The sequence below is a fragment of the Paenibacillus sp. 01L418 genome (assembly GCF_056400045.1).
This window is the reverse complement of record NZ_JBFTSN010000011.1, coordinates 1-53454: the sequence shown is the minus strand read 5'-3', so window position 1 is coordinate 53454 and position 53454 is coordinate 1. Positions and strand designations below refer to the sequence as shown.

Below are 53454 nucleotides of genomic sequence, written 5' to 3'. Positions count from 1 at the left end.
GAATAACAGAGCGTGCAATATTATCTACCAGTACATAAAATTGCCCCACTGTTGGAACGCTTTGTGGATTTAAACTTTTATTATAGTTGAGTGTAACGATATTACTGCTCACGCTAATGGACTGAAGATTAGGTGTACCTGTGTCTGGCGTACTATAGAGGCTGTAGTTATTAAATGCTGCCAAATAGTTGCCTGCCGTATCACGAATGGGATACGTGCCCGGAGCATAGGTCACATAGACGTTCTGGTAATTTTGTATCGAGCCATTAATCGTTAACAAAATATTGCCGCCTGTGCTTGAAATCGAAGTTGTACTGTAATTCACTCCGCCCGCATTAACCGTAAATTGCAAATAGGCGTAGCTGTTCACAGTCGCTAGATCCTTGTTAAAAGATAAAGTAATCGCTGTACCCGAAGCATTCCCGCTTACAATGGTTGGGGCAGAGACATCCTTAGCACCTGATACGTCCTGATTTGCAATACTAATCGCTTCATTTCCTGAAGTATCTTGAATTGGGCTAACTGCTGCTTTGGAATAAGAGAGCTTCACCACTTGTCCGGCCACAATAGGGCTCGATAACGTTATAATGACTGTTTCTCCGCGAACTTGAACACCGACAACAGAACGAGGCGCCCCGTTAACTGTCGCATAAAAACTTCCTGTCGAAGGTACCGCGTGCACATTCAGATCTTCATTATAGGTCATCGTAATCGTTGATCCGCTCCACTCGAGCTTGCTTAATGTAGGAGCTGTCGTATCAGAACCAAATGATTGAAAAGTCCATTGATATTCATTTAGTATTCCAGCAAAACTATTGCCGGCCAAATCGGTTACTGCACTCGCATCAATCGTTACATAATATGAAGTTTTTGCAGTAAATGGCTGTGTTGGCGCTATGACTAACACATTATTATTGTTGCCATCAACATAATAGTTTGCCGGGATCGGCTGCAGTGATTTGTCTCCAATAGGGTTAAATAGGATTGAACCCGTTGCACCCTTTTTTATCGGTTCGCTAAACGTTGCTGTAAAAGCTTGATTTAGCCCTACTGAAACCGCATTGTTAAGCGGGTTCAATAAAGAAAGCGTTGGTCTTACCGTATCTTGAGAAACCGTAAAAGACCAATACGTCGATGAGGATATTCCGGCAAAATGATTTCCTGCTGCATCACGAATAGCGCGATTGCCGATCATTACATAGTATTTCGTATTGTTTACGAAAGCTTTCTCAGACTCTCCGTTTATCGCTTTATTGGGGTCTATCGTTATCTGATAGGTACCGCCGCCAGTCACGCGTTCCGAAGTAATTGGAATAGTACGGAACAAAGATCCTGTTGCAGTTTCTCTTATTTCAATGACTCCGCTGCTTGGGAAGACCGGTTCATTAAAATTAATTTTGAGTAAAGAATTTAAGCTGGTGATAGATCCATTCGCTACCGGCAATAATTCTGTTGCAAGAGGCGGAGTGGTTTCATAGCCCGGGTCTGTACTAAAATTCCAAACGGATGCTCCAGCAATACCGTGATACCATTGAGATCCATTCGGATCTGTCTGGGTGAAGGCTCCAGCATCAATTAATACATAATAAGCTGTATTCGGTTCAAAGTTAGAGCTTGGAGTTATTTTCACTTGATTTTTGGTTACTGTAATTCTCGAAGAAAGGGCACTAAAACGCTCAAAAGTAGTATTATTGCTAATTCTGCGTATTTCAATATATTTGTCCGCACGTGCTTGTATAGCTTTATCAAAAGTGATGAACAGCTCTGAGTTGACCGGAACAGAGGTAGCATTATCTGCCGGAACAAATGGTGCAGCTACGTTAACCGGTGCTGCGTCCGTTGTAAAAACCCATGATGTGCCGTAATAAAGGTTCCCCGCCGCATCTTGAAATGCAGTATCTGGAATTGTAACGGTGTATGCTGTATTAGGCTGCAGCGCAGCAGGAGGTTGAATAACGATTAGGTTCGTTCCGCTTCCTCTTACCGCGTTAGATGTAACAGCAATGGTACGGCTGTCCTCGACCGAGCTAATTTGTATGTTGCCACTTGCAACATAAACAGGCTCATTAAATGAAATGGTAATCGGTGTAGTCACCGCAATTGGAGCGACCGATGGCGACAAGCCTGTATGAGAAGGCCTGGTTACATCTACTTCAGCAACGGTTCGGAAATTCCAGCTGCTTGCACTTTTTATACCGGTATAACCAACACCATTGGATTGGTTAACAAAAGCACCGGCATCTACCAATATGTAATAATTCGTGTTTAAAGCAAAATTATTAGACGGATCTATTGTCACGACACGCTGCGATGAATCAATAGTAATTCGATTAGACGATAGAGGTATACTCTCTACCAAATTGCTTGTTGCATAGTCATAAATATTAATAGACGTTGAACTAGAGCCTTTGCTTACATTTTCATCAAAGGTCATCTTTAAATCAGCGGAGATCGATACGTTAATTAGATCGTCGGCTGGGCTTAAACTAAGTACGACGGGACCAGAAGCCGCCGCTGCCGCTTGCTGCGGGGCCGATGACCAGCCTGCTAAGCTTAATTGGAGCAACAGCATAACAGCGATAAACGAAGATAGCTTGCTCGTTCGATTCATTTCAATTCACTCCTCAAAAAATTACACTCGTACCTTATTTGTCGGTTTCTAAGCATGAAAAATTTAGGTTAAACTACTTTTTTGTACCGAATGTATAACAAAAAAGCCGTCCATGAAGTAGTCATACTACTTTGTGGACAGCTTTTTTAGCCTATAAAGGCTTTTATATTGTATATCGAATCTTAAACTCCGCTTTGAACGCCAGCGTCTGCTTTAAGCTTCTCCGCTTTATCAACGCGTTCCCAAGGAAGATCAACATCTGTACGGCCGAAGTGACCATAAGCAGCTGTTTGTCTGTAAATTGGGCGACGTAGATCAAGCATTTTGATAATGCCTGCAGGACGAAGGTCAAAGTTGCTAGTGATGATATCAACAAGTTTATCTTCACCAATTTTGCCTGTTCCATACGTATCTACGTTAATTGATACCGGTTGAGCAACACCAATTGCGTAAGCCAGTTGGATTTCGCATTTGTCTGCAAGTCCTGCAGCCACGATGTTCTTAGCTACATAACGGGCAGCATAAGCTGCTGAACGGTCAACTTTTGTAGGATCCTTGCCGGAGAATGCGCCGCCGCCATGACGAGCGTAGCCGCCATACGTGTCAACGATAATTTTACGACCAGTTAGACCAGCATCACCTTGAGGTCCGCCAATTACGAAGCGGCCAGTTGGGTTAATGAAGTATTTTGTATCAGCATCAAGCCATTCCACTGGAACCACCGGCTTAATAACATGCTCAAGAATATCTTTTTGGATTTGCTCAAGCGTGATTTCTTCCGCATGTTGTGTAGAAACGACAATGGTATCTACGCGAACAGGTTTACCGTCTGCGTATTCAATTGTAACTTGCGTTTTACCGTCTGGACGAAGGTAAGCAAGCGTCTCGTTTTTACGTACTTCAGACAAGCGGCGAGCGATACGGTGAGATAGCGCAATGGGAAGCGGCATAAGCTCAGGTGTTTCGTTTGTAGCAAAACCAAACATTAGACCTTGATCGCCTGCACCGATATCTTCGTTTTCTTGCTTCATATCTTTGCCATCACGAGTTTCAAGCGCAGCGTTAACGCCTTGCGCAATGTCAGCGGACTGCTCATTGAGCGAAGTCAATACTGCGCATGTACTGGAGTCAAAGCCGTATTTAGCACGTGTATAACCGATTTCTTTAATCGTACGGCGCGCAATTGAAGAAATATCAATAAAATCAGCACGGCTGCTAATTTCACCAATAACAAGTACAAGACCTGTTGCTACAGAAACCTCACAAGCTACACGCGCGTATGGATCTGCTTCTAGAAATGCATCTAAGACAGCATCGGATATTTGATCACAAATCTTATCCGGATGGCCTTCAGTAACTGATTCTGATGTAAACAAATGGCGTCCTTTAACCGACATCCGTATCAACCTCCTACAACCTTAATATTAATAAGTGCGGACATTCTACACAAAAAATGAACCTTTTCCCGTAGGAAAAGGTTGTTTTACAACTCTTCTAAAACAGTATGATACCGAAAATGTCGCTTTGTGTCAATGGACGCCGGAATTTCCAATAATTATTGATAACCGCCAAGCACTGATTCTGCTTGAGCTATCAGCCTTTTGGTGATCTCTCCGCCCACTGAACCAGCTTGCCTCGTCGATAATGCTGACCAGTGTACGCTGTGGCCTCCGGCTCCAGAGGATGCCCCTAGTTCGCCAGCAAACTCAGTGTCCGCTCCTTCGCTTGTATAGCCGCCTGAGGTTAAACCAAATTCTGCAGCAATTTCATATTTCAGTTGATTTAATGCTGCTTTACTTGTTGGTACTACTACTTTATTCGAACGACTCATAAATGACACCTCCAAAGAATGTAGGAACACAATTGTATTGTGCATCCTTTCATCTTCTTTAAAGCGTATAATCTATTGTCATTTCGGGTAAAATGTTGAACATCCATCCATATTATTGCAAGCTGTATTTCCCTTTAACCAATACCGTCAAGCCATTCTTTTGATTAGGATCTGGCAATATGCCGCGGCCCTCACGTGGGAAAAGCAATAAATGGTTGGTTGGAACAGCTTTCCCTTTAGTTAAATCCGTGCCGCCAGTTAGATCAGCTATACCGCTTGCGTCAGAGCTATAGGCAATTGCCTTGCCTACACGTACAATGACCTCTGTGCCTTGGCCAGCCATTAGCGTCTTGCCAGCTGGCACTGTGACAACTTCTAGCGCGGTGTCCGCGACAGGCGTCGTCGTACCGCCTCCAGGAGTGCCACCGCCTAACTTGGCGAGTTGTTCATCCACATAGCTTTTGGTGACAACAGGATCTTCTACAGAGCCCGGAGTCAGCGCATTTGATTCCGCTTCAAGCGGTGATGCAAAGTTTACGCCGACCCACACGCCTGCTCCTACTAAAACAACTGCAACTAAACCGCGTATTACCTTTTTCTTCACTTTTGGAAGTCTCCTCTCTATCTCTCATCTCCTATAAAGATACTAGATTTAAGTAGGAGAAACCAGTTTTTATTTGTTAGTGGTTGCCGTCTAGCCAGTTAGTTGTAGTTGAAAAAGTAATCGGCAAAGTTGCTAATTTCTTCCTGTTATCATTAATTGTCTCATAAACATTTAATTGATATTCATTCCAGAAAAGAGTGTCACCCATTTCTTTGTTAATAGCATTGTAATTGGAACCTAATTTCCATCTCAAACTATTTTCCGCTTTACCTTCTAAATCAATTAATTGTGAAAAAAGAATTTGTTTGGTTGCTTCATGTACAATTTCGAAAGTGAATTTTGATTGCGTATATCCATCATAACTCAAATCCTTTGTTACATTAGCACCAACTTTAATATCCATTCGAGAACCATTTAACCATACATTAAAATAGTTCATGTCAATTGTATATGGTCCTACTTTTATATCTTTGAAGTTATTGCTAGCAACCTTCTCTTCAGGCAAAGCAAACTGTGCAGCTCGTAAATATCCAATTGCTGTACCTGTTCCTTGAAGTAATCCTTTTTCATCAAATGCTTCACCCATAATTAGCTGCATTCCTACACGATCAACATTATCCGGTAATTCAGTCCAAACTATTAATTGGTCTTTCTTTTCCGATTTTATACTATTTGTTGATTTTATGATTTTTGCTTCATATAAATTCCCATCAGTTGTTTTGAAGTAACCAGCTAATGTTGGTAATGAACCATTACGCATTTGCTTATTTGTCAAATCCATATATACAGTATAAACATCTGTTTTTTCCCCAGTATAAGTTTTTACTTCTTTTATAAGAGCACTAAAAGGTGCACCGTTATCCTGTTGTGTAAATATAGAATCAACATCAACTTGCTTAATTGGAACTAAAGTTGATTTTGTTAATTCCCCAATTTCTGAAACAACTTCTCCAGTCTTTTGAGATAGCTTTATTTTAAACTTGCTCCAATTGTAATTATAAGGAATAGTCCCAACATAACTGATAGTAGTAGAAGCACCTGGTGCTAAACCTATATCACCGATTTTTTTAAGTCCTTTTCCTTCAATTTTTATATTATCATCAACAATGAGCATCCCACTCAAATCTGGTAATGGCAGATAAACTGAACCATTATTTTTCACAACCAAATTAGCAATAATATTATCATTATTGTTCCAAGGGAATCGCTGAACTGAATTCAATTCTACTTCATAAGTTCCATCGTTGTTTGTGAATGTTGTTTTAGTTGAAGTCGAAGTAGTAGTAGTTATTTTGAATGGTGTATCAAAAATCAGAACTGGTAACTCAATTTTATTTGTTTCTACTCCAACATTATTTGTAATAATTAATTTCCAGCCATTTGTTGCTACTGATAGGGGAATAGTACCTGTTAATTGAACGGCATTGAGAACACTCGGTTCCAAAACCAAAGTCTCATCTGTTTTATTTCTTAATGACAACTTATACAAACCCTTTGCAGTTTGAGCATAATAATTGTATTGCGGTAAAGCTACGCCATACTTCCCTGTATTACGTGCAACATATGTAAGATTAAAGTTATAATTCTTAGCGGATTTTGTTACATTAATTTGATCAATTCGAAAATTCACTAATGTATTATTTACTAAAGCTCCCTTGTAACCGCCCGCTTTCACATAATTATTAAAACCTTTAGGAAAGGTATACTGTGCAATTGTTCTCTCATATCCAGCAACACTAAAATCAAATTTCGTTACATTGACTACTAGTTGATCAAGTGTAATTTTAGCTCCAACCTCACTATAATATGTCAATGTCGTAGTCGACTTAGGGAGTGCTCTTTTTTTCTTATCGGATTCAAGCAAAGAAAGCGTATATTTCGTCCCACCTGTTGTTTTCAACCTTGCCCAATAGTCAACTAAGTTAATTGCAGCACTATCTCCGTTATAAATAGTAAATGTAAAGCTAGCTGTCGCACCATTAGAACTTGGAATTAAATTTGCATCCGTTAATTGAATATATGATGCTTTACTTATACTTACTTTCTTAAATACATTGGGTGCTGCAGGTGCTGCGTTAACTGAAGGTACCGTATTGGCCAATAAAACGATTGCGAGAAAAAGAGATATGAATGTGGTTATTCTTCTCAAGCGCATTTGCATTTTCATTTCACTCCGTATCTTATGGTATGTATATCTAGACGCAAACAACTTCCAATAAGTTTCGTTTTTATTATAATTTACTTTTATGAACTCTAAATGAACAAAAAAAAGGTTGAGAGTTTGACTCTCAACCTTTTTACTAAAGCTTGCTACTTAAATTACTTAAGTTTTACGATAACTACAGCAGCTTCTTTGAAACCGTTGAATGAAGTACCGGATTCAAGTACTGTGATGCTCGCTACTTTAGTATTTGGAACACTACCTTTTTGCTCGGAAACATCAGTGAATCCACCAACATTTACGCTTTTGTTATCAGCAGAGATAACATATACTGTAGTGTTTCCAGTGACAATAAAGCTACCGTTGTTGCTAGCGAAAGTATTAGCTGCTTGGTTATCAGCAATTGTAATTGTTGAAAGATCAACAGTTACTGAAGTAGCAACGTCGTACTCAACGCTAGTGTCAGCAGTATCTTCCAATTTAATTGCACTGTTAACAGCTTTGCCTTTAATTAAATTGTATACATCGCCTGTAATTTTAACATCTTTATCAACGCCAGCTACTTTAACAACAGCTGAGTAAGTTGAAGAAGTAGTAGTAGATTGGTTGATCGATGCACTTACGAACAAACCGTTCAAAGTAGGTTGAACTGTTGCAGATGCATCAGTATCCTTTTTGATTACGATGTATGATGCAGTAGCACCTTTTGCATGAACATAAACCAAATCACCTTTAGTTACTTGTGCAAGTGTACCTACAGCAAGTTTACGATCATCAAGGTTAGTAGCACCCAATTTAGTTGCATCAACAACTACAGTGTTAGCATCGATTACGAAAGATACATTGCCATCAAGGTTTACTTGAGCTGCAGTAACACTCGCAACTTTAATTCCTGCGCCTTTAACGTCAGTTTTAACTTCGTCTTTTGCAAGACCAATCAATTTCGCACCGTCGAATGCAAGCACAGATACTTGTTCTTTCACAGCTGTGAAAGTTGCAAGTGGCGCTGTAGTGTATTTAATTTCGTTTTTGTTAGCTTTGATATCGAAGTAAGTTACTTTTACTCTGTCAACGATTTGCTCGTTTTCAAGAATTTTTGCATCAATTGCATCAAGAACGATTACTGCTGGCGTGTTAACTGCAGCTTCTGGAGCAGAAGCTTTAACAATTTTACCTTCAGCGTTCAAGATAAGCGTGAAATCTTTACCGATGTTTGCAGCGATCAAAGTGTTGATGTTAGCTAATACAACGTTTGAAGTAGCTTCATACACTTTACCTGCGATTGTGAATTTGCTAACGCCGTTAGTTGCACCAACGTTTTCCAATTTACCAGTTGTAGTGCTACGTACAGCAACTACTTTAGTAGCTTGATCGTTAGTTTTTTCAACTACGCTGATTACATCGTCTTTCTTAAGATCCGTTACTTTTGCGACTTTACCATCAAGTGTTACAGAAGCATTTGCAGAAACAAGTGACGTACCGTTGCTGTAAGTTACTTTTGCATCGCGGTAGCTGTTTTTCTCTTCAACTAGTGTTACAAGAGAATCTTTAGCAGCCCATTTCTCAGATGTTGYAACGCGAACGTCGTTACCATCCAAGAATAGAGTAACATCATCGCCTACGCTTGCAGAGAAAGCAGTTTTAACTTCGCCATTCACAAAGTAAACGCTTTTGCCAACAGTAGATTTAGTTTCTTCTTTAGATCCAACTTTAATTGTAATTTTGCCAGCATCTTCTTTAACGAATGTACCTTTCAGTACAGTATCAGAAGATTGAGCATCAGTAATTGCAAGTACTTTACCGTCTTTGCCTTTAACAACTGTTACGTTGTTACCAAGCAAATCAACCAAAGATTTGTTACCCGTTACGATAAAGTTCGATGCTACTGCAACGCCTTCATATTTAACGATGTCTTTATCATCTTTGTCTTTACCAGTAACCCAACGAAGTGTTACTTTACCGTCAACAACTGCATCACTAAGCAATTCAGCGGATGAAGTGTTGCCCAATTTTGAAATCAATGTGTTCGAAGAAAGAACTTCGTTACCATCAACATTGTATGATACCAATTTTGCATTAAGTGTGTTAGAAGTCAATTGAGCTACAACACCACGAAGTGCTTTTGCACCAACGTTAAGATCAACGTTGTTGAACAAGCCAAGGTCTTGTGCTTTCAATAGGTAGTTATAAGGCCATACGCCTGACAACTTCTTCTCTTGGTAACCAAGGGAACGAACCAATACCGCAACAACTTCTTCAAACTTAACTGCATCACTTGGACGGAAGTTTTTAGTACCTGCGTCACCCAAGATGAAACCTTTAGTTGCAGCTGCGTTGATGTAGCCTGTGTACCAAACGTTTGCTTTAACATCTTTGAACGTTGGTTTAACATTTTGCATCAATTTAGCTGCGCCTTCGTTACCAGAACCGATAACGATTACTTTTGCCAATTCAGCGCGAGTAATTGTGTTGTCTGGTTTAAATGTACCATCTTCATAACCTGCAATGATTCCTAGTGCAGTTAGTTCTTCAACTGCTGATTGTACCGGTTTGCCAACAACATCAGATGGTGTTGCTGCAAAAGCTGGAACTGATAATGGTAGTACTAGCGCAGTAGCTAGCACAAATGCTGCTATTTTTTTCTTCATAACCTTTATTTCTCCTCCTCTAAATACGTGCGGTTGTTGAGAGTTTTGTTTAAATAGTGAATTGCTCTTTTCCCTCATAGCCGATTCACCCCCTTTCCAGAGTTGAGCACAGATTTGATATAAATGATGTCTACAATCATGATAAACCCATTTGTAAAATCATGTCGTAGAAACTTGTAAAAAATGCGAGAACATTGCTAGAGTCACGGCACCACTTTAACATTATACAATGGGCAGGTCGTACCGTAAAGAGGAAGTTGAGAATTCATTCCAATTTGTTTCCAGCATGAGTAGGTCTCGCGCATCAAATCATGTGTTTGTTACAACGTCATGTATTTAAACGCACGTGACAATGAAAAGTTGCGATGTTCTTAAAAAAACTTTAAAAGTTTTTTCTTTTTCCGTTTTTTCTTAATTATGTACATCTAACTGTAATCTACTCCCTGCTTTGTTAGTATAGCTTGTTTTCATAGAGCTCGTCGATGCTAAACATTTTCCATGGATAAAGTTTCTCATGGGATGCAAATGCTTTGATGCCGTAAAAAAAATGGCCGCAGAAAAAATCCTGCGACCAGATTTTTCTAACTTTTATTTTTAACCGATTTTAGGAAGCTTACCTAAATCCGCCAAAATTCGAGCTACGATAATCGCAGCATCAGAGCGCAACAAATTCGAACGCGGTTCAAACACTGAACCACCTTTTGGATTGCTTGGATCTACAGGAGATCCGAGAATATATTTTTTCTTTGCAATAGCAAGTACAGAACTTTTCGCATAGAAATTGACGTTGCCAGCATCTTTAAATGTTTTCTCAAGATCTTTATCGATCTTCGAGGAATCAGTAGCTAGTTTCATGTCCAGTGCTCTTGCAATAATAACAGATGCCTCTTCCCTAGTCAGAGCAGCGCTTGGCTGGAACGTACGTGGACCCGTGCCTCGTATGATACCTTCCCTCGCTGCTGTCTCTACATATCTATAATCCCATAATGCATCTGGATTAACGATGGCTGGTACATCATCAAAATGCGGCTTGCTAAGCTCATAGTTTAGCGGAATATCGAGTGCCTTAACCATCATTCTTGCAAATTCACCGCGAGAAATATAAATGTTGGAGCCAAAATCATCAAAACCTGCTGCATTCATAATTCCTTTGGCATAAATCGCTTCAAGGAAGTTTCTAGCATACGGATGTGACGTCATATCGGTATAGGAATAAACCATTTTACCAACTACATAATAACCAAATTTATTGAACGGAACCGTAATTGTGTTTTTCTTCACATCTACTTTACCGCCAATATTTTCCCAATACTTTGCTTTAACATCGTAACGATAAACGGTGATAATCGTTCCAATGCTGTCCTTCATGTTCGGATCAAATCCAAGCGTCAAGGTTCCCGTCTTAGAAGTTACCAACTCGCGATTGTCAGGGCGATCATCATAAGTAGGAATCTTTGTTCCGCCCGTGCCCTTAGCATTCGGGAATTGATAAGGGTCTACACCCATTTTCAAAGGATCGTATGCACCCGTAGCAGGATCATCTGCCAAACCTGCATCAATCCAGTAAACTGGGCTTGCCTTTGTAAACCTTGTCGGGTAAGACAATCTGAATCTTGTCCCGAAGCTTTCCATAATAATATTAAAATTCGGCGGCCACGCTTCTAATTCACGGCGATCAACAACCCCATCCTCTGGATTGGCAATTGCAAACAATAAATTATGACCACTAAATACTTGGTTCTTTAGATTTGCAGGCACGTTAAAATCTGTACGGATCAACGTTGTACCCTTTTCGAATTTTAACGAAAGCGCTCCGTCAAAAATTTTGTGACTGCTATCCATTGGCTCCATGAATTGAGCGCCCGGAATATTCGTTGGAGCATACGTTATCTCAATGCTGCTTTGCACCTTATCATTTGCACTTGAAATAATAAAGTCAATTTTGTTTTTACCGACTTTTAGCTTATTTACATAAACACGATAGGTGTTTTTATAAAGCTCTTCAATAGTTGCTGGATTATTATCCGAATCATAATCAATTTTCTCAGCAATTTGCTTGTTGATGGTAACCGAGCTTGCACCTGGAGCATCAATAATAACCTCAATGAAATTTTGGTTTACGATCGCTTTATTTGGCAAAATCGGACGCAAAATCGTATATGGAAGCGAGGTTGGATCCACTTCAAGACGATAAGAAGCTTTAGGACCAGTCTCTCCATTGTTGTATGCTGTGAAAGTATACACACTCGAACTGCCGTCAGGATTTAGAGCTTGTGAATTTAATACAAAAGAGAACGTCTTGGTGTCTATATCATAACGTACAGCTAGGTTAGCAATATTGTTGGTCGTACTTTCATTAACTTTACCTAGAACTGTTGCGCCCTTCATAATGACTAACTCATTGCTCAAATTCCAGCGAATTGGCGTTTTAAGTGAGCTGCTCTCAATCTTCAAAATGTATTTATCTGGATCTGTAAGTTCTGTACTATCTTTCATCAATTTAATATTAGCTTGAATATTAGCCAAAATATCCGTGTTCGTGCTGCCAGTGGCTATCAGATCGATAAAATCGAATGTACCAAAAATATTCATGTTCGCTTCGTTAGTCGTGAAAATTGCGCCGCGCTTCACGAAGTTTGGATCATTCGGAACTGGTTCCGTATATTTGCTGCTGTAAGGATAAATACTTGTTCCTTCTACTGGTATAACCGGTAGGTTTGTTGGAATCAAATACAATTTGATCTTTTTCTCATAAGAGTTCTTACTTCCTTGGAAAACGAATTTGATCTCATTCTCGCCGCTAAACAACGCATTGAATGCATTTGTCCTTTGGCCTGGAACAATTTCAAAATTAGTTACAGGTTTGCCCGCTTGCTGCTGTAGCTGAATCGGCGTGTTATTCACATAGAAAAATACTGTTTGAGCTTCATTTGATTGAAAAGTGTAACGAACCTCAGAAGTATTATTAATATTGTTCATAATACCTTTAAAGTCACTCAAAGCGCCTGAAATAGCCGCTGTGATCCGTTCAGATTGCAGCTTGTTCGTGTCATCATATACTGTCATATTATCAAATACACTTGTATAGCTTACATAAGGTCCGAAGAGCATTGTAAACTTAACATCTTTCGTCACACCACCAACACCGTTAACGCCGCCAACATTAAGCGTTACCGTTTGAGTACCTTCAAATGGGAGTTTGTGAAACACAAGAATTTCACGCTTATATACTTTTCCATTAATATTTACAAATTTATTGATCAAATCACTCGATACATTTTTGATATTGCTTACATCATCGAATTTATAGCTACTTGGTGCAGCCGCATTGGAAACATTTTTGATTCCTGTAACTGAAACTAGATCAGCAGTCTTCGTTACGTCTGCATTACCAACCAACACTTCCATCGCTAAAGGGACACTATAAATATTGGCTCCTTCAAGCGGAGTACCTGTGAGTGATTCACCTGAGCCTGTTTTGTAACCATTTAAATAATTAATATTGTCGATGAACTGAGCCGCTCCGTTACGAAGCGAGAAACTCATTAGCCCCGTACCTTCACTGCCATTTTGGCCGAGCGACTCTGTTTTTGCATTTTTTGCCGTTAATTGAATGTTATAGACCTTATTATAATCCAGCTTTCCTGTATGATCCGTTCCAATTGGACGAGTAAATTGATAAATAAAGAATGCTTCCTGTCCCGAATAGGTTCCTACTGGACTAGCAGTAGCAGTTGCTGGTTGAATTAACTTAAAGGTGCTGTCTCCATTTTGCGTAATCGTATATTCAATAGGTATGTCATTGCTTGGATTAGGATGTGGATCAAGCTTGCCGTTGCCGTCATCATCCTTTAAGAAGTTAGGCACGATAATTCTTCCTGTGACACTTGCTGAATTCAAATCCGTAACTAGTAGGTTTGGATTGTACTCTAAAGGCTCCGCCGTATCAACCGCACCATTTTTACCATTAAGATTCACATCTAAAAAGGTCACTTGTCCGTTATAAAAAGCGATCTCGCGTGTTGTCTCAACTGTCTGATTCGCGTTTTTCACTTTAATAGTAACCAAGTTTTTTCCTTTGTTCACCGTAATCGGAGAAGCGGCAAACTGATAATTGTTGGAGCTGTTAACCGAATAGGTTTTGCTGCTCCCGTTCACATCCACCGTTACCTGCTGCGCATTTGGAGCGAAACCAGTAATACTGATATCAGCGGATTGTCTGCCAGCGGAAGTCGTTGAATGCACAACCGTTGTTCCAACTTCTTCAATTGCAAATTTGTTACCGTCTAATTGGGCAACTAAATCGTAAAATACAGGCCCGTTGTGATACTCAATATAGATCGAGCTTGTTACTTCGCCGCCGCCTTGAATACCTCTGAACGTAATGCGGTTCAAGCCAGGAAATAATTCTACGTTATATACCTGAATATTAAATCCGCTAATATAAATATTGCTCGTTATGTTCTCACGTTTGGAGCCAAGATCGTCATCTGTAGGGTCAGCAGTGCCTTTGTTATTAATAACTTGAACAATACTGTAAGAAACCGAAGTAGGATCTACACCAGTGATTGATCCATTCAATGTAAAACGCGGATCGGTTGTGACTCTTGCTTCCGTAGATAGTTCCTTTTCCGTCGGAAAGCTGAAGCTTCCTGTTGCAGCTGTTACCGTTTGTGAAGCTCCGAACGGCGGCAACAATGTAATCAACAGTGCCAGCGTTAGCGCTAATGATAGTAATCTTTTCAAAACAATGTTCCTCCTTTATGTATATGACGAGCATGGGTATTTGAATGATAAATGGCCTGACGACTATGCGGCTTACCTTTGAATAAATCTTCCTCCCTTTTCCTCTTTAGTCAGCTTTGAAGCAATTGCAGTTAGGCGCTCTGACCGCAGAAAAGTTCTGTACAGTTGTTATCGGCTTTTGGCTCCCAATTTTTTAGCTATTTGGTCGATTTTCAACAAAAAAAGAGCCCTGATTCCGTTAAAGGATTCAGAGCTCTTATTTATTTGGAACGGGATTCAGCATCCAGCTTGAGTCGAAGTCTCATTCGAGCTAGGAAATTAATAAGCGGCCTGCGTGTTTTGTCCACGATACCGGTTACTTCTGCCCCGATCTGCAAGAAAAACATTAGCATACATATGACGGCAAAAGTGATCCAATTCGCCGCGCTCGACTGTACGACAGCCGATTGCACGATTGCGAGTCCGCCGAATATAGCAGCTACTCCCCAAATGATAAGTACGGTACGACGGTGGCTGAAGCCAAGGTCGCGCAGACGATGGTGCAAATGCCCTTTGTCTGGAGCAAATATCGGTTTCTTGTTTACCCAGCGGCGAACGATTGCAAAGAAGGTATCCGAAAGCGGAACGCCGATAATGAGCAGCGGTGTTACAAACGATACCATCGTTACCTGCTTGAAGCCAAGCATCGAAAGCGTTGCTAGACTGAAGCCGAGAAACAGCGAGCCCGAGTCGCCCATAAATATTTTTGCGGGATGAAAGTTGAAAACGAGAAAGCCGACAATTCCGCCCAGCAGCAATGTGCTCAACAGGATAACTGGTTGGAAGCCCATCAGCGATGCCATCACAACAATCGTTGCAATCGCGATGCCTGACACGCCGGCAGCAAGCCCGTCCAAGCCGTCGATCAGATTAATTGCATTCGTTACACCGACGATCCAGAGAATCGTAAGTGGAATGCTGATCCATCCGGCAATTGGCTGCATCGTTTCACCGAACGGAATGTTCAGCAAGTCGATCTTTACGTCGAAGACGAATACGACTACGCATGCCGCCGCGATTTGACCGAGCAGCTTCACTTTAGCTGAAAGCTCGAAGCGGTCATCGAAAGCACCTAAAATAATAATCATTGTACCGCCGACTAGCAGCGCGTTGATCATATTGGAATCTTGCGGACGGAGCAAGCCGTCTGGTATAAATGGCGATAAAATAAAGAATGCGCCAACGAATGCAATATAAATAGCTAGACCGCCAAGACGCGGCATAATGCGCGTGTGTACCTTGCGGTGATTTGGTTTGTCTATTGCGCCTACTTTGAAAGCAAATTTCTTAACAAGCGGCGTCATCGCAATGGCTAGAACAAGAGCGATTATGAACCCAATTGAATACAGCAAGCCTACCGGCATGTGTGCAACTCCCCTTTTCTTTCTACCGAAGTGAATTATACTCCGATTGGAAAGGAAACTCCAACCCCGTTTTCATCCAATTTTGATGGTTTTAACGAGAATTTCACGGTGTAGGTCGAGGTTTTGTAACGTTTTCTTTGTCGCGAACCACTTTCACTACGAATTTCGGCAAAACAAGCATTCTTTTGTAGCGTTTAGGCTCTTGCAGCAAGCGATAAAACCATTCAAGCCGAAGTTTTTGGAAAATATTCGGAGCTCGCTTTAGTTTACCCGAAACAACGTCGAAGCTTCCGCCAACGCCCATAATCAATGGTACGCCCAGCTTTTGCTTGTATTTCACAATCCACGGCTCCTGCGTATCCGCACCTCGTGCCACAAACAATAAATCAGGACCAGCCGCACGGATTTCTTCGATGACTTCCTCATCCTGATCAGGGCCAAAAAAACCATTCCGATAGCCTACAATTTTCACTTGAGGATATTGCAGCTGCAGCTTCTCCGCCGCCGCTTCAATAATCTCCTGTGAGGTGCCAAGCAGGTAAGCCTTCCATCTACGCTTTTCACCCTCATGCAGCAAGCGGTGAAGGAGATCAAACCCCGTCACTCGTTCTGCAACAGGCTGTCCTACGTATTTGGCCGCCCATACAACTCCTGCACCATCAGGCACAATAAGATCTGCGCGCCGCATCATCGCACTATACTTGGGGTCCTCGACGGCAGACATAATCATGATCGGATTAGCGGTAATCACATGGGTTACGCGTCTTTCTTCGATCGCTTCTATTAAGTAATTGACTGTGTCATCCATGCCCACTTTGGAGAATGGTATGCCGTATAACGGCACAGTTGGTAGTTGTTTCGACAAGAGGAACTCACCTCGATAATGTATGACGCAGCAAATGTACAATTTGTTGCGCCGGTCTTTGCGATTGTTGTTTTAAAAGATCGATTGTTGACTTGTGCTTTGCCTGCCAGCCCTCTTTGTCAGACAGCAGCAAACCCGCTGCATCTGCGAATTTTTCGGCATCGAGCTGCTCCGTCGTGCCGATGGCTTTGATGCCAAGTCGACCCAGAAATTGGTCGATCTTCGGGTCGTATGAGAGGCCAAGCATAGGAACCCTTTGGCCGGCGGCATAAATAAGCGCATGGAGGCGCATGCCGAACAAAGCGTCGCACCGGCTGACCTCAAGCAGCATTTGCTGGGGGTCGTCGCTGGGCGCGGCCAGCTCGGCGGTGGAACCGTCGCCGAGCCTGCCGCGAAGCCGTTCCAGCACCTGCTCCGACGCTACAGTGTCGGAGGGTGTGTGGAACGGCAGGAAGCGCAGCCGGACAGGCATGCGCTTCGACAGCGCGACTAGCGCCTCGGCGGCGCGTTCGAGATCGGCGCCGTCACTGCGCCAAGGGCGCAGCGATACACCGACCAGCGGCGCAGCAGCAGGGTCGGAAGCTTGTCCAGCCGCTGATGAACCCGCAGGGAGCGGCAAGCCCATGACCGGATCAGGAACAACATCGATCCGATCACTAGGCACGCCGATTCGTCCAAGCAAAGCAGCGGATTCCTCATCCCTAACGGATACATAAGCGCTTTGCTTCATCACTCCGCGTATCATAGGGTCCATCCAGCGCCGAATCACAGGGCCAATCCCTTGCGAATAAGCGAATGTTGGCTTACCCAGCAATTGGGCCAGCTTCATGACGCCAGTATAATAAGGAATCGTTTTGGCGCCTGTAACGTCCTGCAGGAGGCTTCCGCCTCCGCTTATTAGACCGTCGCTGCCTTTCAATGCTTTCCATAGATCTCCTGGATGCATGCGGCGGACAGCTTCAACCCCGTACATACGGCTTGTCCAATCTGGATCACCTGATAAAACGATCGGCTGAATTTGTACGCCCTGCGCTTTGCCTTCTTCTTCTAGTGCTAGCAATATCGATTTGAGTACCGCTTCATCACCGCTGTTGTAGAAGCCATAATAGCCTGAAATTACTATTCGACGAACTTGCGGATGATGGCTGGTGCCCATTTACGAATTGCTCCTTCCACGATCTGCCATGCCAAAATCAAGATACATCCGATTATGATACCTGTACCCAAGCCGAGCGCTACACGAATCATCGAAATGTGAAGTGGTGTATGAAGATGTGCAAACGTATCAACCATCGTCAATTGACCAATCGAACCAATGATAACAAGCAGCCATGCCGCACGATAACGAAGTGCAAGGAACAAGCCAAGCAGCAGCGGCGGATGACCAAGCATGAACTCTTTAAAACGCGGTCGTACGCCGAATGTATTTTCCAGCCAGCCGCGAATAAGCAGCTCAATAGCAGGTGCTTGTCCACCATTCCCTGTACGAGACAAGTAATAGAAGCCGATAACGCCAATAACTCCAGCTACTATAATCCATGTTAATGTAATAGGTTGAGAAAGCAGCTTGCGCAGCTTTCCGATTGATGTTTGACCGTTATAGAAAAACACATAAATGGCCACAAGGATAATCGGAGCCAAATGCAGCACACTTACGCCGCGGAATTGTTCCAATACAAGATTGTACGTAATATTGTTCAACAATCCGAATATCATCGGCGCTCCCATAAGAGAAATGAGCGTCGCCACAATAAACCAATTCAGAGCAAGGCCAAAACGTCTTCCCGTAGATATGGCAGGGAATATCCATTTCATACGATTGCCGTTCTCATATACAGCACCTGGCTGCTGAGGAGTCTGCCCTTGCTGGCTTCTTCCTACTGACCATTTCGTTCCGCCAATAACACGACGCTCGCCAACGGTACGGGAATAAATCCGATTCATTACCCATATAAGAGCCAGCGTAGGAGCTGCAATTGAAGCACCTAATGCAAGTCCTTGCTCCATAAGCGAGCTGTTTAGCTTGTACAAGCCTGCGCTTCCAACTAAGCCAATCGCATAAACTGGAATATAGACGCCTGGAATAAATGCGCCGATTAACAAAGTAATCAGTGCTACTGCAGCAGCAGCAACGATTGCACGCAGTGGTTTATTCCATGAAGGCTGTTCATGATCAAACGGTTTTGGCTTGCCTGGCGTAAAGCCCGCGTCTGAGAGCTTGTCTACGATTCCGCCCTCGTCACTCATTGCTTCAGCAATACGGTCCAAGGAGTGAACCACCTTTGCTTTATCCGTATTGGACTGAGCTGTCCCGTTCAAGAAAAACATCCGGATATTACGATCCTTCGCCGCTAAAAGAAAACGATCAGCAATAGCTTCCGGCGTCATCGTCATACCGTCGTTCTCCGACAATGAATATAATCTGACTACATTATAATTTGTAATATAAGCTAATTTATTTATGCCTTGTTGCGGTTTTTTCAAATTTTCTATGGTCGCTACGCCCATATCGTATTTTTTGAGCAGTTCTCCGAACTGATAAAGGCTGTTATCCATCGCTTGATCGGATGCACCCTTTACTTTGTCACCGTCGAACAATACGCGGTCTACATCGTATTCCTTCAATTTYGCAAGCATAACATCTGTTGCCTGCTGATCATAAGGCTTAATACGGTCAGATAAGCGAGGCAATATTTGAAGTCCGGCATTATGAATCGTTTCAAGTGAAATCGGATCAAAATCCATCGTCTTCATAACAGCCTCTGCAATTGGCATCTCAACGACTAAGCCATTTCGGCCACCGTACGACCAATTGCTATACACAGCCTCGGAGCGATCAAGCGCTTCGCGAACAATCGGTCCAATCATTTCTTCTTCTTTGGGCCCATTGAACAAAATATAAGTAAAGTTTTGGCCTACCGGCTCAAATTTACTTTGAAGCAATGCAGCATCTCTGGAGCTGTAAAAAGTAAGTCTGCCGGAAATTTGCAGATCCTTCAGAGAGCTCTCATAAACAGCCATTGTTGTGACGCCAGCTTCCTTGAGCATCTCCAGCTTTTCCGTTAAAAATTGCTGCGGACGAGCCTGACGCTCCGCCACCTCAATAATATCCCGATAATCAAATACATACTCTACTTGCTTCGACGATTTTTCCATTTCCATCCGAACGGCACCGAGCGGCAATGCTGCCGCCACCCCGATAATTGCAATGATCCATAATGCGAATCTTGCGCGCCGATTCCATTGCTGCCAACGTAAAAACACACAATTCCTCCGTTCTAAACAGGTTAATTATTGTACTATTCGGTAGAGTCTACCCGTTCCATAACGGAGGCTTGCAATGTTTGCAGTGCCTCAACAGCAGCATCCTTCGACTCACTTTTAACCGCAAAATAAACTTTGATTTTTGGCTCCGTGCCAGATGGACGAAGGCAGAACCATGAGCCATCTGCGCGTAAATATTTCAATACATTTTCCGGACGCAAGCCATCTTGGCCTTTGCCGTAATCAAGCACACGCTCCACTTTGACGCCGCCGATTTCTGCAGGCGGGTTTTGACGCCAGTCATCCATAATAGCGCCYATTTTTTGCACGCCATCAAGTCCCTTAAGTGTACGCGACTCCAAGCCTTCCAAATAGAAGCCATGCTCAGCGTATAACTCTAAAAGAACATCATATAGCGTTTTTCCTTGACTGCTATAATAAGCTGCAGCTTCAGCAATTAATAGCGCAGCAACGATCGCGTCTTTATCACGCGCATAAGTTCCTGTTAAATAACCGTAGCTTTCCTCGTAGCCAAATAGGAAGGTATGCTCTCCTGTTTGCTCATAACGAGTCATTTTTTCACCAATATATTTGAAGCCGGTCAACGTGTTCTCAACCGCTACACCATAGGAACGGGCAATATCTGCGCCTAGTTCACTTGTTACGATCGTTTTGATCACTACGCCATTGTCTGGCAGCTGTCCACGTTCCTTCAACTGGCTTAGCACATAATGAACCATTAGCGCACCCGATTGGTTGCCAGTGAGTACCACGTACTCGCCCTCATTGTTTTTCACAACCGCACCCATACGGTCTGCGTCAGGATCAGTACCGATAATGATATCAGCATTCACCTGCTGCGCCAGCTTAATCGCAAGAGTGAACGCTTCGCGCTCTTCCGGGTTAGGAGACTTTACCGTGCTAAAATATCCATCCGGCTGCTCTTGCTCCGGTACGATGTGCACATTTTTAAAACCAACCTTTTTCAACACTTCGCGAACAGGCATGTTGCCAGTGCCATGTAGAGGTGTGAAGACAACACTAATTTTTTCTCCAACTTCACCTTTAATAAGGTCAGCATTCAAGCTCTGAGCAACAACCGTATCAATAAATTGTTGATCGGCGTCATCTCCAAGCCAGCGCAGCAATCCTTTTCCTTCCGCTTCTTCGCGGCAAACCCGTTTCACTTCATCGAAACCCGCGATTTGACTGATAGCAGAAATAACTTGTTCAGCTTCCTCAGGAATAAGCTGGCAGCCGTCAGCGCCATATGCTTTGTAACCATTATATTCAGGTGGATTATGGCTTGCCGTAATGACAATTCCACTTGCTGCATTTAGCGCACGTACCGCAAAAGAAAGCTGTGGTGTTGGACGAAGCGCTGTGAACAAATAAGTAGTGATTCCGTTGCCCGCAAGCACAAGCGCTGCATCTAGTGCAAACTCAGGTGAGTTATTGCGGGAATCGTGAGCGATAACAACAGAAGGAGCCGCTCCATCCGCCGACTTGCCAGCAAGCAGCCAATTTGCGAGTCCCTGTGTTGCTTTACCAACCGTATAAGTATTCAAACGATTCGTTCCTGCACCCATTACGCCGCGCAAGCCGCCCGTACCAAATTCAAGGTCGCGATAAAAGCGATCCGTAATTTCTTTTTCTTGTCCTTCAATACTGCGAAGCTCGTCCTTTGTTCCTGAATCAATCAACGGATCATTAAGCCACGCCTCATATTTAGCAATAACTTTAGCATTCGTTTCGTTCGTCATATTTAGCAGCCTCTTTCATTCATGAATTTTAATTTATGAAGGATTAGATAAAGCAAACATAAGCTCGCCTTCGGCAACGATTTGATCGCCAACCCGTGCTGTTCCTTGTCCTTTTCCAATAGAGCCCTTCAGCCTTGTAATTTGGACCTCAAGCGTCAACGTATCGCCAGGCTTAACTTGACCGCGAAAACGGAAGCCGTCGATGCCTGCAAAAAAACCAAGCTTTCCACGATTGGCTTCAATCATCAGCATCGCTACAGTACCTACTTGCGCAAGCGCTTCTACTATAAGTACGCCTGGCATAACCGGATAACCCGGAAAATGACCTACAAAGTAAGGTTCATTCATCGTAACATTTTTAAGACCGACTGCGCGTACGCCTGGCTCAACCTCCAAAATACGGTCGATTAGCAGAAACGGCGGGCGGTGCGGAATGATTTCTTGAATTTGGTTAATATCCAACATGAAAAAAAGCCCCTCTCAATTGTTAAGTTAGGTAGTATAAAAAGTGTCATTCTGTACGACACTATACATATCCCTCATAAACTGCAGTTTATGAAGGTTAAGATAAGAGGCTTGGCTGCTTGGACCCGAAGTGTCCTCCGCCAAGCCTCTTTGTTCATATGTAGTGACTTGATGATCACGAATGTCCAGTAGGTGTTTCTGTTATGTGTTTATTCAGCGCTTTAAACATGACGATATACATCATTGAAGTAATGAATGAAAAGCCAATAACGCCCCACAAATAAACATGAGCATTCGGCACTTCAAAGAAAATGAGCATTATCGCTGCATAAAAGAGCACAGTTGTCAGCTTTCCCATCCAGTTGGCAGGCACCGTCTTTTTCCCTCGGAAGTGAAAATAGAATCCCCCCGCTATCATGCCCAAATCGCGCAAAAACATCGCTGCAGCCGCAGCCCAGGAAATATGGCCGGATACGAGCAGCGATACAATAACAGTGATCAGCATCATCTTGTCCGCAAGCGGATCAAGCATCATTCCAGCCGTTGTAATCTGACCAGTTCTGCGCGCGATATAACCATCAAGAACATCGGTAATACCGGCAGCAACCATAATCAAAAAGGCAGGAATCATATGTCCTTCCGCAAAAATCACGATGTAGACAGGGATTAATAAAAAACGCAATGATGTTAATAGATTCGGCAGATTCAACTATTCACGCTCCTCTACCTATAACTGACGGTCCACCATGGTTCCCAACTATTATACAACTACCTCCCGTAAAAATAAAACTATCCGCTGTTCCTAATAAGCGGAACAAATTGCAGAAGTTAGTTCTAACTGACTATTTGCAATTTTTTTATGTATACATTTTGTGATCGTTATTCATTTTCACCATCTTCTTACCGTTATAAATAGAATACCAATTACTTTAAACAAGAAAGGACAGGGATGTAGTGAATTTTAGTTTACGCTTGAATAAGTCGTTGAAAGTAACTCGCAGGTGGCTCGCAGCTACGCTTGCAATCGTAATGGTTATGACTTCCATGACCGGCATTGTCAACGCCGCGGAAGATACGATCACCGGCATTGATTTCACCTATGACCCATCGGATTACAACAGCAGCACATCATCACTGGAAACATTTGTTGAAGATGATAAGGTTAATCTAGCCGTTTATGCAACAGGTACAGGCATTAGAAAAGAAGTTACTGCCGATGCGACATGGAAATCATCGAATACCGCTCTTGTCAAAGTGGAAAAAGGCGTCTTAACGGGTGTAGGCAAGGGAACCGCAACGATAAGCGCTACTTATAAAGGCTTCACCATTTCTATTAAGGCCTCATCAGACTATATCTATGATTCCGTAAGCCTCATGCAGAACGGAGTAACCGCTCCAACAACGCTGGATATCGAGATTGGTCAAAATCTGGCCTTCACGCTTAACGGCTTGAAAGGAAACAAAGATCCGCTACCTGTGACAGGTGAAGCTGTTTGGACAACATCGAATGCTGCGATAGCAACCGTAGATGAAGGTGTTATTAAGCTGCTAGGTGTTGGAGCCGTTACAATTACGGCAAAGTATAAGGGCAAATCCGATGCGATTACATTAAATGTAACCTCACCTTACAAGTCGATTACGATCGATTCAGGTACTTCTGGCAAGCTTATCGAAATCGATATCGGCGATGAAGACAAAGTATTAACGGCATCCGTCGATCTGAAGACAGGTGGAACACTTCCCGTAACAGACGATGCTAAGTGGGTAAGTTCTAATGAAAAAGTAGCAACGGTTAAAAAAGGCGTTGTCGCAGCGGTAAGTGCTGGAAAAACGACGATTACGGTATCCCACAAAGGGGTTAGTACAACGATCGATGTGGTCATACGTACACCTTACCAGTCGATCAAGCTCTCACCAGAGAAGGAATACCATCTGCAGCTTCAGGACAAACCACTACAGGTACGAGCAGATGTTTTAGATAATTTTAATAGTGATCCTGAAAATGTGACTGATAAAGCCGACTGGACGTCTTCGAACGTCGTGGTCGCTACTGTATCAAACGGATTAGTAAGCCCTAAATCCGTTGGTACTGCTAAAATTACAGCCAGCTACAAAGGTATAAGCCGCAGCATCGAGATTACAGTGTATCCGAGCATAACTGAACTTAGTATTGAAACGGAAACTATCGATGGTTATACCGATATTAGCGAGGATCTTCCTAGAGTCATGGCAACAACATTTGATGGCTCGAAGGTAGATGTATCCAAAATCGTAAAATGGTCATCCGCAGATGAGAAGATTGCAACGATTAAAGATGGTCAATGGACAGCCAAAGCTCTTGGAGAGTCCGTTCTTACTGCATCCCTTCAAAACTATAAAGCGGATGTAAAATTAGTCGTTCACATGAAGCCGTTAAAGCTGATTGCCGACGTTAAGGATCTTAGCATTATTTTAGKAAAAGAAACGCCTCTCCCTTCCGTAACCGTTATTAATGAAGATGGAGAAGAAGAGAATATTTCGAGCAGAGTGAAATGGAAGGCTTCATCAGATGATATCGTATTGAAGGAAACGACGATGAAGGGCTTAGATGTGACAAGCATCACGCTCACTGCTACTTACCTGACTAAAAGTGTAACGGTACGTGTAAGAATAGAGGAAGAAATCGTCAAGCTTGTTGTTGATCCTATCTCTCTAGATCTTTACCCTGGAAAATCCAAATCCGTTAAGGTTACAGGTTACTACAAGAGCGGCAAGCAGGTTTCACTAGGTTCAAAAATGAACTGGGAGTCTGGCAATCCTAATATCGCAACCGTTAGCAGTACCACTGTTAAAGGAATTGCCGTAGGAACAACTAAGATTACTGGTTCATACCAAGGCAAAACGGTCATCGTTCCTATCGTGGTTTCACCTAAACTGAAATCACTTGTTTTATCCAGCAAATCGGTTCAGCTCAGTCCGGGAGGAAGCTATTCGGCTAAGCTGCAAGCTAACTTTACGACTGGAAACCCGGCTGACGTTACCGACAATGCGGTTTGGACATCCTCCAAAGCGAGTGTTGCAACCGTGGTTAATGGAAAGATCATTGCTGTTAGCAAAGGATCTGCATCCATTAAAGCGACCTATGCAGGAAAAAGCGTGACGATTAGAGTAAGTGTAAAATAGTTCAAAAAACAGCAAGTGAGAAGCTCGTCACCTCGTTACACGACGAGTTTCTTACTTGCACAAATAATGTAGGCTATCAAAAAAAGGGATGCCCGCTACGCAGCATACACTGCAAAGCGGGCATCCCTTCTTCTATTTAATTGATTACGATTCAGCAAACACTAAGTCATAGAGATGCTGCCATGTTGCCCAGCTAAAAACCTCATCCTCAGGCTGCTTGCCTATTACAGCGTAACCAATGTACAAGCCTGCCACAAGCATAATGATCATTATGAGCGGTACGATGCTTTTGCGCAAAAGCCACAGCAGCATGCTTACCCCTTTGGGYCGTTGCTTCTTATTGGAGCTCTTCTCTTCAGCCTTCACGCGACCGGCGCGCTTCTGCCTCCCTGAGCTTTTCTCTTCCGCTTTACTCCCGGATCCGCTTGCTTCGTGGTCCATTCGCTCATCGGCCATACTCATTCACATCATCCTATCCTTATGCGCGCAGCCCGTTGGTAAGACTCATCATCGTATCACTTGACGATAACGCTCTAGCTGCCAATTGATAAGCGCGCTGCACATTAATAAGCTCGGTGATCTCGTCCGTCAGCTCGACATTTGACTGCTCCAAGTACCCTTGACGCAGCACAATGTTATTTTCCGAGTTCGGCACGGTCTGCTGCACGACATCACCAGCATTAATTCCGTTTGCAACGACAAACAGGTTATCAGAAACAGCAGTTAGTGCCGCAGGACGCGAAGCTTGGAGCAGCTTAATGCTGCCAAGCGGAATCGTGCGCTCGGAAGATACTCCTAGCACCGTTCCATCTGGATTAACCCGCAAACTGTACCCTTGTGGTACTACGATATTGCCCTCAACCACGTTTCCTGTCACAGCATTTCTTACATTTGCTACGACTGGATATCCGTCTTCCGTTGCCAAAATCGTATCACCGTTTGCGCCGACCGTCAACTGAAACGCTCCATTGCGTGTATAAGCACGGTTGCCAGCGTTGTCCACTTCCACCTCGAACAATGCATTTCCCTCGATCGCAATATCCGTGTCCTTATCGGTTCCCTGCATTGGACCTTGGGACAAATTAGGCTGAACCATTGTCATTCTTGAGCCCCAGCCTTGTGTGAAATCCATCGGCGTTTTACGGCCAGGCTGATTGAAAGCTTCCGGCTGAGTTCTTAAGTTCGTTAGAAGATCCTCAAAGGTAGCTTCCTTCTTTTTGTAACCAACCGTATTCACATTAGCTATGTTATCCGCTAGAAGATCCAGCTTTTGTTGAAGACCATTCATCGATACCATAGCGTTAATCATTGAACTGTTCATGTTTCGTGCACCTCCGCTACTTCAACCTGTTGTTACACGCGACCGACTTCGTTGACGGCTTTGCTTAAGCTTTGATCATAAAATTGGATAACCTTCTGGTTAGCTTCATAAGCACGCAGCGCCGACATAAGGTCAATAGCTGCTTGCGCGGTATCAACATTAGAACGTTCTATGTAGCCTTGTCTCACTTCCACGCGTTCATTCGGAGCGATAGCGACAGCTTCGCCGCCCTCTCCCGAGAATCGGAAGCTTCCGTTTCCTTCGCGCACAAGCATATTCGGATTATCAACACGGCTAATTAGCAATTGAACGCCGATATCTTGCCCATTGGCATCAACGAAGCGCTGATTATCAGTCAGTACAAGTCTGTCTAGACCTACACCGGCAGGCATCCGAATCGGCTGACCATTCGTTCCAAGCACGCTCGAGCCGTCACTTCCCATAAGAAAGCCATCCTCGGTCAGCGTAAACTTCCCGCCCCGCGTATACCGAACCTCGCCATTTTGATCCTGTAGTGTAAAAAAGGCTTGAGGCTGAAAAGTAATCTCTCCGTCCGGGCTTATATTTTTACCGGAAGCGTCAAAGGACAACCCGTCTACTTCAATGTTGGAGATCAAAGCAAAGTCAGACGAGTTATTCGTCTGTGTCAGATCGCCCTGCAAATGAATAGACAAGCTTTCTTCCGCAAATACACCGTTAGTCAGTTTACCGATCTTGGTGAAATTCTCCGGACCAGCGCCTGTCAATGACAGCATCATCTCCGGAAACGAACGAGTTACAGCGTTTGTCTGCTTATAACCAGGCGTATTAATATTCGAAATATTGTTCGTCACCGTATCATGTCTGCGCTGCTGAGAAATCATGCCTGACGCCGCGGTGTACAATCCTCTTAACATCCGTTGTTACCCCCTTAGTGCTTCCAATCGATCCTAGCTATATATGTTATCGGTTGAAAGCAAGGCTGCCTGAATAGCTTGTCCATGCGACCTATGACTCATTTACGCCTCGGCTACGCCCCCCTAAGGCTCCCTACCCGCGCAAATCATCTATTATATAAGCCGCATACGGTCTTTACTTCTTCCCGAGCTTGTCCAAGTTATCTAGAAGGATTCCGGTTCCCTTAACGACGCAGTGCATCGGATCTTCCGCAATAAGCACAGGCACTTTAAGCTCTTCTGCTAGAAGCGAATCTAGTCCGCCAAGCAAAGCGCCTCCACCTGTCAAAATAACACCACGGTCAATAATGTCCGCTGACAGCTCAGGCGGCGTGCGTTCCAGCACAGCCTTAGCAGCCGATACGATGGACATTACGGAATCCCAAAGCGCCTCACGAATTTCTCCTGAACGAATCGTTAATGTGAGAGGAAGGCCTGAAACCATGTCGCGACCACGAATATCAATCTCTTCCTGTTTTCCGCCCTCTAGCACAGTACCAATTTTAATTTTAATATCCTCGCTTGTTCTTTCACCGATTAGAAGCTTGTATTTGTTCTTGATAAACTTCATAATCGCATCGTCAAACTTGTCCCCTGCGACTTTAATGGAGGAGGCAGTGACAACGTCGCCCATAGAAAGAACGGCTACATCTGTCGTGCCTCCGCCAATGTCAACGACCATATTGCCGCTAGGCTGGAAGATATCCATTCCAGCCCCTATCGCAGCGGCTTTTGGTTCATCCTCAAGAAATACTTCTTTTGCTCCGCTGCGTTCTGCAGCTTCACGAATAGCCTTCTGCTCTACAGAAGTAATGTTGGTTGGAGCACAGATAAGAATGCGGGGACGGCTAAACCATTTCCGTCCCTCCACGCGATCAATAAATGCTTTAAGCATAATTTCCGTAATTTCAAAATCCGCAATAACACCATCACGCAGCGGACGAATCGCAATAATATTGCCCGGCGTTCTGCCTACCATGCGATGCGCTTCCTCGCCAACTGCCAGCACGCGTTTCGAATCACTCTCAATGGCAACTACAGAAGGCTCATCGAGAACAACGCCTCTTCCTTTTACATGTATGGATACATTAGCAGTACCAAGATCAATCCCAATATCCTTGCTCAACATAAGGCTTAAGTCCCCCAACGAATAATAATTACAAAACGTACATTTGGTTCCCTTGACACAGAAACCGCTAACGTTTATTATTCGCCAAAAAAGACAAAATTCCTCTATAATTCGTGAAAAAACTTCAATGCTTTCCTGCTGCGAGTACTTCACGCTTTTTTGTACTCGTTTTTTTATATTTAATTTTGGTCGCTTCTCCTCCCCTCAGATGCCTAATCGATTTGTGGTACTCGAGAATGTGCTTTACCTGATCGGCCAAATCGGGGTTTATTTCAGGAAGCCGCTCAGTTAAATCCTTGTGCACAGTGCTTTTAGACACACCAAACTCCTTGGCGATCGTCCGCACCGTATGCTTCGTTTCCACGATGCAGCGGCCTATTTTAATGGTTCGCTCCTTAATGTAATCGTGCACGTTCCCGCCTCCCTACTCGAGATAGTTTGGTACATTATATGAGTAGGCACCGTATATATTCGTTGTGGCCAAGCTTGACAGGCAGGAATGTGAATAAATTTTCATAAAAACGTAAAACAGGCAGGGAATTGCTCCCCGCCTGTACGACTAAAGTCCTATTTTTTTACTAACCTGACGTTATGGTTTAACTTGTATTACTCTTGCACTAACGAGCTTGGGTTTATCGCCTTGCCATTGCTTCTTGTTTCATAATGAAGGTGGATGCCCAAATCGCGTTCCAAATCATTGCGACCGGCTTTTGCGATTATTGTTCCTTGCGTAACATCATCGCCTTCTTTAACTGTTACATCCGCTAAGCTTTGGTAAACAGTCACTAGACCGCCCTCATGTGTGATTTCGACGGAGTTGCCGTTAGTTGGATGCTGCTCCACATAAGTAACCTTGCCTGATAATGCTGCAAGCACATCAAATGTTTTTCCATTTGGGTCAACAAAGTCGATACCCATATGAGGAGAGAACTTGTCACCCGTTTGGATCAATGCAGCTTCGCGTTCTGCGTCACTTGCTTTTGCATCGTAGAATGGAAGCTCTTCTTTAAGCACTGTTTTGTCAGTTAGCGGCCAATGGATCGATTCATTGGCAGCAATAACTTCTTGCACTTCTTCATCCTTGCCTTGCGTTCCTGACGCTTCCCCTTGTGTAACTTCAGAAGGCTCGGTTTTTCCTGTTGTCGCTGTCGGTTTTGTATCCGCCCCCTGATAGATCCACATTAAGGTTACGATAATTGCTGCCGCGGCCATGAAGATTGCTGGAGATACCCATCGCTTTGCAAAAAGGTTCTTCCATCCACTGCTAGATTTGGCGGCAGACGTTCCTCCCAGAACAGTTTTGGGAGTTTCTTCTGGTCTTTGCTTCGGTTTACTTTGATTTTGATCATTCATTTTCTATCACCTCACTAGCCATTGTTACCAGATCTGCTAGGTTTATACGTGAGGTGAATACGAAATATTGAAAGAGTTCAAATTACGAGCGAGCTCTCAGCTCTTCCGATAGCTTCGAAGCTTGTTCCACTTGAACGCTAGAATAATAATGAGCCAGAATAGCTTCGGCTTTTGCCCCTGATTGCGCCATTCCATTGGCTCCCCACTGGCTCATGCCGACGCCATGCCCATAACCAAAAGTCGTTATGGATATCGATTTATCTTTTATATTCCAAATAAATTGAGAGGAAGCAAGTCCTAGCAGCTCTCTCACTTCTCGGCCTGTGAACGTTTTGTCTCCTATAATAATCTTGCTGATTCGATTTCCTTCTGTCTTCTCTATTACACGAATGGAGGGTTTGGCAGAGTTCTTCTTTGCTACCCCCAGCTTTCTGTAAAACTCGTTCAGTGACAGCTTGATCGTTTCTTTATATTTCGGCGACAGCTCTTTGTCCCATGGGCTTGCCACACTGCGCAAATATGGAATTTCTTGCGACCAATAGTCCTCCGAGTTTTCGGTGAATCCATTGCTGGTAGAGAAGAAAGCGGCATCTATCGGTTCGCCTTTATAAGTGATAACCTTGCCCTTCGTCTGAAGGATCGCTTCATTAAGCTTGCTCATATTGTTTTTCTGCTCATTCTTTGGCCATTTGGCTGCGAGCTCTGCAACTGAAATATACACTTGATGATCGGTTGTGTCCGTCACATCCGCTCCTTTTACCGGTACTCCGCTGTCATTGCCAAGAACAATTCTACGAATCATATACGTACGAGCCGCAATGGCCTGCGCCTTTAACGCCTCAAGCTCGAATCCGATTGGCATTTCCGCAGCTACTACACCGCGAACATACGCTTCAAGCGGAACTCGCTCTATCCGCTTTTCCTTCGTCAAATAAACACGAATGACAAGACGATCAATCGCATCCAGCGTTTCTCCATTCTTCCCATCACCAGCCGTTGGCCGATTTAAAAGATCATTTTCAGAAGATGGAATGAGCGCATCCGCATCATCCAACACGCTCGTTTTCGGTATCGCTTGGCTGCCCGCTTTAATAGCAGCATTGTCTGTTAAAGACCTAGCAGCCTGCGCATCGCGAAGCTCATCAACTGAAAGTCTTACTAGAATGACAGAAGCACCAAGCATCGCTCCGATTGCAAACAAGGCCATCGGTCTGCTTGTCCGTATACGATCGATCATCGAAACTATTGAAAACGTCCCTCTTCTTCGCCTCATGTGCTCTCCTTCCATCTTGGCCGGAAAAAGGAAGCAGGAAGCAGCTGCCGCCGCCCCCCTCTCTCTTAATCCGATCCTGATGGTTCATTCTATGAGCACAAATAATAGGGTAGAACCTTAAAGTCTAATCATGGCGAAGCGCGTCAACCGGACGCAGACCTGCCGCTTTATTTGCAGGCAGATAGCCAAATATAACGCCTACGAGGGCAGAGAAGACAAAAGCTAACCATACAGTATCTAAAGGTACTTCCGTTTCCGTCTTCATAATCATTCCAATAATAAAAGAGGCGATATATCCAAGTCCAATTCCTAGTGCGCCTCCCAAACCGCTGATGCACACCGCCTCTACTAGAAATTGAAACATAATATCCCGCTTTTTTGCTCCCAATGATTTACGAATGCCAATCTCTCGCGTTCGCTCTGTTACAGACACTAGCATAATATTCATGATGCCGATTCCACCTACGATAAGAGAAATGATCGCTACATAAATGAGCTGCCTGTTCATCGTTTCATTAACGGAATTTAGTGTTTTCATCGCTTCCTCTTGATTAAACACCCTGTAGGCATTCTCATTGCCTCGGAATTTCTCATAGAGAACAGCTTCTACGGCAGTAACCGTCGCAGCCATACGATCTATATCCGAGACAATTAAGTTAATAGTAGAAACACCGCTTGTTTGAAATATTTTCTGAGCTGTCGTTATCGGAATTAATATTTTCTCGTCATTTGAGCCGCTGAGTGAGCTTCCTTGCGATTCCAGCAATCCAACAATCGTGAAATTATAACCGTTAATAGTTATCTTTTTCCCTACTGCCGCCGCAGGGTCCACTCTCTCATCCTCAAATAAATCCTTCGCGGTCTCCACACCAATAAGCGCAACCTTTGTGTTGTTTGTTATATCTGGAGAGGCGATATACCTGCCATCCTGTACGGGAAAGCTTTTCACTTCCTCATAAGCGGCGGTTATTCCTTCTACGGTAACGGATACCTGCGTCTTGCCGTATTTCGCATATCCTGTTGTGCTCGTCACAGGCGCAACACCCGCAATATTCATAACATCACCAAGCTCATTCGCTTCATCGACTGACAGCGTCGTAACTGTTCCACGTCCAAGTATATTAACGGAGAGCGAGTTAGGGCTGCCAAGGGAAGATACCTGCTTAGCCACTTCATTGGAGGAAGCCTTTCCCATAGCAACAAGCGCAATGACCGTTGCAACACCAATCAATATACCGAGCATCGATAATATTGTTCTAAGCTTGTTGGATAAGACGCTCTTGACTGCCATCCTGAGACCTTGCGTAAGCTTCATCGCTGTCCCTCCTCTCTTGCTCCCGCTCCGTCAACACCCCATCCCGAATAATGACCGTACGGCTTGCTCGTTTGGCTACTTCCATATCATGTGTAATCAAAACGATAGTCTGACCTGAGCGATGCAGTTCATCCATCATATTGAGCACTTCCATGCCTGTCTTAGAATCAAGCGCACCTGTTGGTTCATCGGCAAGCAGTATGGGCGGATTAGTCGCCAGAGCGCGTGCAATGCCAACACGCTGCTGCTGCCCGCCCGACAGCTCGTTTTGGCGATGGTTCATACGATCACCGAGCCCTACTCTATCCAGCGCTTCCATCGCACGCATACGTCTCTCCTTGCCCGGCAGCCCCCGATAAATAAGCGGAAGCTCGCAGTTCTCAAGTGCTGTGAGCTTCGGAAGCAAATGATACCCTTGAAAAATAAATCCAATTTTTTTATTTCGTATTTCTGTCAGTTTATTATCGCTTTGTCCAGTCACCTCAAGCCCCTCAAGCTTGTAGCTTCCTTCGCTCGGCAAATCAAGACAGCCAATAATATTCATAAKCGTCGATTTTCCAGAGCCGGATGKACCCACGATGGCTAGAAAATCACCGCGTGCAACCGTAAGTGAGACCTCATGGAGCACTGTCATTTTTTCACGCGCCATCGTATAAAACTTCGTGATCTTGTTCATTTCTATTAATGGAGCATTCAGCGTTGAACTCATCGTGGACCACCTGTTCCAGTCCGCATTCCTCCGCCCATGCCTCCTGGGAAGACCATTACGTCGCCAGCAAAGCCGCCCTGCCGCATTGTCATCTCCGCAGAGCTGCTGCCCATGCCAGCCGTTCCTTGGGCAATCGGAACAAGCACACTGTCCCCTTCTTTTAGCCCTGAGACAATTTCCACAAAATTTTCATTGCTGAGTCCTGTGGTCACCTCAACCAGTTGGCCGCCAAGCGCATCCGGCATGCGGCCGCCACGACCGCCAGCTGCAAATCCGCCACCAGCGGCTGCGCGACCTGCTCCCGATTGACCTGCTGAAGCCGTTCCATCAGCTGCAATGGATTGGCCTGCGACTGCTCTTGAACCATTACCTTGCGCACCCTGAGCACCTTGCCTCACAGCTCCTGTTCCCGTTCCCCCCGTCGGAGCTTTCTGTGCTCCGCTTGTTGTATTGCCTTGTCCGGTCGCCGTTCCTTGTTTCCCGTCTACAGCTCCACCAGGAGCAGCTGCCCCTTCTTGCTGCTGCCCAGCCTGTCCAGCGCCTGCCGATGTACCCGCTCCGCCATTTTCAGACGGAATACGAACGAAAGACCTTGTGCCCATTTCGACGACAGCATTTACTGGTACAAGAATGATGTTTTCCTTAGACGCAATTGTAATGGCTGCCTCACCAGACATCCCCGCCTTCACGCCTTCAATGTTCTTTAGCAATAAGTTCACTTCAAATGAAGATGAACCGTTATTGGAAGTACCCTCCATCGCAATATCCGATACGGTTGCATTGATCTTCTTGTCAGTCAGCGCGCTTAAGGACAAATCTGCCGATTGATTAACCTTTAAAGCAGATATATCAAGCTCATCCACAGATGTCACAAATTCTAGCTTCGTATAATCTACAATTGTAGCTATTGCCGTATTGGCATTCACCTCATCGCCTACCTCAATAGACATTTCGGTAACTTCGCCATCTATGGAGGCTGTCACTACTTTTTCCTCTTTTGCTTGTGCTTCATAGATATCTTGTAGTTGATCCTGGTAGTCYGCGATCTCATCGTTTGCATTTTCAATATTCTTTTGAAGCGATGCCTTCGTGGCCTCTTCATTTTCAGTGCCCGTTGCTTCCTTATAGCTTTGTTGGTATTCAGTAATCGTTTCTTGTAGTTTTGTGATGCTTTTATTGATCGATTTAATTTTGTCATCATTGTCGTCCGCAGACTCAAAGGTAACAAGAATTTGTCCCGCTTTAATCTTATCTCCTTTTTTGACATTCACAGTAGCTATGGTGCCGCTCTTGCCAGCAGTCACCGATTCCCTCGAATTAGCTGCTACCGAGCCTGTCCCGCTAATTTGTTTTACGATTGACCCTTTTGTCGCCTGCACCGTCAGAGACGTAGGCATTACACCTGCTGCTTCCTTATCCTTAGCAAAATAAAAATAATAGGCACCTGCTCCAGCCGCGGCTAAAATGATTAAAATGCCGAGCCCTATCGTCCACTTCTTCATCTGCTTTAATCCACCTTCCATTGGTCTTAGTGAGATCGACTATAGCATTCAAAAATGAACGGAAGATGAACAAGCTTGACGACAAAAAGCCCCCATCTAGTGTTCAGTAGGGAGCAGGCGTATGATGTAAAAGATTACGTAAGGCAGCAAAAGTTCAGTAATAACAGGGTTCCTACTGAATAACGATATTAACGGAATTAAAAAAGAGCGGAGATCCCTCTCCGCCCTCATTCTTTATATTCTAGTGAATTGGTGGTATGTTTTGCGGTCAATGAAGTTACTCATGACAGCCTTAATTTCGTCCTCCGTCATTCCAACGGGTTCACCATCTTCATCCGTTCCAGTGAAAATAGCATTTCCAATAACGGATACTTTAGGCTCGTATTCATCTTGGTTTCTAATTCGCGATTTCTCGGTCAGATGGAAATTGAATGCTGACCCATCGGACTGCAAATCCATGTTAAACCATAAAACAACATCATTCCATATCGTGATAGATTCTACGTTGCCTTCAGCTATTTCATCTAATGCGTCATAGATGTTTCCCTTAATTTCTATTTCTTTTACTTCTAATTCTTTTTCGATTTCTGCAACAATGACTTTCATCGTAGCCAATGGACAACACACCCTTCGTTCTGCCAAAACCATTATTTTAATTCATTCTATGACAAGTGCTTACCCAATTACAAACTTTCACTTGCATGCACATTTATTAACGTTTGCGAGGACTTATAGCCATTCAGTTATCCATTCAAAAAAAGAGTATGTTTCATTCTCCCGAATTGGCGAGAAAAAACATACTCTCTAAATAGATACAGTGTTGATTACATAGGAGGAAGCTCCTGCAAAACAGGCAGCGACGAAATCGCGCCTGCTCTTGTTGTCGTAAGAGCAGCGGCGGCGTTCRCAAACGAAACCAAACGTTTGGCCGTATCGGCATTCATTTCGCTTAACGCTTCTTCACTTCGCTGCATCTGGTACAGCAGCGCTCCAATAAAAGCATCGCCAGCCCCAGTCGTATCCACAACGGCTACTTTCTGGCCAGGAGTAGATACTTYGTAGGAAGACGTATACCACACCGCACCATCCGCTCCCTTTGTGTATACAACAGCTTGAACGTCTCCGACAAACAAAGAAGCAATAGCCTCTTTCTCGTCTTCAATTCCCGTCACAAAAGCAAGCTCATCCGAGCTTATTTTGACAAGATGGCTCAAAGGAATGAATTGCAGTATCGTTTGTCTGCACTGCTCATGATCTGCCCATAGCGGCAGGCGCACGTTAGGATCAAAGCTGATGAGTCCTCCTGCTGCTTTCATCCCCGCAATCGCTTTGAGATGCGCATATTTCACAGGAGCCTCAATAAGATCTACTGAGCAATAGTGCAAAATATCTCCTTTAGCGAACCACTCTTCGTTAATCTCATCCTCTGAAAGCAGCATATCGGCACTTGGATTTCGGTAGAAAGAAAAATCGCGGTCCCCGTCGGCTTTTAAACTTACAAACGCAAGAGCAGTATTTGCTTCATTCGTTTGGAGCACATGCTGAGTATCAACACCTGACGCTTTCATCGTTTCCAAGAGAAAGTCACCGAAAGCATCTTTACCCAGCTTACCTATGAAGGCACTGCTGCCGCCTAGCTTCGCAACCGCACAAGCAACATTAGCTGGAGCGCCGCCTGCTTCCTTCGTGAAACCAACGACATCTTTGAGCTCAATGCCGCGAGTATCCGGAATAAAATCAATTAATGCTTCACCAATCGTATATAGTTTAGACAGATTAAGCCCCCCTAGCTGATGTCCCATTTTTTAAAGGATACCATAGTACAAGCACCTTCTGCGTAGGCGAATATGCCGAGAGATTCAGTACCTGGGTAAATACGGCCTGTCATCACCTTCTCACCGCCTTGAATGAACACCTCGACGGAGGATTTATCGACGAAGATGCGCAAAGCCAGCAAACCATCCTTCAGTTCAACACTCGTCCTGCGCTCACCGCGAAGACCAATCCCTGACTTATCGCGATTAAAACGGAATTTGCCTTCTGCTTGCTGATAAGACAATACGGTTTCTTCCTCGCCGTGCACCCTCAGCTTCAAACCAAATTCCTTGGCTTGATCTGCCTGGAACACGACCTCCAGCTCATAACAATCGCCGCTAACTCCCATATCTTCAACAACATCTGATAAGTTAATATCGCTTGCCTCATAAGCATTTTTCCGGTAATTTTTCATTTCCTCAAGCGGCTTGAACAATAACGACTCACCCTGCAAAATAACTTCGCGCGGCAAAGTCATAGCGCCGGCCCAGTAATGCCCAAGCTGCGTCGGAATTTCTTGTTCCCATGCCTCCATCCAGCCGATGATAATGCGTCTGCCTTTTTCATCAACGGTTGTCTGCGGAGCATAAAAATCAAAGCCGCAGTCAACCGGCTCATACCGATCATACTGAAAGCTGCTTTGCTTAATATCCAAGTGTCCAATCATATAGGTAGTGGAATGCAGATTACGATAGTCATCTCCTTGCGCAGGCATACGCTGCGGCGACATCACCAGCACGTCACGCCCTCCGAGCTCAAACAGATCAGGACACTCCCAGTTGTCGCCAAGCTTCCCATCACTGCGCGCGATTTCCCCGCTAAAACTCCAACTCACAAGGTCCGTTGAACGATACAGCAAAATAAGCCCGCTGCCCCGTCCATCATTTGACCCTAAAACGGCATAATAAACACCGTCGCGCTCGAATACCTTTGGATCTCGGAAATCCTTCTGGCTGAATCCTGACGGTATTTGGTCTGAACCAATGACAGGATTGCTAGCCAGCTTCTCAAAATGGATGCCATCGTCGGAAACTGCGATATTTTGATTTTGACTATAATCACGCTCTCTATTAGGGCCCGTTATCAAATGTCCCGTATACATCAAATACAGCTTGCCATCCCGCTCAACAGCACTGCCAGAGAAGCAGCCGTCACGGTCATAGTCCTGATCGGGCGCAAGTGCAACCGGGAGGTACTTCCACTTGATGAGATCATGGCTAACCGCATGTCCCCAGTGCATAGGCCCCCATACGGGCTGATAGGGATAATGCTGATAGAACATATGGTATTCACCGTTATAATAAACAAAACCATTCGGATCATTCATCCAACCAAACTCGCTCATTAAATGATAAGCAAGGCGGTATTCCTCTTTCAACAAATACTTGCGTTCTGCAATAAATGTGTCGGCATTTTCTCTTGTATACAAAATAAAGCATCCAACCCTTACTTATTATTTAATTGAGCCTTGCATGACTCCTTGGATAATATATTTCTGCGCAAACAAGTAGACAACAAGCACAGGCAATATGGTCAGCATAAGCCCTGCCATTAATGGTCCATAATCAACCGAATACGTACCGAAGAAATAGAAAGTAGACAACGGCAGTGTCCGTTCATCCGGCGAAATTAACACGAGGGAAGGCAATAAAAAGTCATTCCAAATCCATAATACATTCAAAATGGCAATCGTAACCGTCGTCGGAGCAAGCACCGGAAATACGATACGGAAGAAAGTTTGCGTCCGCGTGCAGCCATCGATAAGCGCCGCTTCTTCCAGCTCGGCTGGTATGCTTTTTACAAACCCATGATAAATAAAGACGGCCAGCGGACTGCCAAATCCGACATACATATAAATAAGGGCCCATTTGCTATTAAGAAGACCAATGGTTCCGTATATTTTGACGAGAGGGATCATAATGGCTTGGAAAGGTATGATCATAGCCGCAACCATAAGGAAAAACATATATTGGTTCGTTTTTGTTTGGTTTCGCACAAAATAATGAGCCGTCATTGCAGCTAAAATAGAGATAAGCACAACGCTAAGCACAGTTATGACTATAGAGTTCATAAATGCCGATATGAAATTCATTTTTTCAAATGCATTTGTATAGTTCGTGAAGCTTAGGCTATCCGGCAAGGAAAGCGGACTTGATGTGATTACCTTGTTTTCTTTAAATGAGTTGATGAGCAGCATAAAGAAAGGAACGACGAACAGAACTAAAATAACGAAGAGGGCGATGAACTTCGTCCATGCGAGCCATTGGTTCTTTTTCTCCATCACGCCTCAACCTCCAGCTTCTTGCTAAAATAAACCTGTGCTATGGTAATCGTCGCCACAAGCAGGAACAGGACAAATGCTTCTGCTTGGCCTACGCCATAATCCCGCGATAGAAATGCCTTCTCGTATACATGCATCGATACCATTTCCGTACTTTTGAACGGTCCGCCTTTTGTGAGTGAAACGTTCAGGTCATAAACCATAAAGCATCTTTGCAGTGATAGGAAAATACAGACGATAAACGATGGAACCATCAGCGGCAAAATCATTTTGCGCATTTTCGTCCATAGGCTCGCACCATCAATACTTGCTGCCTCTAAAATATCCTTAGGTACATTCATAAGCCCAGCTACATAAATAACCATCATATAACCGGCATATTGCCATACCGTGACGATAATCATCGACCAGAATGCTTTGTCCGGGTCAGCCAGCCATGAGGAGCTGAATAACGGAATACCCCATTCTTTGCCTAGATACACGAGTACATTCGAGAAAATAAATTGCCATACAAAGCCGAGTACAATGCCGCCTACCAAGTTGGGAATAAAGAAGCCTGCTCTAAAAATACTTTGCCCCTTCAATCCTCTCGTTAATACGTAGGCTAGCAAAAACGCAACTACGTTAATAAGAGCAACTGAAATAAAAACATATTTTAACGTAAGCAAAAATGATTTCCAAAAAACAGCATCCTTGAATACCGCTACGTAATTCTCAAATCCAACCAAACTGCTTGTCGTCGATATGCCATCCCAATTCGTAAAGGTCAAATAAATCCCATACAAGAATGGAATAATCATTACAGCAAGAAAAGCAAACAAAGTCGGTCCGGTAAACAGCAGCCGCAATCGCAATCGATTCCACAGCCCTTTTTCCGTTATCATCATGATCCCTCACATTCAAGCATGGTTTTGTAAGTCAAAATACGATAAGGAGTAAACAGCTTACCCCGTCGTTTGGCGGGGTAAGCCTTCTATAAGCTATTAAGGATTATTTAACCGTCTTCCAATACTCCACAATATCTTTCGTCAACTCCGCACGATCCGCAGCACCTGCTAAATATTTCTGCATCGATGCGCCAAGCTTAGCCCAGTGGTCAGCTGGCAGCGTGCTGATGGAATCCTCTGTTTTGCCGTTTGCGATATGTTCAGAAATGGACTTTGCAAGCGGATCTTTGGCTTCAAGTGTAATGTTCTTGAACGCCGGAATAATATTTGCTTTGTTCACGAGGAAGTCTTGCCCCTTCTCGCTGTATACCATCCACTCCAAAAACGTTTTGGCAGCAGCCTGCTGCTCAGCCGTATTTTTTTCCTTGTCGATGACCAAACGCTTCGAAACCGCAGAAGACACTTGTGTATTGCCAAAATCGTCCGGATTGTTGCTTATAGGGACAGGTAGAAAGCCGTATTGTCCGCTTGCCGTATCAAAGCTGCTAATTTGCGGCCAAGCCCAGTTCCCTTGGAACCAGATGCCTACCTCACCTTTACCCAGCACCTCTGGACCACGCTCATAGGTACCGGACAATGGGGAAGCTTTGTCGATATTGTATTTTGCCATGATGTCGAACGTATCCATTAGTCCATTGAAAACCGTATTGCTAGCTAAATCGATTGATCCAGCCTTCAAATCGTCTATGAACTTTGCAACTGCAGCCGTATCAGCTGATTGACCTGCGTAAGCCAGCGGCAAATAATGTGCTCCCAGCGACCAATCCATCGGTGAGATAATAAGCGGAGCTTTACCTGAAGCTTCGATTTTCTTGAACAGCTCTTCAAGTGCGCTTGTTGTGTTGATCGTTGCTGGATCAAATGTTCCGCCTACCGCTTGATCTACTACCGCTTTGTTATAAATAAAACCATAACCTTCAACTGCAAGCGGGAAAGCGTAGTTTTTACCATCAAATGTCGTTAGCGCCGTGCTGCGGTCAACGGCATCCGCCATCCACTTCTCACCGCTAAGATCAAGAACACGATCCTTGAATTTCTCAACATCTCCTGTATCGAGCATCGTAATGGTAGCCGGGTTTCCTGATGCATAAAGCGCAGACGCTTTCTCAAAAGGGGACTGTCCTGCCGGTACCGGTATAATTTCAAGCGTAATGTTAGGATTATCCTCTTTAAATACTTTCGCAGCCTCTTCGAGCTGGGCTTGAATCTCGCCCTTCGAGTTAAGCAACGATATCTTTACTGCAGAACCTCCATTAGACGATCCCGCATTATTCGAATTGCCACATGCCGTTACAACCATAACTACCATTAGCGATAATGCTATCGCTTGCATCCATTTCAATGATTTCATTTGATTGCCCCCAATTTTTTGAGATTGAAAAAGATTGAAAGACGATTTACCGATCGTGTAAACCGCTTACAAAACGTATTATATAATTGTGAATAAGAGTATGTCAATCGTTTGACATGTTAAACGATTGACATAACTTTTAAAAAAATAAAAAACCCTTGCTGCACTTGGGTTTTTCACGTTTTTTTAATCTATGTAGAAGCTCGTTTAATCAGTTCAACCGGTAAAATATTTTCGAATTCGAAAGCTTCCTCGTTCATCTGCTTCATAATCAAATCAATCGCCATTTTCCCAATTTCTGCAATCGGCTGTTTCACCGTTGTCAGCTCCGGCGTGAGCCATCTGGCTGCGCTAATATCGTCGTAACCGATAATTTTCACATCCTCCGGGATTCGTTTGCCGGCGATCACACACTCTTTAACTGCAAAAGCAGCAATAATATCACTCGTTGCGAAAATGCCATCCAGATCGGGATGATCCTGAAACAGCTGATGTATAATTTGCTCGTACTGGAGTTGATCAAACACATTCATATCAGTCTGAATGATGACATGCTCGATCCTCTTCTCCTTCATCACGGCTTGAAACGCTTCTGTACGCTGATTTGCGAGTAAATGAAGCTCCAAATTACCGCATATATGCGCAATTTTTTTGCAGCCTTCACTAACCAGCAATTGTGCCGCAAGGCTCCCGCCTGCATAATTATCGGAAGAAATATATGGAATTTCACTGCTGATCTGACGATCAATCGTGACAATTGGCGAGTTCAAATGTTTGTACTCATCGACCTGAAGCGTATGGCTGCCCATAATAATGCCATCCACACGATTGCGCTTCAGCATTTCGATATAATCCTTTTCTTTCTGCGGGTCAAGCTGGGAATTGCAAAGCAGCATTTTGAAGCCAAGCTCATAAGCATAGTTTTCTATGTGATTCGCGAGCTCGCTAAAAAAAGGATGAGCTACACTAGGTATAATAAGACCAATGACGTTAGATTGTTTTCTTAGTAAAGAGCGGGCAATCTCATTAGGCTGGTAATTTAGTTGCTCCATCGTTTGATAAACCTTCGCTCTCGTTGCTTCACTAATATAACCCCGATTGTTTAAAACGCGGGAAACCGTCGTCACGGATACGTTCGCTATTTTTGCCACATCGTGTATCGTTGCCATGGCCGCCCCTTTGCTTATTGCAGTAGTAGTAACCATTATAGCTAAATGGTTAGCCTTATTATACTTAATAAATAATTCAAAAGTATAGATTGTCCAAACAAAAAGAAGCTGTTTCAGATAAGCCCTTTGCGACTTATTTGAAACAGCTTCTTTATCTTGTTCTTAACGGGAATTAAGCCCACGTCGGCTGAACTTTGAGAACCGCAACCTCTTTCTCACGCTTAAAGGAAGCAGCTGTATCCACATCAGAAGACGTTGAAGAGATCGCCACTACAGCAGCTGTATCACGCACTGCCGATGTAACTTGGACCGAAACGGATGGCTTGCTTGCCGCCGTGTCTTCCTCGCTAATCAGCTCAATACGATGAATATCAGCCCCAAGAGCTGCAAGCTTGCCTGTAATGTTAACATAACCGCGATCCACATGATGCAGACCTGTTACTTCAGTCTCGCCTTCCGCCCGCAAAGCCGCACAAATAAGTGCTGCTCCTGCTCTTAAATCGGTAGCGCATACCTTTGCACCCGTTAGCGGCATACCGCCATTAACGATAGCTGTACGTCCATCGACTTTAATTTGAGCGTTCATCTTCTGGAATTCCTCGACATGCATAAAACGATTTTCGAAAACCGTTTCCGTTACAACGCTTGTTCCCTCAGATACGAGGAGAAGAGCCATCATTTGAGATTGCATATCTGTTGGGAAACCTGGATGCGGCAATGTTTTCACATCAACCGATTTCAATTGCTTGCTCGATTGTACACGAATTCCGTTATCGCTCTCCGTAATTTCTACGCCCATTTCCTGCAGCTTAGAGATTACCGGCGTCAAATGATCAGAAATTGCACCTTCAACGAATACGTCACCGCCTGTAATAGCGGCCGCAATCATGTACGTGCCTGCTTCAACACGGTCAGGAATTACATTATGGGCTGCGCCATACATCCGGTCCACGCCTTCAATACGAATAACTCCTGTACCAGCGCCACGAACTTTGCCGCCCATAGCATTGATATAGTTGGCCAAATCCACGATTTCCGGTTCTTTGGCTGCATTCTCAAGAATCGTTGTGCCATCTGCTAAAGCAGCTGCCATCATAATATTTTCCGTTGCGCCTACGCTGGCTACGTCTAGGTAAATTTTCGCACCCTTAAGACGCGTCTTTGTGCTGGCTTCGATAAAGCCCTGCCCAAGCGTAATTTCAGCGCCCATCGCTTCAAAGCCCTTCAAATGCTGATCAATCGGACGAGTGCCGATCGCACAGCCGCCAGGCAACGAAATTCTTACCTTGCCTATCCGACCAAGAAGAGGACCCATAACTAAGAAGGATGCCCGCATTTTTCGAATAAGCTCATAAGGAGCTTCATAAGTCGTAATGGTCTGCGCTGTAATGCGCATCGTTTCATTATTATAGGATAATTGTGCGCCTAATGAGGCAAGCACCTTCTGAATCGTCATAACGTCGTCGAGGAGGGGTACGTCATAGATGACGCTGTCTCCTTCTGTCGCCAATAATGAGGCCGCTAAAATGGGGAGTACTGCATTTTTTGCTCCGCTAACACGGACCGTTCCCTTCAAACGCTGGCCTCCGCGGACGATAATTTTGGTCATCTTTTGGTTCCCTCCGCGAACTGCATTTTCTATTTCCTATTTGTGAAAAAAAAGGTTTATCTCACTTTACCCAACCTTCATCTTATCACTCAATTACACCAATCGACAAGCGTTATATTATTACCATTTTTTACATGTCATTCCCAGCGCATTTTATGACTTTTTTCTCCAAAAACGTCTCTTTTTCACGAAAAAACTACGTTCCCGGTACGATTACGGTTCCTGATTTATACCTATTCGCAAGCCATCGGCTTTTTGAGACCGTCATGTATTACCCATTGTTGACATGTTTCGCTTTTGTTATTCGACAAACGATTTGAGAAGAACGGTGTAGCCCCAATATTCCAAGATGAATTTTGCTAACAAATGACCCATAATAATAGCAACAAATACTTGAAACAAACGGGCCTTTGGACTCTTTGGAAAACGAAAAAAAGCTTCCCATTTCACCTCTTGCAGTACAAACCACACCAGAATAATGCTGAGAATAACAATGATTATAGAAAACAACCCGGTCATTCCGGTGTAGTTTTGCAAACCATTTATAAGACCGTAATTAACGTCCATGATGCCTCCTGAGCTTTTTCATGTTTTAAGCTTCAAACTCAAGCAGCTTTACAAGCAGCATTTATCTTGCTTCATATTATTAACGTAACTGGAAGCCATTTTGTTTAATGAAAATATTAGGCGATAAATCGGTGGAGCAGCACCGTGTAGTCTGCACGGCTAGCCTGCAGGCTTGGTTTGTACAGATTTGATTCTATCCCTTCAATTTGTTTGTTCAACTTCATGGCATACAGCATGGGTGCTGACCAATGAGACTTTGGTACATCGGCGAACGGATCAATAACAGGCAGCTTAGGCCGTACACCTTCCGCATAACCGATAATCATTGCCATTTCCGCCCTTGTAATCGGCTGATCCGGCTTGAACTCACCATTCGGGAATCCTTTTACCCAGCCTTGCTCTACAGCCCTTGTAATCGCATCATTCGCCCAATGTTTTAATGGGACGTCTTTGAATCGCTTCCCTTGCACGCGACTAGATGAAGCTGGCTTATATGCCTTCACAACCATGGAAACGGCCTCAGCTCGCGTTATGGAGCGTCTAGGCTCAAAGCGATTTTGTCCTGTTCCGTTAATAATGCCTTTTTTGTTTAAGGCGACGATTTCATTTTGAGCCCAATGACCTTTAATATCACGGAATCCAGCAATCAACTCCTCTGATTTCACCTTTAAGCGATAATACTGCTTGTCAAAAGGAGCATCTGCTTCCAGCTTCACGTAATACACACCAGGCTGCAGCAGCTTTTCTTCGGTTTGGAGCTTCCCGCTTGCTTTTGTTTTGGATGCCGTAAGCTGCTTCATCCGTTTATCATAGAGCAAGAGGCTCAAATCAACGTCAAGCGGCACACCGTTTACCGTCATGCTGATGATGCTGGCGTTTGAAACCCGGATTTGAAACCAATCTACGTCGGAGTAGCTGCTAATTACACCAAGGTACTCCGTACCTGGATTAATCATAAACGCCTCGTACGATTTATCGTTTGGTTCATTCGGATCATCATATTTTGGCATATAATCCATCTTCAATATGTAGGTGCCTATGGTCGGACTAGCTTCTGAGGAGATCGCATTGTGAACACGAATATAATATTTACCAGGAGTCACAGTTATGACTGGTGACTGCTCAGTCTCCCCTTCACCCTCATCATCGTACACCATTAATTGCTGACCTGCCTTCTGTATAGCAAGCCCAGGATCAATACGTGCCGTATTCGTACTAAGCGTAAGACTTAGCTTTCCGCTCTGCGTAAAGGTTACCGTAAACCAGTCGCGATCGGCGGTTTGATGAAAGTTGCCCGTAATCGACTGCGTACGAGGCTGCAATGTATAGGCTTCAAACGATTTATCATTTTTCTCGTAATCGTCCGGCTTCATCGTAAAAGTAGACGTCAGCAGATAAGGCAATTCATCGTTGCTGCTCTGATTGATGAGCTCCAGATGAATGAGCTGCCGCCCTTTTTTAACCTCAAGATCAATGGACCTGCTTGCAAGCTTCGTATCGCTCGTACTTTGCTTCACGCCATTCATGTAATGGGTGAGCCTAACAGGCGGAACAATCTTTCCGTTAGGAACAAGCCCTTCGTATTGTATGGTCAGCGTGCCATCATACGGCGCATCGATTTGATACCAATCATGGTCGGATACGCCCTGCAGCAAAGCCGAAATTTGGCTGTTCAGCTGAAACCTTGCAGCAGTTGATTGGGTTTCATTCGGTTCGAAGCCGTCTGGCTTCAAGGTTGAACGTACCGCTTGGTCGATCTGCAGCACACCGTAGCCTGACGTGCTGTCCGCACCTGGCGGCCCAATATCCTTAGCTGTTTGGCGCAGCAACTCGCGTATCTGGTAAGGCTTCATGTCCTTGTAGCGAGCCCATATGAGCGCTGCAGCAGCTGCGGCTTGCGGAGCCGCCATTGAAGTTCCTTCTTCTTTCTTATAGAGTCCACCAATGGCTGTTGTATATACATTCCAAGGTGCGACAAGGTCCAGCTCAGTGCCTCGATTCGATCGACTATCGACCGTATTATTCGACTTGACGCCTCCGACAGCGAGTACCGTCGGATAAGCTGCCGGGTATTTTACCGCAGCTTTCTCTCCAAAGGTGACGCCGTCATTGCCTGCCGCTGCTACGAGCAGTACGTTTTTGCTTTCCGCATATTGTACAATGTCGAGCATGTACGGAGAATATCGATGAAGGCCAACCGACAGCACAACGATGCTTGCTCCGCTGCGAACGGCGTACAATATGGCTTCGCCGAGCTCCTGCTCTGTTCCGTCACCTCGGTGATCCAKCGCTTTTATCGGCATGATTTTGGCTTTCCACAGTATGCCTGATACGCCAATGCCGTTATTTCCTACAGCTGCGATAACACCTGCTACACTTGTACCGTGCCCATTGTCATCATCGGGCGACTCACCAGGGCTCACTAGATTAGCGCCTGGAACAAGATTAGGCTTCAAATCCGGATGTTCCAGATCAACACCTGTATCCACGATCGCTATCGTAAGCTGCTGCTGCTCGCGAACGGTTTCCCACGCCTTTTGCGCGCCGATCTGACTGAGATAAAGCTGCTTAGACAACTCAGGATCATTTGCTTTCAGTGCTGTAGCCGCTGCTGCAATCTTCGCTGTGGAAGCTGCCTCAGACTCCTGCGGCGCCGATGGCGGTGTCGATGGTGAATCTGAGGGCGATGCTTCGTTAGGTACAGAAGCTGCAGGCGATACATTGGATGGAGAAGAGCCTGTAGGCCGCGCATTGCTGCGCGCGGCCTCTGAGCCTGCCGAGGCTGCGTCCTCCGACTCGCCGGCAGGCAGTGCAAGCATATGCACCCTATTGTTCGGGTGCACGTACTCTACGCCCGGCAGGCTTCGCAGCCGGTCGAGCCATTGCTGCACGTCCGCGCCTTCAGCGGCCGGACGTACGAGCATGACCGCCGCCTCATTCTGGCGGCGGAGCACCTCTGTCCCGCGCAGCTCTTGCGCTAGCGCGGGGTCACGCCATTTGAGCAGCCAGCTTTGCGGCTGCTCTGCATCGGCGCCTTCGGCGCCCTCAGCCGCAGGGGATGCTGCGGCCAGCGCCGTAGGCGCCGCTACGGGAACGAACCCTGCGGGGGCTATGCCCCCGAGGGTGATGCTCCCGATCAGCAGCGCGGGCAGCGCGCGACGAAGGAGCTTGCGCGCGGCGAGCGTGGCAATGGCGATTGCTTGCATAGACAAGCGAGCTTTATGCTTTTTGAGCGCAGAATCCTGTCGATCATTAAATGGGCTCTGACTAATCATTTGTGAATTTCGTAATTGCTTTGGTTCTTTTTGAGTGCTCATCATTTTCTGCCTTTTCGTATGAAACGGGTTATGGTTTGTTCCCACTTTCAATTGGATATTCCTTAACTACAATTTCTCTTCACAGGTATCATTTCCCTTGTTTCTATAAGACAAAAAGGACAAAAGTCCTACAACTATCCCGCTCCATAGCTCGGAACGTCAGTATTCGGCACAAACTATTATTTCCCGGTAAATATGACGAGCAGCAACACTGGTTCACATAGATAGAATAGTACTTCATGTCTACTATACTATGAACCTATACTCCCCCTGCTGCACATTACCCGCAACATTCTCCGCTGAAACACTGTAATTATATTTCTGCTCATAATCCCTGTTTAAAATAGCGTCAGACCGCTTCCTCTCTTCTTGCTATATGCTAGAAATGACTATAATCTAGCCATTACTATCATCATATCTAAAACTGCTGCTGCAGTCTGTGTCCTTAACAGTAACTTTAACTATAATGCTGCTTTTTAGCTTATAAACTACTTTCTATTTCCCCTGTGCCGCCTCGAAAATCCCCTTCATCGATTAAACAAAAAATAGATCGTTTAAATAGACATCAGCTCATCATCTACTTAAACGACCTATTATTTTCACACCTCTAGAATACGAATGCTTCGCATCACTCTTCTACAATCTGCTTATCCCATTATCATTAAATCGCCCTTAATCGAGAATATCGCATCAATCCATTGCATTAACGGTCCTGGGAAAATACCTAGTGCAATCGTTGCTGCTGCACACAGCCAGATCACAACTCCCGTTGCTGCCGATATTCGCACTTCATTATTTTCTTCTCCGCTGCGCATGAACATTTGACGAACAATGCCAAAGTAGAAATAGTAAGAAATGACGCTGCTCACGACGATAACAGCTACGAGCCAATAAGCTTTCGCATTCGCTGCTCCGAGCAAGATAAACAGCTTCCCAAAAAATCCGCCGGAAATCGGCAAGCCCGATAAAGACAAGATAAATACCACCATAGCCGCTGCCGTCCAAGGCGCTCGGTAGTACATGCCCGCGAAGCTTTTCAGCTCCTTATGCCCCGATGCGCGGCTAACTACCGTAAAGACAGCAAACGCTCCTATCGTCATAAACAAGTACGCAACCAAATAATAAACAAATTCAGAGAAGTTGCTGCTATGAACCATCGTTATTGAAATACCGATAGGCACCAGCATGTAACCCGCATTGGCTACTCCTGACAGGGCCAGCAATCGCTTTACGTTCCTTTGTTTAAGCGCAGCTGTCGTTCCGACGAGCATCGCTGCAGCAGCCAGAACCAGCAGGACCAGGAAGAGATCATTTGATATTTTTGCCGCTTCTCCCGCTGCGCTGAATAAACTAGTGCTAAACATAACTCTAAATATAGCAGCCAGCGCAGCACCTTTAGCAATGACCGCTAGAAAAGCCGACACAGGCGTTGGAGCCCCTTGATATACATCTGGCGCCCATGCGTGAAACGGAGCCGCTGCAATCTTAATACCGAATCCCGCAATCATAAACAGGAAGCCCACATAAGCAAGCGCTTTGAAATCCTGCATCGCCCGCGGTAAAGCATCCCCAATTACACCCAAATCGACTGATCCGGTTATGCCGTAAATGTACGACATGCCGAACAACACCATCGCCGAGGAAATCCCGCCCGTAATGACATACTTGAATGCCGCTTCAGCAGACAAAGTTGATTTGCGTCTAATGCCAACCAATACATAACTTGTAATACTAAGAAGCTCTAATCCGATATACAACGTAACCAGGTTTCCTGATGAAGCCATCATCATCGCGCCCATAAGCGCGGGAAGCACCAAATAGAAATACTCTGATTTGTCTGTTATCTCCTCTTCATCCCGATCCGATCCAATTGCGAGCAGGATGATAAGCGCAGTACCAGTTAGAAATACAATTTTCRGCAGGCTGGCGAAATCATCAATGCGGTAGCTGTTGCTTAACAGATGGATAGAGTCAGCAGATGCTCCGCCCTGATTCATATCCAACATTCGGAGCACGACTAGCAGCAGTGATGCAAGAATGCCCGCTAACGTCAGCCACCCTGTGAATTTTCTGTTCACGCGCTTCGGCAAGAACAAATCCAATACAACAAGAAACAAAAACATGGCGGCCAGCATAAACTCAGGGGCAAGGTAGAGCATATCCGTCCATGTCAGTGGTATAAATGAAACGCCTTCGTACATGGTTTATCCCCCCGCCCTTGATGCAAGTAATTGTCCGAACAGCTTATCCATGCCATGCTGCACAGTATCCGTAAGGACGGAAGGAAAACAGCCGAGAAGCACAATGAATGCAAGCAGCACAATCATGGGAGCCGCCTCAATTAGCCTTGCGTCCTTAAATGCTCCAAACGCCTCACGCTGTGGACCAAATGTAATCTTAAGTACAGCGCGAAGCATATAGACAGCGGTCAAAATAATGCCAAGCGCCGCAGCCGCAGTCAACCAGCGATGCGACTCGAATAGGCCGAGCAGCGATAGAAACTCCCCAATAAAACCGGATAAGCCCGGCAAAYCGAGTGAAGCGAGCCCCGCAGTCAGCAGTACGCCGCTTATAAATGGCATAGAGCGCGCTAACCCACCCAGCTCTTGCAGCTCGGTCGTTCCCGTTCGTTCATAGATGCTGCCAACGATCAGAAATAACAAGGCAGATATAAGTCCGTGCGATACGAGCTGGTATACAGCTCCCTGCAAGCCAATCTCATTTATTGCTGCTATCCCTAGCAATACGATACCCATATGGCTGATGGAGGAATAAGCAAGCACTAGTTTAAACTCACGCTGCCTGAAGGCTAGCAGCGCTCCATACAATATATTTATGACGCCAAGCACAGCGAGCACTGTCGCAAATTGTCGCGCTTGATCAGGGAAGAGCATAATCCCAAATCGCAGTAATCCGTAAGCGCCCATTTTCAGTAATATCCCGGAGTGAATCATGACAATCGAGGTCGGAGCTTCCGTGTGCACCTTAAGCATCCAAGTATGGAATGGAAATATCGGAAGCTTGATGCCGAAAGCAACCAGCAGCATAATAAACAGCACCCATTGCATCGTATCCGTCAACTGGAATGGATTAATTGAACCAAGCTGCTCATTAGTCAGGTTAACCCAAGCGGATGCGTCCGCCATGTTGCGGAAGATGTCTGTATAGCTGCCGCTGTAAATAAAGCTAACTTGTTCGCCTACTTGATCCACGCGGAAGCCAGCTGTGTTCACGAGAATAACGAACGCAATCAGCATAATGGCTGAACCAATTCCGTTATAGATTAAAAACTGATTGGCTGCACGCTCGCGATTGAAGTAACCCCAAATTCCGATTAAGAAATACATCGCAACAAGCGTAATCTCGAAAAATACAAAAAATAAAAATAAGTCACGAGCTAGAAAAACGCCAAGCATTCCGAGCTCCAGCAGCAGAAACCATATGAAAAAAGATTTCCATCTTTTCTTGATATGAACTGCTGCAAGTGCAGCCATTGCTGATACGAGCGTTGCGAGAAGCAGAAGCGGAAGCGACAGGCCATCTATGCCGAGCTCATATTGAAACGTAAACTTAAATTCAGATACGCCCGATGGAACCTCTTTATTTAGCGGCACTTCCACCCAGCTATATTGCTCGTCATATGCCGCCCCGCCCTGCTGCTTATTATAATCAGCATAAAGCCACAAAGAGAGCAGCAAAGGAACTAATGTGGTTATGACAACCGTTGTTTTCATCCAGCTGCTGCGCTGCTTCGGAAGCAGCAGCAGAACGATGATACCAAGCAGCGGTGCCAGTAATATAAGTGATAATATCGGAATGTCACTCAGGATGCTCATGGCAGGAACCTCCTTCCAACGATAGCAGCCACAAGAATGACGAACCCGATAACAGCTGCCAAACCGTAGGTTTGTACTTGACCGTTCTGCAGACGAGCAGCCACTCTTCCAGCCGAGGTAACAGCCGTGCCTGTCAACCGCACAATTCCGCCTATGACATAAGAATCAAACGCCATAAGCGTAGAGCCAATCAGCTTCAGCGGCTTCACTATGATAACGGCATAAAGCTCATCGATGTAATAACTATTTTCCAGCAGCTTGACTAGCTTAGGCATTTTTTCTTGCAGTACATCTTTGTTTACACTGTTTTTTCCATAGATGAGCCAGCCAATATAGATACCTAGAAGGCCAACCGCAATGGATGCAACAATGGCGATGCCACTTTTATGCAAGGACTCTCCCCCATCAGTGATCCATGAGCCAAATGCGCCGTTCCATGGCGTCTCAATAAACCCAACAACAATGGCGAGAGCAGCCAGCACGATCATCGGCAGCGTCATCGAAACTGGTGATTCTTTCGCATGAGAAGAGGCCTCGTTTGATTTTCCCATAAATACAAGGAAGAACAACCGAGACATATAAAGCGCCGTACAGAAAGCGGCTGCCAAACCTACAATAAATAATAGTGGATTCGTCTCCCAAGCAACCGTCAAAATTAAATCCTTCGACCAAAAGCCGGATAATGGCGGAATGCCAACAAGCGCTAAAGCGCCAATTGCGAACGTCCATGTCGTCACTTTCATTTTCGAGGCAAGTCCGCCCATCTCATGAATGTTCTGTGTATGTACCGCATGAATGATGCTGCCAGCACCAAGGAAGAGCAGCGCTTTGAAGAAAGCGTGCGTGAACAGGTGGAAGATGCCGCCTGTTAAGGAACCCAGACCAAGCGCCATCATCATATAACCCAATTGGCTGACCGTGGAATAGGCTAATATCCGTTTAATATCCTTTTGTACGAGCGCAATCGTCGCAGCGAATATAGTTGTAAAACCGCCTACATATGCGATGGTCTCCATAGCAGCTGCAGAATCTTGAAAAATATCATACGTTCGTGCAATAAGGAATACGCCTGCCGCAACCATAGTAGCAGCATGAATCAGTGCACTGATCGGTGTCGGGCCCTCCATTGCATCAGGAAGCCACACATGAAGCGGAAACTGGCCTGATTTGCCGATCGCACCTACAAAAATAAGCAAAGCAATCAACGTCGTAATCCCGTTCGTAATCGCACCCGATTGCCCATCAAATACGCTTTGAATCGTAGTGAAATCAAGGGCATGATCCGGCATATACCAGAAAAGGAGCATAATAGCGATCAGCAAGCCAACATCGCCGATTCTTGTCACAATAAATGCCTTCTTGGCCGCCGCTCGCGCTTTGGGCAGTGTAAACCAGAAGCCAATGAGCAAGAACGAGCATACGCCAACTAGTTCCCAGAAAATATAAAGCGATAATAAATTATCGGATAATACAAGTCCCAGCATAGAGAATGTGAACAAGGC

The 53454-nt window shown here is 44.7% G+C and carries 38 protein-coding genes; 1 reads left to right on the top strand and 37 read right to left on the bottom strand.

The annotated features are described in order from the left end of the window. The 14 genes from AC1DSE_RS03140 to AC1DSE_RS03075 form a co-directional block, all read right to left on the bottom strand. A partial coding sequence (locus tag AC1DSE_RS03140) for an Ig-like domain-containing protein (RefSeq protein WP_477527389.1) occupies positions 1 to 2611 on the bottom strand: 2611 nt, incomplete at its 3' end. Positions 2612 to 2793: 182 nt separating this feature from the next. After that, entirely contained in the window at positions 2794 to 4008 is a 1215-nt protein-coding gene (gene metK, locus AC1DSE_RS03135) for a methionine adenosyltransferase (RefSeq protein WP_430056938.1), read from the bottom strand. 158 nt (positions 4009 to 4166) lie between these two features. Beyond that, positions 4167 to 4442, bottom strand: coding sequence for a small, acid-soluble spore protein, alpha/beta type (locus AC1DSE_RS03130; RefSeq protein ID WP_477511502.1), 276 nt, complete (start codon positions 4440 to 4442; stop codon positions 4167 to 4169). Between the two features lie 112 nt (positions 4443 to 4554). Further along, positions 4555 to 5046: a hypothetical protein gene (locus AC1DSE_RS03125; protein ID WP_076266210.1), complete on the bottom strand. Its 492-nt coding sequence runs from the start codon at positions 5044 to 5046 to the stop codon at positions 4555 to 4557. 76 nt (positions 5047 to 5122) lie between these two features. Then, positions 5123 to 7207, bottom strand: a complete 2085-nt coding sequence (locus tag AC1DSE_RS03120) for a hypothetical protein (RefSeq protein WP_477511501.1) — start codon at positions 7205 to 7207, stop codon at positions 5123 to 5125. A gap of 158 nt (positions 7208 to 7365) precedes the next feature. Beyond that, on the bottom strand, positions 7366 to 9933 hold the full coding sequence (locus AC1DSE_RS03115; RefSeq protein WP_477527388.1) for an S-layer homology domain-containing protein: 2568 nt from the start codon (positions 9931 to 9933) through the stop codon (positions 7366 to 7368). Between the two features lie 516 nt (positions 9934 to 10449). After that, on the bottom strand, positions 10450 to 14601 hold the full coding sequence (locus tag AC1DSE_RS03110) for an S-layer homology domain-containing protein (RefSeq protein ID WP_477511498.1): 4152 nt from the start codon (positions 14599 to 14601) through the stop codon (positions 10450 to 10452). Positions 14602 to 14861: 260 nt separating this feature from the next. After that, positions 14862 to 16004, bottom strand: coding sequence for a glycosyltransferase family 4 protein (locus AC1DSE_RS03105; protein ID WP_339205378.1), 1143 nt, complete (start codon positions 16002 to 16004; stop codon positions 14862 to 14864). 103 nt (positions 16005 to 16107) lie between these two features. Continuing rightward, on the bottom strand, positions 16108 to 16812 hold the full coding sequence (locus tag AC1DSE_RS03100; protein ID WP_477511548.1) for a WecB/TagA/CpsF family glycosyltransferase: 705 nt from the start codon (positions 16810 to 16812) through the stop codon (positions 16108 to 16110). A gap of 64 nt (positions 16813 to 16876) precedes the next feature. Next, a complete protein-coding gene (gene csaB / locus AC1DSE_RS03095) occupies positions 16877 to 18025 on the bottom strand; it encodes a polysaccharide pyruvyl transferase CsaB (RefSeq protein WP_477511497.1) in 1149 nt (382 codons plus the stop codon). Then, positions 17989 to 20133 carry a DUF5693 family protein gene (locus AC1DSE_RS03090; RefSeq protein ID WP_477511496.1) on the bottom strand — a complete coding sequence of 715 codons (2145 nt, stop codon included), beginning with the start codon at positions 20131 to 20133 and terminating at the stop codon, positions 17989 to 17991. Before AC1DSE_RS03090 ends, csaB begins: the two co-directional genes overlap by 37 nt. A 35-nt stretch (positions 20134 to 20168) precedes the next feature. Next, positions 20169 to 21896, bottom strand: coding sequence for a phospho-sugar mutase (locus tag AC1DSE_RS03085; protein ID WP_477527387.1), 1728 nt, complete (start codon positions 21894 to 21896; stop codon positions 20169 to 20171). 33 nt (positions 21897 to 21929) lie between these two features. Further along, positions 21930 to 22361, bottom strand: coding sequence for a 3-hydroxyacyl-ACP dehydratase FabZ (gene fabZ, locus AC1DSE_RS03080; RefSeq protein WP_056631018.1), 432 nt, complete (start codon positions 22359 to 22361; stop codon positions 21930 to 21932). Between the two features lie 175 nt (positions 22362 to 22536). Further along, a complete protein-coding gene (locus tag AC1DSE_RS03075; protein WP_477511494.1) occupies positions 22537 to 23070 on the bottom strand; it encodes a CDP-alcohol phosphatidyltransferase family protein in 534 nt (177 codons plus the stop codon). 245 nt (positions 23071 to 23315) lie between these two features. On the opposite strand from AC1DSE_RS03075, the gene AC1DSE_RS03070 reads away from it, so the two are divergent. Next, positions 23316 to 25523, top strand: a complete 2208-nt coding sequence (locus tag AC1DSE_RS03070) for an Ig-like domain-containing protein (protein WP_477527386.1) — start codon at positions 23316 to 23318, stop codon at positions 25521 to 25523. A gap of 144 nt (positions 25524 to 25667) precedes the next feature. Here the strand turns inward: AC1DSE_RS03070 and AC1DSE_RS03065 are convergent, their stop codons facing one another. The 23 genes from AC1DSE_RS03065 to nuoL form a co-directional block, all read right to left on the bottom strand. Next, positions 25668 to 25985 carry a DNA-directed RNA polymerase subunit beta gene (locus AC1DSE_RS03065; RefSeq protein WP_477511492.1) on the bottom strand — a complete coding sequence of 106 codons (318 nt, stop codon included), beginning with the start codon at positions 25983 to 25985 and terminating at the stop codon, positions 25668 to 25670. A gap of 16 nt (positions 25986 to 26001) precedes the next feature. Continuing rightward, a complete protein-coding gene (locus AC1DSE_RS03060) occupies positions 26002 to 26844 on the bottom strand; it encodes a flagellar hook-basal body protein (protein WP_076266220.1) in 843 nt (280 codons plus the stop codon). A 32-nt stretch (positions 26845 to 26876) separates the two neighbouring features. Further along, positions 26877 to 27740: a flagellar hook-basal body protein gene (locus AC1DSE_RS03055; RefSeq protein ID WP_076266221.1), complete on the bottom strand. Its 864-nt coding sequence runs from the start codon at positions 27738 to 27740 to the stop codon at positions 26877 to 26879. 175 nt (positions 27741 to 27915) lie between these two features. Next, on the bottom strand, positions 27916 to 28908 hold the full coding sequence (gene mreB, locus AC1DSE_RS03050; protein WP_477511491.1) for a rod shape-determining protein MreB: 993 nt from the start codon (positions 28906 to 28908) through the stop codon (positions 27916 to 27918). A gap of 124 nt (positions 28909 to 29032) precedes the next feature. Next, the gene (gene spoIIID, locus AC1DSE_RS03045; protein WP_054025430.1) at positions 29033 to 29320 is read right to left on the bottom strand and encodes a sporulation transcriptional regulator SpoIIID; all 288 of its coding nucleotides are present in this window, start codon (positions 29318 to 29320) and stop codon (positions 29033 to 29035) included. A gap of 194 nt (positions 29321 to 29514) precedes the next feature. Then, positions 29515 to 30261 (bottom strand): peptidoglycan DD-metalloendopeptidase family protein, encoded by a 747-nt coding sequence (locus AC1DSE_RS03040; RefSeq protein ID WP_477511490.1) that lies wholly within the window; start codon positions 30259 to 30261, stop codon positions 29515 to 29517. 82 nt (positions 30262 to 30343) lie between these two features. Then, entirely contained in the window at positions 30344 to 31534 is a 1191-nt protein-coding gene (gene spoIID / locus AC1DSE_RS03035) for a stage II sporulation protein D (protein ID WP_477511489.1), read from the bottom strand. A 124-nt stretch (positions 31535 to 31658) separates the two neighbouring features. Further along, a complete protein-coding gene (locus tag AC1DSE_RS03030) occupies positions 31659 to 32849 on the bottom strand; it encodes an ABC transporter permease (RefSeq protein WP_477511488.1) in 1191 nt (396 codons plus the stop codon). Continuing rightward, positions 32791 to 33558, bottom strand: coding sequence for an ABC transporter ATP-binding protein (locus AC1DSE_RS03025; RefSeq protein ID WP_477527385.1), 768 nt, complete (start codon positions 33556 to 33558; stop codon positions 32791 to 32793). Before AC1DSE_RS03025 ends, AC1DSE_RS03030 begins: the two co-directional genes overlap by 59 nt. Then, positions 33555 to 35060, bottom strand: coding sequence for an efflux RND transporter periplasmic adaptor subunit (locus AC1DSE_RS03020; protein WP_477511486.1), 1506 nt, complete (start codon positions 35058 to 35060; stop codon positions 33555 to 33557). The genes AC1DSE_RS03025 and AC1DSE_RS03020 overlap by 4 nt, the downstream gene beginning before the upstream one ends. A 234-nt stretch (positions 35061 to 35294) precedes the next feature. Then, a complete protein-coding gene (locus AC1DSE_RS03015) occupies positions 35295 to 35666 on the bottom strand; it encodes a DUF3846 domain-containing protein (protein ID WP_477511547.1) in 372 nt (123 codons plus the stop codon). 218 nt (positions 35667 to 35884) lie between these two features. Then, positions 35885 to 36835, bottom strand: coding sequence for a carbohydrate kinase family protein (locus AC1DSE_RS03010; protein WP_477527390.1), 951 nt, complete (start codon positions 36833 to 36835; stop codon positions 35885 to 35887). Between the two features lie 11 nt (positions 36836 to 36846). Further along, a complete protein-coding gene (locus AC1DSE_RS03005; RefSeq protein ID WP_477511485.1) occupies positions 36847 to 38304 on the bottom strand; it encodes a glycoside hydrolase family 32 protein in 1458 nt (485 codons plus the stop codon). 24 nt (positions 38305 to 38328) lie between these two features. After that, complete coding sequence (locus AC1DSE_RS03000; protein WP_477511545.1) at positions 38329 to 39156, bottom strand: carbohydrate ABC transporter permease; 828 nt, start codon at positions 39154 to 39156, stop codon at positions 38329 to 38331. Next, positions 39156 to 40040, bottom strand: coding sequence for a carbohydrate ABC transporter permease (locus AC1DSE_RS02995; RefSeq protein WP_441874703.1), 885 nt, complete (start codon positions 40038 to 40040; stop codon positions 39156 to 39158). Before AC1DSE_RS02995 ends, AC1DSE_RS03000 begins: the two co-directional genes overlap by 1 nt. A 106-nt stretch (positions 40041 to 40146) precedes the next feature. After that, complete coding sequence (locus AC1DSE_RS02990; RefSeq protein WP_477511484.1) at positions 40147 to 41454, bottom strand: ABC transporter substrate-binding protein; 1308 nt, start codon at positions 41452 to 41454, stop codon at positions 40147 to 40149. A gap of 191 nt (positions 41455 to 41645) precedes the next feature. Next, complete coding sequence (locus AC1DSE_RS02985; RefSeq protein ID WP_477511483.1) at positions 41646 to 42623, bottom strand: LacI family DNA-binding transcriptional regulator; 978 nt, start codon at positions 42621 to 42623, stop codon at positions 41646 to 41648. Positions 42624 to 42795: 172 nt separating this feature from the next. Continuing rightward, complete coding sequence (gene murA / locus AC1DSE_RS02980) at positions 42796 to 44232, bottom strand: UDP-N-acetylglucosamine 1-carboxyvinyltransferase (RefSeq protein ID WP_477511482.1); 1437 nt, start codon at positions 44230 to 44232, stop codon at positions 42796 to 42798. A 300-nt stretch (positions 44233 to 44532) separates the two neighbouring features. Beyond that, positions 44533 to 44799, bottom strand: coding sequence for a DUF1146 family protein (locus AC1DSE_RS02975; protein WP_076266234.1), 267 nt, complete (start codon positions 44797 to 44799; stop codon positions 44533 to 44535). Between the two features lie 116 nt (positions 44800 to 44915). Further along, positions 44916 to 48119 (bottom strand): S8 family peptidase, encoded by a 3204-nt coding sequence (locus AC1DSE_RS02970; protein ID WP_477527384.1) that lies wholly within the window; start codon positions 48117 to 48119, stop codon positions 44916 to 44918. A gap of 644 nt (positions 48120 to 48763) precedes the next feature. After that, a complete protein-coding gene (locus AC1DSE_RS02965; RefSeq protein WP_477527383.1) occupies positions 48764 to 50317 on the bottom strand; it encodes an NADH-quinone oxidoreductase subunit N in 1554 nt (517 codons plus the stop codon). Between the two features lie 3 nt (positions 50318 to 50320). Further along, positions 50321 to 51952: a complex I subunit 4 family protein gene (locus AC1DSE_RS02960; protein WP_477527382.1), complete on the bottom strand. Its 1632-nt coding sequence runs from the start codon at positions 51950 to 51952 to the stop codon at positions 50321 to 50323. Next, positions 51949 to 53454: NADH-quinone oxidoreductase subunit L (gene nuoL / locus AC1DSE_RS02955; RefSeq protein WP_477527381.1), on the bottom strand; the 1506-nt coding region annotated here is incomplete at its 5' end. The genes AC1DSE_RS02960 and nuoL, both read right to left, overlap by 4 nt.

Bases quoted from the DNA above. Each gene is read 5' to 3' on its own strand.
- AC1DSE_RS03000 (WP_477511545.1), bottom strand. From the start codon at position 39,156: ATGGAGAAAAAGAACCAATGGCTCGCATGGACGAAGTTCATCGCCCTC.
- AC1DSE_RS03030 (WP_477511488.1), bottom strand. From the start codon at position 32,849: ATGAAGCTTACGCAAGGTCTCAGGATGGCAGTCAAGAGCGTCTTATCC.
- AC1DSE_RS02985 (WP_477511483.1), bottom strand. From the start codon at position 42,623: ATGGCAACGATACACGATGTGGCAAAAATAGCGAACGTATCCGTGACG.
- AC1DSE_RS03040 (WP_477511490.1), bottom strand. From the start codon at position 30,261: ATGAATGATCAAAATCAAAGTAAACCGAAGCAAAGACCAGAAGAAACT.
- AC1DSE_RS03060 (WP_076266220.1), bottom strand. From the start codon at position 26,844: ATGAACAGTTCAATGATTAACGCTATGGTATCGATGAATGGTCTTCAA.
- AC1DSE_RS03055 (WP_076266221.1), bottom strand. From the start codon at position 27,740: ATGTTAAGAGGATTGTACACCGCGGCGTCAGGCATGATTTCTCAGCAG.
- fabZ (WP_056631018.1), bottom strand. From the start codon at position 22,361: ATGTTGGATATTAACCAAATTCAAGAAATCATTCCGCACCGCCCGCCG.
- mreB (WP_477511491.1), bottom strand. From the start codon at position 28,908: ATGTTGAGCAAGGATATTGGGATTGATCTTGGTACTGCTAATGTATCC.
- murA (WP_477511482.1), bottom strand. From the start codon at position 44,232: ATGACCAAAATTATCGTCCGCGGAGGCCAGCGTTTGAAGGGAACGGTC.
- AC1DSE_RS03120 (WP_477511501.1), bottom strand. From the start codon at position 7,207: ATGCAAATGCGCTTGAGAAGAATAACCACATTCATATCTCTTTTTCTC.
- AC1DSE_RS02995 (WP_441874703.1), bottom strand. From the start codon at position 40,040: ATGATAACGGAAAAAGGGCTGTGGAATCGATTGCGATTGCGGCTGCTG.
- metK (WP_430056938.1), bottom strand. From the start codon at position 4,008: ATGTCGGTTAAAGGACGCCATTTGTTTACATCAGAATCAGTTACTGAA.
- csaB (WP_477511497.1), bottom strand. From the start codon at position 18,025: ATGGGCACCAGCCATCATCCGCAAGTTCGTCGAATAGTAATTTCAGGC.
- spoIID (WP_477511489.1), bottom strand. From the start codon at position 31,534: ATGAGGCGAAGAAGAGGGACGTTTTCAATAGTTTCGATGATCGATCGT.
- AC1DSE_RS03105 (WP_339205378.1), bottom strand. From the start codon at position 16,004: ATGCCGGTAGGCTTGCTGTATTCAATTGGGTTCATAATCGCTCTTGTT.
- AC1DSE_RS02975 (WP_076266234.1), bottom strand. From the start codon at position 44,799: ATGGACGTTAATTACGGTCTTATAAATGGTTTGCAAAACTACACCGGA.
- AC1DSE_RS03130 (WP_477511502.1), bottom strand. From the start codon at position 4,442: ATGAGTCGTTCGAATAAAGTAGTAGTACCAACAAGTAAAGCAGCATTA.
- AC1DSE_RS03015 (WP_477511547.1), bottom strand. From the start codon at position 35,666: ATGAAAGTCATTGTTGCAGAAATCGAAAAAGAATTAGAAGTAAAAGAA.
- AC1DSE_RS03100 (WP_477511548.1), bottom strand. From the start codon at position 16,812: ATGGATGACACAGTCAATTACTTAATAGAAGCGATCGAAGAAAGACGC.
- AC1DSE_RS02990 (WP_477511484.1), bottom strand. From the start codon at position 41,454: ATGAAATCATTGAAATGGATGCAAGCGATAGCATTATCGCTAATGGTA.